59 protein-coding genes, 2 tRNA genes, 1 pseudogene and 1 riboswitch (1 of these 63 running past the window's edge) are annotated in these 54833 nt (G+C 70.5%); of the genes and pseudogenes, 28 read left to right on the forward strand and 34 right to left on the reverse strand.

Features of this window, described 5'->3' with window-relative positions:
* Positions 1 to 32: 32 nt before the first annotated feature.
* Positions 33 to 842 (forward strand): rhomboid family intramembrane serine protease, encoded by an 810-nt coding sequence (locus FAF44_RS03910; RefSeq protein ID WP_237101694.1) that lies wholly within the window; start codon positions 33 to 35, stop codon positions 840 to 842.
* A 34-nt stretch (positions 843 to 876) separates the two neighbouring features.
* On the opposite strand, the gene FAF44_RS03915 is transcribed toward FAF44_RS03910, so the two are convergent.
* Entirely contained in the window at positions 877 to 1122 is a 246-nt protein-coding gene (locus FAF44_RS03915) for a cell division protein CrgA (protein WP_148442372.1), read from the reverse strand.
* A gap of 144 nt (positions 1123 to 1266) precedes the next feature.
* Here FAF44_RS03915 and FAF44_RS03920 point away from each other — a divergent pair, with 144 nt between their 5' ends.
* From FAF44_RS03920 to FAF44_RS03930, 3 genes are read left to right on the forward strand one after another with little or no spacing between them, the layout of a single operon-like run.
* On the forward strand, positions 1267 to 1875 hold the full coding sequence (locus FAF44_RS03920) for a class E sortase (RefSeq protein WP_237101599.1): 609 nt from the start codon (positions 1267 to 1269) through the stop codon (positions 1873 to 1875).
* Positions 1876 to 1877: 2 nt separating this feature from the next.
* Positions 1878 to 2036: a hypothetical protein gene (locus FAF44_RS03925; RefSeq protein ID WP_237101600.1), complete on the forward strand. Its 159-nt coding sequence runs from the start codon at positions 1878 to 1880 to the stop codon at positions 2034 to 2036.
* A complete protein-coding gene (locus FAF44_RS03930) occupies positions 2033 to 2605 on the forward strand; it encodes an aminodeoxychorismate/anthranilate synthase component II (RefSeq protein WP_237101601.1) in 573 nt (190 codons plus the stop codon). Before FAF44_RS03925 ends, FAF44_RS03930 begins: the two co-directional genes overlap by 4 nt.
* 158 nt (positions 2606 to 2763) lie before the next feature.
* Here the strand turns inward: FAF44_RS03930 and pknB are convergent, their stop codons facing one another.
* The 7 genes from pknB to FAF44_RS03965 form a co-directional block, all read right to left on the reverse strand.
* A complete protein-coding gene (pknB, locus tag FAF44_RS03935) occupies positions 2764 to 4620 on the reverse strand; it encodes a Stk1 family PASTA domain-containing Ser/Thr kinase (RefSeq protein WP_237101602.1) in 1857 nt (618 codons plus the stop codon).
* 83 nt (positions 4621 to 4703) lie between these two features.
* A complete protein-coding gene (locus FAF44_RS03940; RefSeq protein WP_237101603.1) occupies positions 4704 to 6062 on the reverse strand; it encodes a serine/threonine-protein kinase in 1359 nt (452 codons plus the stop codon).
* Between the two features lie 21 nt (positions 6063 to 6083).
* Positions 6084 to 7547, reverse strand: a complete 1464-nt coding sequence (locus tag FAF44_RS03945) for a penicillin-binding protein 2 (RefSeq protein WP_237101604.1) — start codon at positions 7545 to 7547, stop codon at positions 6084 to 6086.
* Positions 7544 to 8932, reverse strand: coding sequence for an FtsW/RodA/SpoVE family cell cycle protein (locus FAF44_RS03950; protein WP_237101605.1), 1389 nt, complete (start codon positions 8930 to 8932; stop codon positions 7544 to 7546). Before FAF44_RS03950 ends, FAF44_RS03945 begins: the two co-directional genes overlap by 4 nt.
* Positions 8933 to 10252, reverse strand: a complete 1320-nt coding sequence (locus FAF44_RS03955; protein ID WP_237101606.1) for a Stp1/IreP family PP2C-type Ser/Thr phosphatase — start codon at positions 10250 to 10252, stop codon at positions 8933 to 8935.
* Positions 10249 to 10719 carry an FHA domain-containing protein gene (locus tag FAF44_RS03960; protein WP_237101607.1) on the reverse strand — a complete coding sequence of 157 codons (471 nt, stop codon included), beginning with the start codon at positions 10717 to 10719 and terminating at the stop codon, positions 10249 to 10251. Before FAF44_RS03960 ends, FAF44_RS03955 begins: the two co-directional genes overlap by 4 nt.
* Before the next feature lie 17 nt (positions 10720 to 10736).
* Positions 10737 to 11477 carry a DUF3662 and FHA domain-containing protein gene (locus FAF44_RS03965; protein ID WP_237101608.1) on the reverse strand — a complete coding sequence of 247 codons (741 nt, stop codon included), beginning with the start codon at positions 11475 to 11477 and terminating at the stop codon, positions 10737 to 10739.
* A gap of 204 nt (positions 11478 to 11681) precedes the next feature.
* Here FAF44_RS03965 and FAF44_RS03970 point away from each other — a divergent pair.
* Positions 11682 to 11764: transfer RNA gene (locus tag FAF44_RS03970), tRNA-Leu, on the forward strand.
* Positions 11765 to 12000: 236 nt separating this feature from the next.
* On the opposite strand, the gene FAF44_RS03975 is transcribed toward FAF44_RS03970, so the two are convergent.
* Together FAF44_RS03975 and FAF44_RS03980 are read right to left on the reverse strand one after the other, a co-directional pair.
* Positions 12001 to 13008: a hemolysin family protein gene (locus FAF44_RS03975; RefSeq protein ID WP_237101609.1), complete on the reverse strand. Its 1008-nt coding sequence runs from the start codon at positions 13006 to 13008 to the stop codon at positions 12001 to 12003.
* The gene (locus FAF44_RS03980; RefSeq protein ID WP_237101610.1) at positions 13005 to 14354 is read right to left on the reverse strand and encodes a hemolysin family protein; all 1350 of its coding nucleotides are present in this window, start codon (positions 14352 to 14354) and stop codon (positions 13005 to 13007) included. Before FAF44_RS03980 ends, FAF44_RS03975 begins: the two co-directional genes overlap by 4 nt.
* Positions 14355 to 14597: 243 nt before the next feature.
* On the opposite strand from FAF44_RS03980, the gene FAF44_RS03985 reads away from it, so the two are divergent.
* From FAF44_RS03985 to FAF44_RS03995, 3 genes are read left to right on the forward strand one after another with little or no spacing between them, the layout of a single operon-like run.
* Positions 14598 to 15854: an LCP family protein gene (locus FAF44_RS03985; RefSeq protein ID WP_237101611.1), complete on the forward strand. Its 1257-nt coding sequence runs from the start codon at positions 14598 to 14600 to the stop codon at positions 15852 to 15854.
* 31 nt (positions 15855 to 15885) lie between these two features.
* The gene (locus tag FAF44_RS03990; RefSeq protein WP_237101612.1) at positions 15886 to 16491 is read left to right on the forward strand and encodes a TenA family protein; all 606 of its coding nucleotides are present in this window, start codon (positions 15886 to 15888) and stop codon (positions 16489 to 16491) included.
* Positions 16492 to 16521: 30 nt separating this feature from the next.
* The gene (locus tag FAF44_RS03995) at positions 16522 to 17400 is read left to right on the forward strand and encodes an Fpg/Nei family DNA glycosylase (protein ID WP_237101613.1); all 879 of its coding nucleotides are present in this window, start codon (positions 16522 to 16524) and stop codon (positions 17398 to 17400) included.
* On the opposite strand, the gene FAF44_RS04000 is transcribed toward FAF44_RS03995, so the two are convergent.
* The gene (locus tag FAF44_RS04000) at positions 17393 to 18778 is read right to left on the reverse strand and encodes an MFS transporter (RefSeq protein ID WP_237101614.1); all 1386 of its coding nucleotides are present in this window, start codon (positions 18776 to 18778) and stop codon (positions 17393 to 17395) included. The two genes, FAF44_RS03995 and FAF44_RS04000, sit on opposite strands and share 8 nt — an antisense overlap.
* Before the next feature lie 103 nt (positions 18779 to 18881).
* Here FAF44_RS04000 and FAF44_RS04005 point away from each other — a divergent pair, with 103 nt between their 5' ends.
* From FAF44_RS04005 to FAF44_RS04015, 3 genes are all read left to right on the forward strand, one after another.
* Positions 18882 to 19319, forward strand: coding sequence for a helix-turn-helix domain-containing protein (locus tag FAF44_RS04005; RefSeq protein ID WP_237101615.1), 438 nt, complete (start codon positions 18882 to 18884; stop codon positions 19317 to 19319).
* Entirely contained in the window at positions 19316 to 19639 is a 324-nt protein-coding gene (locus FAF44_RS04010; protein ID WP_237101616.1) for a rhodanese-like domain-containing protein, read from the forward strand. Before FAF44_RS04005 ends, FAF44_RS04010 begins: the two co-directional genes overlap by 4 nt.
* A 54-nt stretch (positions 19640 to 19693) precedes the next feature.
* Positions 19694 to 19809, forward strand: a riboswitch (TPP riboswitch).
* Complete coding sequence (locus FAF44_RS04015; RefSeq protein ID WP_237101617.1) at positions 19799 to 21106, forward strand: cytosine permease; 1308 nt, start codon at positions 19799 to 19801, stop codon at positions 21104 to 21106. (Overlaps the previous riboswitch by 11 nt.)
* A gap of 26 nt (positions 21107 to 21132) precedes the next feature.
* Here FAF44_RS04015 and FAF44_RS04020 read toward each other — a convergent pair whose 3' ends face one another.
* Entirely contained in the window at positions 21133 to 21711 is a 579-nt protein-coding gene (locus tag FAF44_RS04020) for a methylated-DNA--[protein]-cysteine S-methyltransferase (RefSeq protein WP_237101618.1), read from the reverse strand.
* A gap of 94 nt (positions 21712 to 21805) precedes the next feature.
* Between FAF44_RS04020 and FAF44_RS04025 the strand changes: the two genes are divergently transcribed.
* Both FAF44_RS04025 and FAF44_RS04030 read left to right on the forward strand, forming a co-directional pair.
* The gene (locus tag FAF44_RS04025; protein ID WP_237101619.1) at positions 21806 to 23674 is read left to right on the forward strand and encodes an ATP-binding protein; all 1869 of its coding nucleotides are present in this window, start codon (positions 21806 to 21808) and stop codon (positions 23672 to 23674) included.
* 142 nt (positions 23675 to 23816) lie between these two features.
* Positions 23817 to 24248: an ATP-binding protein gene (locus tag FAF44_RS04030; protein WP_237101620.1), complete on the forward strand. Its 432-nt coding sequence runs from the start codon at positions 23817 to 23819 to the stop codon at positions 24246 to 24248.
* Between the two features lies 1 nt (position 24249).
* Here FAF44_RS04030 and FAF44_RS04035 read toward each other — a convergent pair whose 3' ends face one another.
* The 4 genes from FAF44_RS04035 to FAF44_RS04050 all read right to left on the reverse strand — a co-directional run bounded on the left by FAF44_RS04035 (position 24250) and on the right by FAF44_RS04050 (position 25973).
* The gene (locus tag FAF44_RS04035) at positions 24250 to 24897 is read right to left on the reverse strand and encodes a membrane protein insertase YidC (protein ID WP_237101621.1); all 648 of its coding nucleotides are present in this window, start codon (positions 24895 to 24897) and stop codon (positions 24250 to 24252) included.
* A gap of 98 nt (positions 24898 to 24995) precedes the next feature.
* The gene (locus FAF44_RS04040; protein WP_237101622.1) at positions 24996 to 25196 is read right to left on the reverse strand and encodes a DUF6412 domain-containing protein; all 201 of its coding nucleotides are present in this window, start codon (positions 25194 to 25196) and stop codon (positions 24996 to 24998) included.
* A 6-nt stretch (positions 25197 to 25202) separates the two neighbouring features.
* Positions 25203 to 25376 (reverse strand): hypothetical protein, encoded by a 174-nt coding sequence (locus FAF44_RS04045; RefSeq protein WP_237101623.1) that lies wholly within the window; start codon positions 25374 to 25376, stop codon positions 25203 to 25205.
* Between the two features lie 252 nt (positions 25377 to 25628).
* Positions 25629 to 25973 carry a hypothetical protein gene (locus FAF44_RS04050; RefSeq protein WP_237101624.1) on the reverse strand — a complete coding sequence of 115 codons (345 nt, stop codon included), beginning with the start codon at positions 25971 to 25973 and terminating at the stop codon, positions 25629 to 25631.
* A gap of 235 nt (positions 25974 to 26208) precedes the next feature.
* Here FAF44_RS04050 and FAF44_RS04055 point away from each other — a divergent pair, with 235 nt between their 5' ends.
* The 4 genes and pseudogenes from FAF44_RS04055 to mptB form a co-directional block, all read left to right on the forward strand.
* Positions 26209 to 26556, forward strand: a complete 348-nt coding sequence (locus FAF44_RS04055; protein WP_237101625.1) for an STAS domain-containing protein — start codon at positions 26209 to 26211, stop codon at positions 26554 to 26556.
* 37 nt (positions 26557 to 26593) lie between these two features.
* The gene (locus tag FAF44_RS04060; protein ID WP_237101626.1) at positions 26594 to 27331 is read left to right on the forward strand and encodes a glycosyltransferase; all 738 of its coding nucleotides are present in this window, start codon (positions 26594 to 26596) and stop codon (positions 27329 to 27331) included.
* 224 nt (positions 27332 to 27555) lie between these two features.
* Positions 27556 to 28095 (forward strand): DinB family protein, encoded by a 540-nt coding sequence (locus FAF44_RS04065; protein WP_237101627.1) that lies wholly within the window; start codon positions 27556 to 27558, stop codon positions 28093 to 28095.
* 147 nt (positions 28096 to 28242) lie between these two features.
* Positions 28243 to 29247 (forward strand): annotated as a pseudogene (gene mptB, locus FAF44_RS04070) (polyprenol phosphomannose-dependent alpha 1,6 mannosyltransferase MptB); the annotation flags it as partial.
* 265 nt (positions 29248 to 29512) lie between these two features.
* Here the strand turns inward: mptB and FAF44_RS04080 are convergent.
* A complete protein-coding gene (locus FAF44_RS04080) occupies positions 29513 to 31783 on the reverse strand; it encodes a hypothetical protein (protein WP_237101696.1) in 2271 nt (756 codons plus the stop codon).
* A gap of 59 nt (positions 31784 to 31842) precedes the next feature.
* Here FAF44_RS04080 and FAF44_RS04085 point away from each other — a divergent pair, with 59 nt between their 5' ends.
* From FAF44_RS04085 to serS, 4 genes are all read left to right on the forward strand, one after another.
* The gene (locus FAF44_RS04085) at positions 31843 to 33048 is read left to right on the forward strand and encodes a glycosyltransferase 87 family protein (protein WP_237101628.1); all 1206 of its coding nucleotides are present in this window, start codon (positions 31843 to 31845) and stop codon (positions 33046 to 33048) included.
* A gap of 22 nt (positions 33049 to 33070) precedes the next feature.
* Entirely contained in the window at positions 33071 to 33490 is a 420-nt protein-coding gene (locus FAF44_RS04090; protein WP_237101629.1) for a DUF4446 family protein, read from the forward strand.
* Between the two features lie 78 nt (positions 33491 to 33568).
* The gene (gene pheA, locus FAF44_RS04095) at positions 33569 to 34489 is read left to right on the forward strand and encodes a prephenate dehydratase (protein WP_237101630.1); all 921 of its coding nucleotides are present in this window, start codon (positions 33569 to 33571) and stop codon (positions 34487 to 34489) included.
* 77 nt (positions 34490 to 34566) lie between these two features.
* Entirely contained in the window at positions 34567 to 35829 is a 1263-nt protein-coding gene (gene serS / locus FAF44_RS04100; protein WP_237101631.1) for a serine--tRNA ligase, read from the forward strand.
* Here the strand turns inward: serS and FAF44_RS04105 are convergent.
* Positions 35813 to 37183, reverse strand: a complete 1371-nt coding sequence (locus tag FAF44_RS04105) for a hypothetical protein (protein WP_237101632.1) — start codon at positions 37181 to 37183, stop codon at positions 35813 to 35815. The two genes, serS and FAF44_RS04105, sit on opposite strands and share 17 nt — an antisense overlap.
* Positions 37184 to 37435: 252 nt before the next feature.
* Positions 37436 to 37639, reverse strand: a complete 204-nt coding sequence (locus FAF44_RS04110) for a cold-shock protein (RefSeq protein WP_080043977.1) — start codon at positions 37637 to 37639, stop codon at positions 37436 to 37438.
* 250 nt (positions 37640 to 37889) lie between these two features.
* Between FAF44_RS04110 and FAF44_RS04115 the strand changes: the two genes are divergently transcribed.
* A complete protein-coding gene (locus tag FAF44_RS04115) occupies positions 37890 to 38660 on the forward strand; it encodes an HAD family hydrolase (protein ID WP_308193277.1) in 771 nt (256 codons plus the stop codon).
* Between the two features lie 107 nt (positions 38661 to 38767).
* Here the strand turns inward: FAF44_RS04115 and FAF44_RS04120 are convergent, their stop codons facing one another.
* Together FAF44_RS04120 and FAF44_RS04125 are read right to left on the reverse strand one after the other, a co-directional pair.
* Complete coding sequence (locus FAF44_RS04120; RefSeq protein ID WP_237101634.1) at positions 38768 to 39280, reverse strand: bacterial proteasome activator family protein; 513 nt, start codon at positions 39278 to 39280, stop codon at positions 38768 to 38770.
* A gap of 5 nt (positions 39281 to 39285) precedes the next feature.
* Positions 39286 to 40242: an NAD(P)H-quinone oxidoreductase gene (locus tag FAF44_RS04125; protein ID WP_237101635.1), complete on the reverse strand. Its 957-nt coding sequence runs from the start codon at positions 40240 to 40242 to the stop codon at positions 39286 to 39288.
* Between the two features lie 114 nt (positions 40243 to 40356).
* On the opposite strand from FAF44_RS04125, the gene FAF44_RS04130 reads away from it, so the two are divergent.
* Positions 40357 to 42633 (forward strand): AAA family ATPase, encoded by a 2277-nt coding sequence (locus FAF44_RS04130; protein WP_237101636.1) that lies wholly within the window; start codon positions 40357 to 40359, stop codon positions 42631 to 42633.
* 52 nt (positions 42634 to 42685) lie between these two features.
* Here FAF44_RS04130 and FAF44_RS04135 read toward each other — a convergent pair whose 3' ends face one another.
* Both FAF44_RS04135 and FAF44_RS04140 read right to left on the reverse strand, forming a co-directional pair.
* A complete protein-coding gene (locus FAF44_RS04135; RefSeq protein ID WP_237101637.1) occupies positions 42686 to 43192 on the reverse strand; it encodes a calmodulin-binding protein in 507 nt (168 codons plus the stop codon).
* Positions 43193 to 43272: 80 nt separating this feature from the next.
* A tRNA-Ser gene (locus tag FAF44_RS04140) sits at positions 43273 to 43359 on the reverse strand.
* A 51-nt stretch (positions 43360 to 43410) separates the two neighbouring features.
* Between FAF44_RS04140 and FAF44_RS04145 the strand changes: the two genes are divergently transcribed.
* Positions 43411 to 43737, forward strand: a complete 327-nt coding sequence (locus tag FAF44_RS04145) for an STAS domain-containing protein (protein WP_237101638.1) — start codon at positions 43411 to 43413, stop codon at positions 43735 to 43737.
* On the opposite strand, the gene FAF44_RS04150 is transcribed toward FAF44_RS04145, so the two are convergent.
* From FAF44_RS04150 to FAF44_RS04175, 6 genes are all read right to left on the reverse strand, one after another.
* Positions 43723 to 44565: an NUDIX domain-containing protein gene (locus tag FAF44_RS04150; RefSeq protein ID WP_237101639.1), complete on the reverse strand. Its 843-nt coding sequence runs from the start codon at positions 44563 to 44565 to the stop codon at positions 43723 to 43725. The two genes, FAF44_RS04145 and FAF44_RS04150, sit on opposite strands and share 15 nt — an antisense overlap.
* A gap of 12 nt (positions 44566 to 44577) precedes the next feature.
* Positions 44578 to 45321, reverse strand: a complete 744-nt coding sequence (locus FAF44_RS04155) for a M15 family metallopeptidase (RefSeq protein WP_237101640.1) — start codon at positions 45319 to 45321, stop codon at positions 44578 to 44580.
* Between the two features lie 73 nt (positions 45322 to 45394).
* Entirely contained in the window at positions 45395 to 45877 is a 483-nt protein-coding gene (locus FAF44_RS04160) for a universal stress protein (protein ID WP_237101641.1), read from the reverse strand.
* Positions 45878 to 45890: 13 nt separating this feature from the next.
* Positions 45891 to 46127, reverse strand: coding sequence for a hypothetical protein (locus tag FAF44_RS04165; protein WP_237101642.1), 237 nt, complete (start codon positions 46125 to 46127; stop codon positions 45891 to 45893).
* Positions 46124 to 46549, reverse strand: a complete 426-nt coding sequence (locus tag FAF44_RS04170; protein ID WP_237101643.1) for a hypothetical protein — start codon at positions 46547 to 46549, stop codon at positions 46124 to 46126. The genes FAF44_RS04165 and FAF44_RS04170 overlap by 4 nt, the downstream gene beginning before the upstream one ends.
* A complete protein-coding gene (locus FAF44_RS04175; RefSeq protein WP_272894035.1) occupies positions 46546 to 48357 on the reverse strand; it encodes an MDR family MFS transporter in 1812 nt (603 codons plus the stop codon). The genes FAF44_RS04170 and FAF44_RS04175 overlap by 4 nt, the downstream gene beginning before the upstream one ends.
* 97 nt (positions 48358 to 48454) lie before the next feature.
* Here FAF44_RS04175 and FAF44_RS04180 point away from each other — a divergent pair, with 97 nt between their 5' ends.
* The 3 genes from FAF44_RS04180 to FAF44_RS04190 all read left to right on the forward strand — a co-directional run bounded on the left by FAF44_RS04180 (position 48455) and on the right by FAF44_RS04190 (position 51544).
* The gene (locus FAF44_RS04180; RefSeq protein WP_237101645.1) at positions 48455 to 49015 is read left to right on the forward strand and encodes a TetR/AcrR family transcriptional regulator; all 561 of its coding nucleotides are present in this window, start codon (positions 48455 to 48457) and stop codon (positions 49013 to 49015) included.
* Positions 49016 to 49153: 138 nt separating this feature from the next.
* Positions 49154 to 50491, forward strand: coding sequence for a glycoside hydrolase family 6 protein (locus FAF44_RS04185; RefSeq protein WP_237101646.1), 1338 nt, complete (start codon positions 49154 to 49156; stop codon positions 50489 to 50491).
* 75 nt (positions 50492 to 50566) lie between these two features.
* Positions 50567 to 51544, forward strand: a complete 978-nt coding sequence (locus tag FAF44_RS04190; protein ID WP_237101647.1) for an LLM class flavin-dependent oxidoreductase — start codon at positions 50567 to 50569, stop codon at positions 51542 to 51544.
* On the opposite strand, the gene FAF44_RS04195 is transcribed toward FAF44_RS04190, so the two are convergent.
* The 4 genes from FAF44_RS04195 to FAF44_RS04210 all read right to left on the reverse strand — a co-directional run bounded on the left by FAF44_RS04195 (position 51541) and on the right by FAF44_RS04210 (position 54337).
* Positions 51541 to 51972, reverse strand: a complete 432-nt coding sequence (locus FAF44_RS04195; protein ID WP_237101648.1) for a hypothetical protein — start codon at positions 51970 to 51972, stop codon at positions 51541 to 51543. The genes FAF44_RS04190 and FAF44_RS04195 overlap by 4 nt on opposite strands.
* 11 nt (positions 51973 to 51983) lie before the next feature.
* Entirely contained in the window at positions 51984 to 53057 is a 1074-nt protein-coding gene (locus FAF44_RS04200) for a DUF6745 domain-containing protein (RefSeq protein ID WP_237101649.1), read from the reverse strand.
* An 82-nt stretch (positions 53058 to 53139) separates the two neighbouring features.
* The gene (locus FAF44_RS04205; RefSeq protein ID WP_237101650.1) at positions 53140 to 53595 is read right to left on the reverse strand and encodes a hypothetical protein; all 456 of its coding nucleotides are present in this window, start codon (positions 53593 to 53595) and stop codon (positions 53140 to 53142) included.
* Positions 53579 to 54337, reverse strand: a complete 759-nt coding sequence (locus tag FAF44_RS04210; RefSeq protein WP_237101651.1) for a PAS domain S-box protein — start codon at positions 54335 to 54337, stop codon at positions 53579 to 53581. Before FAF44_RS04210 ends, FAF44_RS04205 begins: the two co-directional genes overlap by 17 nt.
* 130 nt (positions 54338 to 54467) lie before the next feature.
* On the opposite strand from FAF44_RS04210, the gene FAF44_RS04215 reads away from it, so the two are divergent.
* Positions 54468 to 54686: a hypothetical protein gene (locus FAF44_RS04215; protein WP_237101652.1), complete on the forward strand. Its 219-nt coding sequence runs from the start codon at positions 54468 to 54470 to the stop codon at positions 54684 to 54686.
* A 16-nt stretch (positions 54687 to 54702) separates the two neighbouring features.
* Here FAF44_RS04215 and fxsT read toward each other — a convergent pair whose 3' ends face one another.
* Positions 54703 to 54833, reverse strand: the 3' end of a protein-coding gene (gene fxsT, locus FAF44_RS04220; protein ID WP_308193278.1) for an FxSxx-COOH system tetratricopeptide repeat protein. It continues 2392 nt past the right edge of the window; the window shows 131 of its 2523 coding nt (coding positions 2393-2523); its start codon lies off the right edge, out of view; its stop codon occupies positions 54703 to 54705.

Below are 54833 nucleotides of genomic sequence, written 5' to 3' on the forward strand. Positions count from 1 at the left end.
CGCCACCCCCACCCGAGCAGCCCGCTGAGGCGGTGCCCACCTGCTTCCGCCACCCCGACAGGGAGACCTGGGTCCGCTGCCAGCGCTGCGAGCGTCCGATCTGCCCCGACTGCATGCGTGACGCCGCCGTCGGATTCCAGTGCCCCGAGTGCGTGGCCGAAGGCAACAAGGGTATCCGGCAGGCCACGTCCACGTTCGGCGGCCGGGTCGTGCGCACGCCGTTCGTCACGTACGCGCTGCTGGTCGTCAACGTGCTGGTCTTCGGCGCCCAGTACCTCTCCGACGCCATCACCGGCGAACTGGCGATGTGGCCGGCCGGCGTCGCGGTCTACGGCGAGTACTACCGCCTGATCAGCGCCGCCTTCGTGCACGGCGGACTTTTCCACATCCTGTTCAACTGCTGGGCGCTCTACGTGGTCGGCCCCTACCTGGAGCGCGCCTTCGGCCACGTGCGCTACGCCGCCATCTACCTGATCAGCGCGCTCGGCGGCTCGGTGCTCGGTCTCTGGCTCGACCCGCTCGGCCAGCCCACGGTGGGCGCGTCCGGGGCGATCTTCGGCCTGTTCGGCGCGGTGTTCGTGGTGGGCCGCAAGCTCAACATGGACGTACGCGGCATCGCCGTGCTCATCGCGCTCAACCTGGCGATCACGTTCCTGGTGTCGGGCATCAGTTGGACCGGCCACATCGGCGGCCTCATCACCGGGTCGCTGCTGGCGGGGGCGCTGGCCTACGCCCCCAAGAACAGCAGGACCCTCTGGCAGGCGCTGGCGATCGCCGGAGCACTGGTCGTGCTGGCCGTGCTCGTGGTGATCAGAACCTCGGCCATCCTCACCGCGCTCTGACTTCCCCAGGCTGTGGAAAAGACTGTGGAAAAAACTAACGCCAGCGGGTGGAAAGAACCACACCGAAGATGATGAAAACAAACCCGATCAGCAGGTTCCAGTTCTGGAGGTCGCTGAAGAAGGGCGCCTGCGGTGCGACGTAATAGATCGCGATCCACAGGATGCCGATGATCCATGCGGCGACCATCGTGGGGGCCAGCCAGCGCGGGCTGACCTTGACCTGCTGTGATCTCTGCGGCGGGGTGTAGACCGCCTTCTTGCGAGCCTTGGACTTGGGCACTGGATAACTCCTGCTGAGCGCCTGGGCATCCGGATCGTCCACAGGCTCTTCGATTAGCGTAGTCGTAGCGGCCCCCAGGATAGTCGCCACGCGCACGACATGGCGATCCCCGGGGCCCGGATCGTGTCCGAATACGCTGATCGAATGCGGGCCACGCTCCGGGCCGTGGGGGAGATCAGCATCACCGCGGGCCTGATCCTCATGCTGTTCTGCGCCTACCTGCTCTGGGGCACCGGTGCCTACACCCAGAGCCAGCAGGCGCTGCTGCGGCGCGAGCTGGACACGCGCAAGGAGCCGACGCGGCAGGTCAAGCCGGGTCAGGCCGTCGCGATGTTGCGCATCCCCAAGCTCGGCGACGACTACCGGTACGCCGTGGTCGAGGGCGTCGGCGCCGAGCAGCTCAAGAAGGGCCCCGGCCACTACCCGAAGAGCGCCATGCCCGGCCAGATCGGAAATTTCGTGCTCTCGGGACACCGCACCACGTACGCGGCCCCGTTCAACGAGATCGACGAGCTCGAACGCGACGACGAGATCATCGTGGAGGCCCGCGAGGCCCGCTACGTCTACCGCGTCACCTCACAGGACATCGTCGAACCCGACGAGATCGAGGTGCTCGCCCCCGTGCCCGGCAAGCCCGACATCAGCCCCATCAGGGCCTTCATCACCCTGTCCACCTGCCACCCCGAGTACTCCGCCGCCGAGCGGCTCATCGTCTACGGCGTGCTGAAGACCACGGAACCGCGCGAGGAGTGAACGTGTACGCCTGGCTCTGGCGCATGCTGCCCGGCCGCCCCCTCACCCGTGCCCTGACGGCCGCGGTGCTGGTCGCCGTCGTGGGGGCCGTACTCTGGTATGCGGTGTTCCCGCTCCTGGAGCCCGCGGTGACGCTAGACGAGGTGACCGTAAGAGAATGACCAGCGTGCTGGTCGTGGACAACCACGACAGCTTCGTCCACACCATCGTGCAGTACCTGCGCGCGCTCGGTGCCGACTGCGACGTGCGGCCCCGCGACGACGTACGCGTCCACGACGCCGACGGCTACGACGGCGTGCTCATCAGCCCCGGCCCCGGCACCCCCGAGGCGGCCGGCGTGAGCGTGCCCCTGGTCCGCCACGCGGCCGGGAGCAACCGGCCGCTGCTCGGCGTCTGCCTCGGCCACCAGGCCATCGCCGTCGCCTACGGGGCCACCGTCACCCGCGCGCCCGACCTCTTCCACGGCCGCATCAGCGCCATCAGCCACGACGGCCAGGGCGTCTTCGAGACGCTGCCCTCACCCGTCCGGATGACCCGCTACCACTCGCTGGCCGTGCTGCCCGAGACCGTGCCCGCCGAACTCGACGTGACCGCCCGCACGGCCGACGGCGTGATCATGGGCCTGCGCCACCGGCGCGCACCCGTCGAGGGCATCCAGTTCCACCCCGAGTCCGTGCTGTCCGAGCACGGCCACCGGCTGCTGGGAAACTGGCTGCGCGCGATCGTGTAACAAACGGCTCGCGCAGAGCGACGTACAGGTGAGCGTCCCCGCCGTTGCCCCCGAGCGGCGGGGGCGTTCGCTGTCTCCACGCCCTTCGCCCGCCCCGAAGGTGCGGCAACCGAAAAGGGCCGCCCCGGAGGGCGGCCCTTCACCGAGTACGCCGGACCTCAGCCGCCGAAGCCGAGACCGTCGTCACCGATCGGGTTGTCCTCGGTCGGCTCGTCGGTCGGGACATCGTCGGTCGGCTCGTCTGACGGGAACCCGTCGGACGGATCGTCCGTCGGGAAGCCGTCGGTCGGCTGCTCCGCGGGACCGGTCGAGACCACGATCGTGATCGTCGTGCCCGCGACCTGCTTCGCGCCCTCACCGGGGTTCTGCTGGACCACGGTGCCCTCGGGCTGGTCGTTGGGCTGCGGAACGGCCTTGACCTTGAAGCCCGAGCCCTTGAGCTGCGCCGTGGCGTCCTGCTGGGTGAGCCCGATCACGCTGGGCACCTCGATGAGCGCCTTGGGGATGAAGAGGGTGACCGAGCCGTTCTCCTCGATCTCCGCGCCGGCCTTGGGCTCGGTGGAGATGACCGTGCCCTGCGGCTTGGACGAGTTACGCGTCTTGATCACACCCCGCAGACCCGCCTCCTCCAGGGTCTTCTCGGCGTCGGTCTGCTTCATGCCGACCAGGCCGTCGGGCACCTTGACCTTGGCGGGGCCGCTGGAGACGAACAGCTTGACCGTCGACTCCTTGTCGACCTTGGTGTCCTTGACCGGGTCCGTCTTGATGACGGCGCCCTTCTCGACGTCGGAGTTCGCCTCCTGCACCACTTCGACCTTCAGGCCGAGAGTGGTGAGCTGGTCCTCCGCGTAGGAGCGCTCCTGCGAGACCAGGTCGGGGATCGAGACCTGCGTGGTGGCCGGCGCGCCTCCGCCGCTGAAGACCACGTAGCCGATCGTGATGAACGCGCCGATGATCAGCAGCGGGACGATGATCCACAGTGCCGTCTTGACGGCGTTGCCGCCGCTCGACTGCGCCCTGCGCCGCCCACCGCGACCGCCGCCCTCGTCGTAGTCGTACGGCGGGACCGCCGTGGTGCGCTGCGTGGCCGGGCCGTGGCCGCCCTGGGTGGCGCTCATCATGCGCGTGCCCTGGCCGAAGTTGGCCGTCATCGCCGTCGTCTGGGCGTCGGTCGGCATGCCGGACATCGCCCGCTGGATGTCGGCCCGCATCTCGCTGGCGTTCTGGTACCGGTGCGCCGGGTCCTTGGCCATGGCCTTGAGGACGATGGCGTCGGCCCACTGCGGGATCTCGGGGTCGATCTGGGACGGCGGGATGGGCTCTTCGCGCACGTGCTGGTAGGCGATCGCGACCGGGGAGTCGCCGGTGAACGGCGGCTGGCCGGTCAGCAGCTCGTACAGCAGGCAGCCGGTGGAGTAGATGTCGCTGCGCGCGTCGACGCGCTCACCGCGCGCCTGCTCGGGCGACAGGTACTGGGCGGTGCCGATCACCTGGGCGGTCTGCGTCATCGTGGCGGCGGAGTCGGCCATCGCGCGCGCGATGCCGAAGTCCATCACCTTGACGTCGCCGGCTCGCGTGATCATCACGTTGGCCGGCTTGATGTCACGGTGCACGATGCCGCCGCGGTGGCTGTAGTCGAGCGCGCGCAGGATGCCGTCGACCAGTTCCACGGCCCGCTCGGGCAGCAACCGCCGGTCCTGGCGCAGCAGGTCGCGCAGCGTCCTGCCGTCGACGTACTCCATGACGATGTACGGCACGGGGGTGCCGTCGGTGCCGTCTTCGCCGGTGTCGTAGACCGCGACGACGGCCGGGTGGTTCAGGGAGGCCGCCGACTGCGCCTCACGGCGGAACCGGGCCTGGAAGGTGTGGTCGCGCGCGAGGTCGGAGCGGAGGGTCTTGATCGCGACTATGCGGTCCAGCCGGATGTCTCGGGCGCGATACACCTCGGCCATGCCGCCGCGCCCGACGACACCGTCGAGCTCGTAGCGACCTCCGAGTAGCCGAGGCTGAGTCATTTCCTGCACTGTCCCTTACCGTTCATCTTGGGTACCGGCCTGCTCGGGGGGCCGCCGGTGTCCATCATCGACCCCATGGCGCATCACGTCTCCTCTTTGGGCGGGTTTGTATCACCCGGGTCCGGCGAGGTGGTAGGTGTCGGAGTTGTCGGTGTCGTGGTGGGCGTTGGGGTCGGGGTGGGCGTAGGGGTTCGGGTGGTGGTCGGGGTCGGTTTCGGCGTCGGCTTCTTCGTGGGAGTGGCCGACTTGCTTACCGTAGCCGACCGTGAGGGTATAGGCTTCGTCGGCTTCACCGGAACCACCGCCGGTCGCCGCGTACGCGTCTTGGTCTTCGTCGGCCGCACCGGTTCCTGCGTCGACTGCATCGCCGTGGGCGGCACCGACGGCTCGGCCACGTCCGGCCGCTGTGGTTGCCGGCTGGCGAACGTCACCGCCGTGAGCCCCACCGCCGCCACGCAGCCCGCCGTGGCGACCAGCGCCAGCGTCCTGGCCCCCTTGCGCCTGCCCGTCGGCCGCTCCTGCACCGTGGTGGCCGGTACGAGGTCGTCGGTCTGGCGCTCGTCCTCGGGGGCGGGCTCGCGGACGCGGAAGCCGCCCGGGTCGGTGAGCATGCTGAGCTCGGCGCTGTGCTCGACTCCCGCCAGCGACTCGCGCAGCGCGTACGCCACGTCGGCCACCTCGGACGCCCCCGGCGGGCGCTGCCCCGGCTCCTTGGCCAGCAGCGCCGTGACCAGTTCGCGCACCGGCGCGGGCACGTCCACGCCGAGCGGCGGCGGCTGCTCGTTGAGGTGCTGCAGCGCGATCGCCACCTGGTTGTCCCCGCGGAACGGCGTGCGCCCCGACAGGCACTCGTAGGCCACCACGCCCAGGGAGTACAGGTCGGTCGCGGGCGTGAGCGGGAAGCCCTGAGCCTGCTCGGGGCTGACGTACTGGGCCGTGCCCAGCACCGTGCCGGTCTGCGTCACCGGCGCCGCCTCCAGGGCACGCGCGATGCCGAAGTCCGTCACCTTGATGATGCCCTCGGGGGTGACCAGCAGGTTGCCGGGCTTGATGTCGCGGTGGATGATCCCGGCCGAGTGCGCGGCGTGCAGCGCCCTGGCCGTCTGGTGCACCACGTCGAGCGCCACCTCGGGCCCGACGGCCCCGTTGCGCGCCAGGATGGCCGACAGCGGCTCGCCGTGCACCAACTCCATGACGAGGTAGGCGAGGTCGCTCTGCTCGCCGTAGTCGAAGATCTGCGCCACCCCGGGGTCCGCCAGCGCGGCCGTCAGCCGCGCCTCGTTGCGGAACCGCTCACGGAAGGTGGGATCGACGTAGATGTGGCTGCGCAGGATCTTCACCGCCACCTCGCGCCCGAGCAACTCGTCGCGGGCACGCCACACCTCTCCCATACCGCCCGTGGCGATGCGGGAGAGCAGCAGGTAGCGGTTACGGAGCCGCATGACCCAGCAGGTTACCGTCACTCACCTGTTCAGCACCGCCTCCAGCACGGCCTTTGCGATGGGCGCGGCGGTGTGGCCGCCGGTCGCCTCCGCCCCGACCTTGGCTGCGCCGGACTCGACGATGACCGCCAGGGCCACCTTCGGGTCCTCGGCGGGCGCGAAGGAGATGAACCAGGCGTGCGGCGGCTGCCCGTCGGCGGTCTCCGCAGTGCCTGTCTTACCCGCTACTTGGACGCCCGGGACCTGCGCCAGGTTGGCGGTCCCGTTGCTGACGACGCTCACCATCATCTCGCGCAACTTGCCCGCCGTCTCGGAACTGACCGCATCCGTCGTCAAAGCTTCCCGATCGGCCTCGTCGATCGTGTCGCCCTTGGCGTCGGTGATCTTGTTCACGAGGTACGGCTTCATCACCGTGCCGTCGTTGGCGATGCCCGCGGCGATCATGGCCATCTGCATCGGCGTCATCCGGTTGCTGCGCTGCCCGATGGAGGCCATCGCCAGAGCGGCCTTGTCCTCCTCGGGGCCGAAGTCGCTCTTGGCCACGCTCATCGGCACGGCCACCGGCGTGCCCATGCCGAACCTCTCGGTCTGCTCCCGCATCTTGTCGTAGCCCAGCTCCATGCCCATCGAGCCGAAGGGCGTGTTGCACGACTTCTCCAGCGCGAAGACCAGCGTCACCTGGCCGCTGCCGCAGGCCGAGCCGCCGTAGTTGGGCAGGCTGATGTTCGTGTTGGGCAGCGGGAGGTTCTGCGGCGCCTCCACGGTGGTCTGCGGGCCGCGGGAGGAGTCCTCCTCCAGGTAGGCCGCCATCGTCACGACCTTGAACGTCGAGCCGGGCGGGTACGTCTGCCCGATGGTGCGGTTGAGCAGCGGCTGGTTCTTGTCGGCGTCGAGCTGGTCGTAGCGCGAGAAGACCGCCGACTTGCTGGTGCCCGACAGCTCACCCGGGTCGTAGGTGGGCAGCGAGACCATCGCCAGGATCGCGCCCGTCTTCGGGTTGAGCGCGATCACCGCGCCCCGCTTGCCGCTGCTCCGCAACGCGTCGTAGGCCGCCTTCTGGGTCTTCGGGTCGATCGTCAGATCGACGTTGGCGCCCTTGGCCGCCTCACCGGTGAACAGGTCGATGCTCCGCCGCAGCAGCAGGTCGGCGCTGGAGCCGTCGAGCAGACTGTTCTCGCTGCGCTCGATCGCGCTCTCGCTCTCGGGCGAGAAGTAGCCCGTGACGTGCGCGTAGAGCTTGCCTTCGGTGTACTTCCTGACGAACTTGAAGTCGCTGTCCTTGTTCTCGACGGACTGCGCGATCACCTTGCCGCCGGCCGTGATGCGGCCCCGCTCGATGGCATAGCGGTCGAAGTAGTTGCGGGTGTTGCGCGCGTCGGTACGGAACTCCTCGGCCCGGACGGCCTGGAGGAGGTTCACGTTGATCATCAGGAGCGCGAACATGGCCAGACATGCCACGGCCACGCGCTTGAGGGTGCCGTTCATCGCTGGAACACCTGCGTCATTCCTTCGTTCTGGATCGCCTGGGGCGGGGGGCGTCTGGCGGCATCTGACGTTCGTACCAGCAGCGCGATAAGGATCCAGTTAGCCAGGAGGGCCGAGCCTCCCTGTGACATGAAGGGTGTCACCAGGCCGGTCAGCGGAATGAGGTTCGTCACGCCCCCGACGATGATGAAGAGCTGCCAGGCCAGGATGAACGACAAGCCGCCCGCCAGGAGCTTGGAGTAGGGGTCGCGGGCCGCGAGCGAGGTGCGCAGGCCACGCTCGACGATGAGCGCGTAGATCATCAGCAGCGCCATGAGCCCGGTCAGGCCGAGTTCCTCACCGGTGGCGTTGAAGATGAAGTCGGAGAAGGCCAACGGGATCAGGTCGGGGTGACCCTGGCCCAGGCCGGTGCCCAGGATGCCGCCCGCACCCAGGCCGAACAGGCCCTGCATGATCTGGTAGCTGCCGCCGTACTGGCGCTCGTAGTACTCGGCGGAGCTCGGGTCGAGCCAGACGTCGAAGCGGTCGCCCACGTGGGAGAAGATCTGCCCGGCCAGGAACGCGCCGCCGATGAACAGCAGCAGGCCGATCAGCACCCACGACGTGCGCTGTGTGGCGATGTAGAGCATCACCACGAAACCGCCGAACAGCAGCAGCGACGAGCCCAGGTCCTTCTGCAGCACCAGCACGCCGATGGCGACGGCCCAGGTGATCAGCACGGGGCCGAGGTCGCGGGCCCGGGGCAGGTCGATGAAGAGCAACCGCCGCCCGGCCAGGGCCAGTACGTCGCGCTTGGCGACCAGGTAGCCGGCGAAGAAGATGACCAGCGCGATCTTGGCGAACTCGGCCGGCTGGATGCTCGCCGGGCCGACCCCGATCCAGATGCGCGCGCCGTTGATCTCCCTGCCCAGTCCGGGCACCAGCGGCGAGATCAGCAGGACCACGCCGATCAGCCCGGCCGTGTACGTCAGCCGCTGCAACGTGCGGTGGTCACGCAGGACCAGCAGCGTCACGGTGAAGAACACGACGCCGACCCCGGTCATGATGATCTGGCTGGTGGCCGAGGCGCCCGCCATGCCCTCCAGGTCGGACTGCTCCAACCGGTAGATCATCACCAGGCCGACGCCGTTGACCAGCGTCACCAGCGGCAGGATCAGCGGGTCCGCCCAAGGGGCGAACTTGGCCAGCACCAGGTAGGCGGCCAGCATCAGGCCACCCAGGCTCAGCCCGTAGGTGAGCATGCCCGCGGGGATCTGGCCGTCCATCGCCAGGCCGACGTTGGCGTAGGCGCCCATGACGATCAGCACGGCGAGCGCGAGCATGATCAGCTGAGCCCCGCGCCGCTTGGCCGGCATCGGGACGGGGGGGACGCCGAGTTCGCTCATCTACCGTTGCTGCTTCGTCTTGGCGGGGGTGGCGCTGGCCTCGGCCGTGGGGCCGGCGCTCGCCTCCGTGGAGGTCTCATCCGAGGTCTCATCCTTCGATTCTGACTCGGAGAACTTCAAGCTGTTGATCCTCGTCATGCCTTCGGCGACGGTGGTGACGGGAATGCCGCCCTTGATCAGCGCCTGGTCCGCCTCCGACAGCTTGGAGAGCTGCCTGCCCGTGGGCGTGGAGACGTGGAAGAGCTGGAACGGCCCCACCTCCCGCTGGATCCCCTGGAACACGACCACTTCGTCGCCCCTGGCACCGACGAAGAACTGTTCCTGGGTCCACTGGTATCCGAAGTAGCCACCGACGCCGGCGGCCACGCCGCCGATGCCGAGCACGGTGACCAGCACGGGCCACACTCGACGACGTTTTCCCGCGCGCCGGGCCGCCTGCGGGGCGGCCTGCTCGCCGAACGCGTCGTCAGTGATCACCGGCTGGGGTGCGGTCACCGCGCTGGCTCGCCCCGGCGGCGCGTCCGGTGGATCACCGTGCAGCCGGTTCATGCCCGCGGCGCCGACCACGGCGATCTCCGCGGGCGCCTGCTGCCCGTCGGTGATCTCCATGACGTCGGCCAGCACACAGGTGATGTTGTCGGGCCCACCGCCCCGGTTCGCCAGGTCGATGAGCTGGCGTACGACCTCTTCAGGGTCGTCGATGTTGGTGAGCGTGGCGTGCATCGTCTCCGCGCTCACCACGCCCGACAGGCCGTCGGAACAGAGCAGGTAGCGATCGCCCACCTGCGCCTCCCGGAGCGTGAGGTCGGGATCGACCTCGCCGCTGCCGTCGAGTGCGCGCAGCAGGATCGAGCGCTGCGGATGCGTGGCCGCCTCTTCGGGTGTGATGCGCCCGTCGTCGACGAGTTGCTGCACCAGCGTGTGGTCATGGGTGATCTGGTACAGCTCACCGCGTCTCAGGAGATAGGCCCGCGAGTCGCCCACATGGACCAGGGCGACCTGGGTGCCGTTCCAGAGCATGGCCGTGAGAGTCGTGCCCATGCCTTTGAGGCTGGGATCCCGCCCCACCATCTCGTGCAGCTTGCGATTGGCGTCGCGTACCGCTGCCTCGATGGCGTTGAGCAGGTCACCCCCCTGTTGGGCCTCTTCCAGAGAGGCCATGGCGGCGATGGCGACTGAACTCGCCACCTCGCCGTGTGCGTGCCCGCCCATACCGTCGGCGACGGCGAGCAGGCGCCCGCTAGCGTACGCCGAGTCCTCGTTCCCTTCGCGGAGGAGGCCGACGTCCGAGCGGGCGGCGTAGCGGAGTGCGATGGTCATTTGCGCAATTCAATGACTGTCTTGCCGACGCGGATCGGAACACCGAGCGGCACCGGGGTCGGGCGGGTGACTTTCGAGCGGTCGAGATACGTGCCGTTGGTGGACCCAAGATCTTCCACGATCCATTGACCGTCCTGAGGGAAGAGCCGGGCATGCCGGCTGGAAGCGTAGTCGTCGGTGACTACCAGCGTGGCGTCATTGGCCCGGCCAATGGTGATGGGCGTCTCCGTGAGATTGATGGTGGTGCCTTGGAGAGGGCCACCTGTGACGATGAGCTGGCGGGGCTCGCCCTTCTTGCTTTTGGGCTTGACCGCCGGTTTGGCGGGTTTGGCGGCCTTGTGGGCGACCGCCGGAGCCGTGCGTGAACCGAACAAGTCAGTCCGGATCACGCCGACTGCGGCAATGACGAAGAACCACAGCACCGCCAGGAAAGCGAGCCGGATCAGCAGCAGCGTGAGCTCGGACATGGACCGTCTGTCTACCCCTAATCGCGCCGGAACACCAGAGTCGTACGCCCCAGAGTCACTCGCGTGCCGTTCTGGAGCTCGATCCTGCGTACCGGCTGGCCATTGACAAAAGTGCCGTTCGTCGATCCGAGATCCACCAGAGCCACGGTCTGGCCTTCGACGCGCAGCTCCGCATGGTGCCGCGAGACGCCCGGATCGACTAGACGAAGATCGCAGTCGGTGCCCCTGCCCAGCAAGGTCACCGGAGTGGTGAGCTCGTAGGAGCGGTCGCCCTGCGGATCGTCCTGAGTGGAGACGAGCAGCCGGGGCCGCCCGTTGAATGCGCCGGGCCTCGACGGAGGCAGGTCGCTCGCCGGCTGCCGGATCTCGTCCTGCTCGACCGTGGCGCCACGGATGACGCCCGATCTGATGCGGAACAGACCCACAGCCAGGTCGCCGGCGGTCTCGAAGCGAACCCGGACCGGTCCCACAAAGGAGTAGCCCTGTTCCTTGGCGTACTCCCTGGCGAGGTTGGCCAGCTCGTGGCTGATGCTGTCGGCGTAGACCTCAAGCCGTTCGCTGTCGGTCGTGGACAACTCAACCACGAAGTCATTGGGCACGAGCGTGCGACCTTGCGCGACGATCGCCGCACGCTCATCCATCTCCCGCTGAACCGCGCTGGCGACCTCGACCGGCTGAAGGTCAGATTTGAACGCCCGCGCAAAGGCTCCCTCCACCAGGCCCTCGAGCCTTCGCTCGAAGCGCTGAAGGACTCCCACCGGGTACCTCCCTTCCTCCGTGCATATGATCGCGGCCTCCGAGACGCTATCCATCGGCGCCCGGTTTCCGCTCGTTCCACGTCACGGTGCTCCAGGCGCTCGTCGGCCCGCGCGCCCAGCTCCTCCGCTCCCGTGTCTTATGCGATCGTATCCGGGTTCAGTACCAGTGGCTGTTCCGTGCTAATGTTCTTTCCGCACCCACAAGGGCGGGTGGCGGAACGGCAGACGCGCACGGTTCAGGTCCGTGTGTCCGAAAGGACGTGAGGGTTCAAATCCCTCCTCGCCCACCTCGATAACCGGGGCCCCTGGTAGCAAACTGGACGGTTTGCCTCCTCGGGTCCCTTTGTCATGCCAGACCGGGTGATGCTCCCCGGGCTCCCAACATTCTTCTTGCCCTGCTCGTGGAGGCTTCGCCCCCGGGCCCCCTGCGCAACCATGTTGGGGTTCTCACCTTGGTCTAGTGCCTGTGTAATCGCAAGGGGTACCTTCCCCCCGGACGTACGTCCGGGGGGTGTGTTTTAGGTCACACTCTTGTGTCCAAGAGTTCGCCCACCAGATCCGTGAGGCTCACCATTCCGATCACTTTTTTGTCTAGGTCGGTGACCAGAGCCAGATGCGATCGGTGGTCCTGGAGCACGGTGACCGCTTCCGGGACCTGGGTGGTGCACGCGAGCCTGGGCAGCGGCCTGGTCAGGTCCGCCGCCGTGACCTCGGGCCTGAGCAGCGCCTCCCGTACGTGGAGGGCGCCCTCCACGCCTTGGGGGCCTTCCACGAGGAGCCTGAGGTGGGCGCTGCCGGCCGCGGTCGATCTGATCTCCGCGGCCGTCGCCGAGAGCCGGACCTTGACCGCCTTGTCGATGGGGACCATCAGGCGTTCGATGCCCTCGTCGTCCAGCCTCAGGGCTCTGGTCAGCAGGTCGTGCTCCTCCCGGTCGAGCAGGCCCATCCTGCCCGACTCGCCCACCAGCAGGGCGAGCTGGCTGGGCGTTCTCGTCGTCGCCAGCTCGTCCCTCGTCTGGACGCCGAACAGGTGGAGGATGAAGTTGGTCAGGCTGTTCAGCGTGGAGAGCAGCGGGCGCATCACCGTGGTGAAGGCCCGGAACGGGAACGTCAGCAGCAGGGCCGCCCGCTCGGGGTGGGTCAGCGCCCACGACTTCGGGGCCATCTCGCCGATCACCATGTGCAGGAACGTGACCAGGGCCAGCGCCAGCACCAGGGAGATGGGCAGGCGCATGGGCTCCGGCACGCCGATCGCGGCGAAGACCGGCTCCATGTAGTGCTCCAGGGCCGGCTCGGTGACCTGGCCCAGGCCCAGGGTGCACAGGGTGATGCCGAGCTGGGCGCCCGCCAGCATCAGGGAGAGCTGGCGGCTGCCGCCCGCGGCCGACCTCGCGGCCAGCCTGACCAGCCGGTTACCGCCCACCGCCATCTCCTCGAGACGGTGACGCCTGGAGGAGACGAAGGCGAACTCCGCCGCCACGAAGAGCGCGTTGAAGGCCAGGAGCGCCAGGCTTAGAATGATCAAGCTCATCGCGTCGTCGCCTCCGCGTGCTGGAGGGGCGTCAGACGCACCCACTCGGGCACCCGGCGGTTGAGCGACATCACTGTCAGCTCGGCCAGGTGCTCCTCCACGTCTTCCGCGAAGGGGTCGGTCTCGGTGGCGATCGGCACGGTCACCGTGTCGCCCGTGTTGGGCATCCGGCCCAGCCTGGCCAGGACCAGGCCGGCGAGGGTGTCATAGTCGTCGCTCTCCGGAAGGGCTATGCCCGTCGCCCGCTCCACCTCGTCGAGGCGGAGCCTGCCGGGAACCTCCCAGACGCCGCCCGGATGCTCCACCGCGCCGGCGGGCTCCGGGTCGTTCTCGTCGACCAGCTCGCCGACCAGCTCCTCCGCCAGGTCCTCCACCGTGATGACGCCCGCCAGGCCGCCGTACTCGTCGATGACGCAGACGATGTCGTCCTTGGCCGTCCTCATCCGGTCGAGGACCGCGGGCAGGGGCACCGAGTCGGGCACCAGGAGCGCGGGGCGGGTGATCGTGGCGATCCGGCCCTCCTCCAGGCCGGAGGCGAGCAGCTCGCGCACCCCTGTCACGCCCGCGACGTCGCCGTCCTCGCCCAGCACGGGGTAGCGGGAGTGGCCGCATTCCCGCATGACGGCGAGGAGGTCGCCGATGGGCTGCGTGGTACGCAGCGCCACCACCCTGGGGCGGGGGACCATGATCTCCTCCGCCGTGCGGTCACCGAACTCCAGAGCCCGCTCCAGGAGGTCGGACAGCCTCGGCGGCAGCTCGCCCGCCTGGGTCGACTCCGCGATGATGCGGGACAGCTCCTCGGGGGTCGCGCCGTGTTCCACCTCCTCCACCGGCTCGATGCCGACCCGCCGCAGCAGGCCCGTGGCGGCCGAGTCGAACAGCTTGACCACCGGGCCGACGACGGCCAGGTAGACCAGCGTCGAGGAGGCCAGCGCCTTGGCGACCTGCTCGGGCCTGGCGATGCCCAGGTTCTTCGGGGCCAGCTCGCCCAGCACCATCTGCACCACGGTCGCCACGAAGACGCCGGCCGTCACGGAGATACCCGTGATCATGGCGTCGGGCAGGTCCGCGTCGATCAGCCAGGGCCGGACGAGGGTGGCGATCGCCGGCTCGGCCAGGAAGCCGACCAGCAGCGCGGTCACCGTGATGCCGAGCTGGGCGCCGGAGAGCATGAAGGAGAGCCGGGAAGTGACTTTGAGTGCCTTCTCGGCGGCGGCGTCACCGGCGGCGGCCTGCTCACGCAGCGCCCCGCGGTCGGCGGCGACGAAGGCGAATTCCTGGGCGACGAAATAGCCGGTCGCCGCGGTGAGGAGCAGGAGGGCCAGCAGGCCCAGATAGGCGCTCACCGTGGTGAGCCCTCAGAGAAACCCGTGCCCGTGCACGGGCGAGGACTCCAGGGGTCCGGATCGGACACGATCATCCCTTCGATAGAGGTCGTCCCTAACCGTAACGACGCTGGTGGCAACAATGTTTCCGCAGTGACTCACAGCTAGTTCCACGTACTTTTCCGTGGGAAAACCTTGGCGAACGTCTTCACCGTTCAGGGGTTGGACGTAGCGTTTATGTCAAAGCGAAGGGAAAGAGGCGAAGTGTCTGAGGACGACCGGACGCGGGCGATGCGCTCACCAGGCGACGGCCGCCCGCTGCCACCACGCCCCGGCGACGGCCTGCGTTCCGGGGGCGCGCCGGCGCACCGGCCGCCCGGGGGAGGGCCGGCGGCGCCCACGCACCGGCTTCCCAACCACTCCGGCTCCCAGGTTCCGCCCGAGCCGCCCCAGCCGCCCAAGGGCGGCTCCCGCGTGTACGGCCGTGAACGGTCGGGCGGCAGCCCGATGCGGCCGCTGCGCTCCCGCGGCGCCGAGCGTCCGCCCAAGGGGCCGCGCAGAAGGATCTCCGGCAAGGCGATCGGGGGCATCATCGCGGGCCTCCTGGTGGTGCTGCTGGTCGCCGGCGTCGGGTTGTTCTTCTGGATCGACTCGCGGCTGACGGGCATCGAAGGGGTGCTCGACGAGTACCCCGGGCGGCCCGCCGACACCCCCGGCACCAACTGGCTGCTCGTCGGCTCCGACAGCCGCAAGGGCCTCACCGCCGCCCAGCGCAGGAAGCTGGCCACCGGGCGGGCCGCGGGCCAGCGCACCGACTCGATGATGTTGCTGCACATCCCCGAGGGGAGCGACAAGCCGACCCTGGTCAGCCTGCCGCGCGACTCCGCCGTCACCATCCCGGGCCGGGGCCGCGACAAGCTCAACTCGGCCTACGCCTACGGCGGCCCCAAGCTGCTGGCCCGCACCGTGGAGAGCGTCACGGGCGTGCACGTCGACCACTACATGGAGATCGGCTTCGCCGGGTTCGTGGGCATCGTCGACGCCGTCGGCGGGGTCGAGATCAACGTACGGGCGGCCGTCGACGACCCCAAGGCGGGCCTCAAGCTGAAGAAGGGCACCCAGGTGCTCAACGGCTCGCAGGCGCTCGGCTACGTGCGTACCCGCAAGGGCGGGGCGCTGCCCGACTTCGAGCGCACCAAGCGGCAGCGGCAGTTCCTCAGCGCGGTGGTCAAGAAGGCCGCCAGCCCGGGGGTGCTGATCAACCCGTTCACCTCGATCCCGCTGGCGATGAGCGCCACCGACTCGGTCGAGGTCGACTCGGGCACGGGCGCGTTCAACCTGCTCTCGCTGGGGCTGGCCATGGGCGACAGCCCGGTGACCACGGTGGTGCCGTTCGGCGGCAACGAGGTGGTCGCCGGCGGCGGTTCGGCGGTCAAGTGGGACCGGGAGAAGGCGCTGGCGCTGTTCAACGCGCTGAAGGAGGACAAGCCGGTGCCGAAGGAGGTCATCGACGCCGGTTGATTCCGCCGATCCGCCACTAACCTTCCTGGTCATGACCATTTCGGAGAAGTTGCACGCCATCGGCCGCCCGTTGCTGCGGGCGCAACTCGACCATCCCACGGTCGCCGGGATCGGGCGGGGCGACCTGCCCGAGCCGGTGTTCCGGTCGTGGCTGGAGCAGGACTACCTGTTCCTGCTCGACTACGTGCGGGTCTTCACCCGGCTGGCCTGGCAGGCGCCCGACGCGCATCTGGGCGACCTGGTGGATCTGGCGCACACCACCTTCCACGACGAGCTGAGCCTGCACCGGTCGATGTCGGCCGGGTTCGGGGCCGATCTGGAGGGCGCGGTGAAGGGGCCGGCGTGCGCGGCGTACACGGCGTTCCTGCTGGAGTCGGCGGCGTCGTACGGGGAGGGGCTGGCGGCGCTGTATCCGTGCATGTGGGGATATTCGAACCTCGGACGGCTGCTGGCGGCCGACCCGCCCGCGGAACCGCGTTACCGGGCCTGGGTGGACACCTACGCCGATCCGGGGTTCGCGGCGCTCACGGAGCGGATCGGGCGGATGATCGACGAGGCCGCGCCGGACCCGGCTCGGGCGCAGGCCCTGTTCGAGGCGGGCATGGCCCACGAACTGCGGTTCTGGGACGTGCCGTAGCCATCCGGGCCCGGCACGTACCCTGATGGCATGCCCGAACTTCCCGAGGTGGAGTCGCTCACCCACTTTCTGCGCGAGCGGGCGGTGGGCCGTTCGATCCTGGGGGTCGACGTGGTCGCCATCCAGGCGCTCAAGACGTTCGATCCGCCGGTGACCGCGCTCGGCGGGCTGACCGTCACGGGGGTGGCCAGGCACGGCAAGTTCCTCGACCTCGACTGCGACGGCCTGCACCTGATCATCCACCTGGCCCGTGCCGGGTGGTTGCGCTGGCGGGAGGATCTGTCCGGAGCCAAGCCGGTGCGGCCGGGCAAGGGGCCGCTGGCGGCGCGGGTCCGGCTGGCGCCCGACGAGGAGGGACGGGCCCCGGGGTTCGAGCTGACGGAGGCGGGGACGCAGAAACGCCTCGCCATCTACGTCACGAAAAATCCGGACGATGTGCCCGGCGTCGCCGCGCTCGGCCCCGACCCGCTCGCCGACACCTTCACCGTCGAGGCCCTCGGGCGGATCGTCGGCGGCAACCGTACCCAGATCAAGGGGCTGCTGCGCGACCAGAAGGTGATCGCGGGCATCGGCAACGCCTACTCCGACGAGGTGCTGCACGCGGCCAGGATGTCCCCGTTCAAGATCGCGGCCACGCTGACCGACGTGCAGGTCGCCGACCTGCACGAGGCCATCGTCAGCACGCTGCGCGAGGCCGTCGGGCGCGCGCACGGGCTGGCCGCCAAGGACCTCAAGGCGGAGAAGAAGTCGGGGCTGCGCGTGCACAACAGGGCGGGGCAGCCCTGCGACGTGTGCGGCGACACGATCAGGGAGGTCTCGTTCGCCGACTCCGCGCTGCAGTACTGCCCCACCTGCCAGACCGGCGGCAAGCCGCTGGCCGACCGCCGCCTGTCCAAGCTGCTCAAGTAGCGCTGAGCGCCCGCTCCCCGCCGGTGCGACCACGCGAGCGCCCGCGCAGGCCGACCACGGCGATGACGGTGGCCAGCAGCGTGGCCGTGACGGGCACCACCAGGGCCGCGCGCATCGCCGTGAGCCCCGACTCGGCGTCGCTCGCGGCGCCCAGGACCGCCACGTTCACCGCGGTCACCATCGACAGGCCGAGGGCCGCGCCGAACTGGAACGAAGAGTTGATCAGGCCGCCGGCCAGGCCCTGCTCGTGCTCGGCGATGCCGTCCGTGGCCACGATCGTCAGCGGGCCGTAGACGAAGGCGAACATCAGCCCGATCAGCAGCATCGACGGCAACATCGCCGCGTACGTCCAGTCCAGGCCCACCCCGAGGAACAACGCGTAGGCCAGCAGGCCCGACAGCAGGCCGCCGAGCACGACCCTGGCGTTGCCGAACCGGTTGACCAGCCACGGCGTGAGCGTGGGGGCCAGCACCACGTCGGCGGCGGCGGCCAGCAGGGCGAGCCCCGTCTGGACGGTGGACCAGCCGCGCAACTCCTGGAGGTACAGCGTGACCAGGAACTGGAAGCCGAAGAACGAGGCCGTGAGCAGCGCGGCCATCATGTTGGCCCGGACCAGCGGGGCCGAGCGCAGGATGCCGAGGCGGACCAGGGGGCCGGCCGAGCGGCGTTCGACGGCGACGAAGAGCGCGAGCAGGGCCAGCCCGGCGGCGAACGCCCCGGCCGTCAGCAGCGGGCCGTCGGAGGGGTGCTCCAGGCGTACGACGCCGTAGACGAGCAGGATCATCGCGCCGGTGACGCTGAGCGCGCCCGCCATGTCGAAGCTCCGCACCGCGGGGCGCTGCCCGTCGTCCTTGATCAGGGGGATCGCGGCGACCAGGATGACCAGCGAGAGCAGGACCGGGGCGAAGAACACCCAGCGCCAGCCGATCGCGGTCAGCAGCCCGCCGATCACCAGGCCGAGCGCGAAGCCGCCCGCCGCCGTGCCCGCGTAGATCAGCAGGGCCTGGTTGCGCCGCGGGCCCTCGGGAAAGTTCGTGGTGATGAGGGACAGGCCGGCCGGGGTCATGAACGCGGCGGCCACCCCGGTCACGAACCTGGCCAGCAGCAGCACCCACCCCTCGTTCGCGAAACCGCCGAGCCCGGAGAAGAGCAGGAACACCACCAGCCAGAACAGGAACATCCTGCGCCGCCCCAGCAGGTCGGCGGCCCGGCCGCCGAGCAGCATGAAACCGCCGTAGCCGAGCACGTACGCGCTCACGACCCCGCTCAGCATGCCCGTGGACAGCCCGAGGTCGGCCCGGATGGACGGGAGGGCGACGTTGAGCATGGCCACGTCGATGCCCTCCAGGAAGATGGCCCCGCAAAGAACGATCAGCACACCCCAGGAACGGGCTGACACAGGCACCACAAACCCCCGGTTACGAATAGGCAGTCGGTTATCACTTGTAACCGGGACAAATCATGAGCGAGCATGGTTCGTTGTGGAAGACGGCACTTTCAAATCACTCGGTTACTGCGAGAGCACCATGGACGACGACGACTACGACGTGCGCCAGTGGGACGTGCGGGAGGACTGCGAGGTCAGGCAGATCCTCGACCGCATCGCCGACAAGTGGTCACTGCTGGTGATCGCCCTGCTCGACTGCCAGAGCCTGCGCTTCACCCAGCTCCGCCGCGAGATCGACGGCATCAGCCAGCGCATGCTCAGCGTCACCCTGCGCCAGCTCGAACGCGACGGCCTGGTCAGCCGCACGGTCCACCCGGTCGTGCCGCCCCGCGTGGACTACGCGCTGACGCCGCTCGGCCGTACCCTGCACCAGACGATCAAGTCCCTGGTCACGTGGACCGAGGCGCACCAGGAGGAGATCGCCGCCGCCCGTGCCGCCTACGACGCGCGGCGCGAGATGATGGAGACATGACCGTTCCTGAGATCGAGGCCAACGCCGTTCCCGCCGGCTCCTACCTGCTCGACGTCCGCGAGCAGGACGAATGGCTGGCGGGCCACGCGCCCGAGGCCGTGCACATCCCCATGACCCAGATCCAGGGCCGGGTCGAGGAGGTGCCGGGCGATCGCACCGTCTATGTCGTGTGCCGGGTGGGCGGCCGGTCCGCGCAGGTCGCGGCCTGGCTCAACCAGCTCGGTCGCGACGCCGTCAACGTGGGGGGCGGCATGCAGTCGTGGGAGAGCGCCAGCCGCCCGATGGTCAGCGAAACGGGACAGCCGCCCTACGTCGCCTGAAGTCGCCCACTATGGCGGTTCAGCCGCCACTGAGGCATGATGAGGGCGCAAACTACAGATCGTCGCGGGAGCTCGGGGTCACCGGGCTGAGAGGGCAGCAAGACATCCGCTGCCGACCGCCTGAACCTGTCCGGGTAATGCCGGCGTAGGGAGTGTGCGATGACGCATGTCGCCGACGAAGTTCCGCTGACCCTCGAAGGCCGTCCGCCCAAGACCCTGGGCGTGCTCGACCAGGGTGCGCTCTGGGCGAACCTCGGGGTCAGCCTCCTCGGCTTCTCCGGGGCGATGTTCCTGCTCGACCCGCTGGGCAACGCCCCGCTCAGCCTCGGGGCGGCGCTCGTCGCGACCGTGGTCGGCAGCCTGATCGGCACGGCCATGGTGGGCCTGGCGGCCGTCCCCGGCACCCAGACGGGGCAGCCGGCGATGGTGCTGCTGCGCGGGCTGTTCGGGGCGCGGATCTCCTACGTGCCCACGGCGCTGAACATCGTGCAGATGCTTGGCTGGGGCGCGTTCGAGCTGTGGGTGATCGCCATGGGCGCCCGCGCGATCTTCCCGGCGGTGCCGTACGCGGTGTGGGTGATCGCGGCCGGCGTGCTGACGACCGCGCTGTCGATCTGGCCGCTCGGCTCGATCCGGGTGCTACGCCGGTACGTCACCATCGGGGTGATCGTGGCGATGGTCTGGTTTGCCTGGTTCTTCCTGCGTGAGGCGCCCGCGCAGTCGGGCGGCTCGTGGAGCGCCTTCCCCGCCGCCGTGGACTACGTGATCGCGTTGTCGGTGTCGTGGGTGCCGATGGCCGCCGACTTCGCCCGGCACTCGCGCTCCGGCACGGCCGCCTTCACCGGCGTCGTCGGGGGCTACACGCTGGCACAGGTCGCCTGCCTGGGGCTCGGCGTGTACGCGGTGGCCATCGCGGGCGACGCCGACGCCGTCTTCGGGACGTTCGTCGCGGTGCCGCTGGGCGCGCTGTTCTTCGCCGTTCTGGTGCTGCGCGAGACCGACCAGTCCTTCGCCAACGTCTACTCCACCACGGTCTCGCTGCAGAACCTGATGCCGCGCATGGACCGGCGGCTCGTCTCGGTCGTCATCGGGGTGCTGACCGTGGCGATCGCGCTGCTCGTGGACGTCACGTCGTACGGCGCGTTCCTGAGCGTGATCGGGGCGGTGTTCGTGCCGATGTTCGCGGTGCTGGCCGTGGAGTACTTCCTGCTGGGCGGCGCCCGCCGCTGGAACACCGCCGAGGACGCCCCCTCGCGCTGGTCGATGCTGGTGCCGTGGGCGCTGGGCTTCGTGGCCTACTGGCTGACGACCTCGACGCCCACCGTCGCCGCCTGGGACGGGCTCTGGGCCGGGGCGCGCGAGGCCATCGGCTTCACCCGTCAGGTGTGGATGAACGGCGCGCTGGGCGGCGCCCTGGTGGCCGCGCTGGTCACGCTGCTCGTCGGCCTGCTGCTGCGGCGGCGTTAGGGCCCGTCGGGGCGGCCGCCGCGGGCTCAGCGGCCGGCCGCCTCGGTGGTGCGGCGCTCGACGTTGAGCAGGTGCCGCTTGGCGGACTGGCCGCCCGCGTAGTCGCCGATCGCGCCGTCCTCGCGCACCACCCGGTGGCAGGGCACGATCACGCAGACGGGGTTGGACGACAGCGCGTTGCCGATCGCCCGCAGCGCACGCGGCCGGCCGATGCTCTCGCCGATCTGCTCGAGCGAGGTGGTGGTGCCATAGGGGACGGCCATCGTCTTCTGCAGCACCGTGCGCGCGAAAGACGTGGCGAGTGTCAGGTCGACCGGCGTGGCGAAGGCCCGCAGCCGCCCCGAGAAGTACGCGTCCAGTTCCCTGCGCACCGGGTCGAGACGCCGGGCGTCGGGCCCGATGAACCCACCCACGTGCCGGGTGACCAGCTCGTACACGTCGTCTTCCGGCTCGAAGCTGCACGCCGCGATGCCCTTGCCCGTGACGGCCAGCACCAGCTTGCCCACGGCGCCGTCGTAGGTGCCGAAGCCGATGTCGGGTGGTATGTCGCTCCGATAGGTGCTGGAGGTCGCCCGCAACAGGGCATCGAGATCGTGGCTCGACATGCCTCGCACCCTCCCACCGCCGGGAATCACCGTGACCGCAGCGTATCGGACGGATCGCCCGACGCACTCACCGCGCCACGTGCACTATGGAGTGGTGGGGGACGAATGGGCCGGTAGTGACGATGAGATCGCTCGCGCGGTGCTCGCCAGCTCACCCAACGCCGTCGTGGCGTTCGACCGGGACCAGAGCGTGCTGGTGTGGAACGCGGCGGCCGAGCGGGTGTTCGGATGGAGCGCGGAGGAGGTGCTGGGACGCAGGGCGCCCATCGTGCCCGACGAGCTGATCACCGAGCACACCGCCGCCCTGGAGCGGGTGCGTACGGGCGAGCCCGTCTCGCTGCGTACCAAGCGCCTGCGCGCCGACGGCGTCCTGATCGACCTGCGGGTCGACATCAGCGCCCTGCGCCTGGGCAGCGCCGTGGCCGGTTACGTGTGCGTGTACCACCCGGCGCTGGCCGACCAGCTCGCCAAGGAGCGGATGGCGCGCCGGGCCAGGCTCGTCCGCCGGCTGACCGACGTGGTCGGCGACATCAACTCCGAGCTGGAGCTGTCGGCCGTGCTGGACCGGATCTCGGCCAGCCTCACCGAGCTGACCGGTGCGGACGCGGGCGGGTTCGTGCTCATCGAGGGCGAGCGGCTGCGGCTGGTGAGCACGTACCAGTTGCCGGCCTCGATCAGAGGGACCACCACCGACCTGCGTACGAGCCTGGTGGGCCGGCTGTTACGCACGGGCAAGACGGTGATGCTGGAGTCCGACGGCCTCGACGACCTGGTCTGGGCGCGGCTGGGCGGGCTGCACACCGTCGCGCTGGGGCTGGCGGCCGTGGGCGGGCGTCCGTACGGCGCGCTGTACGCGCTGTTCGCCGACAGCACGCCGGGCCATCTCGAACTGGAGCTGCTGGAGCTGCTGGCCGGGCACGCGGGCATCGCGGTCGGGAACGCGATGGCCTACCAGGAGGCGGTACGTCAGCGGGCGCACGAGCGGGCCGTGTTCGACGCCAGCGCCGACGGCATCGCCGTGCTCGACCAGTGGGGCCGCGTCGTGCGCTGGAACCCGGCCGCGGCCGGGCTGACCGCGCTGCCGGCCGAGTCCGTCATCGGGGGGCCGCCGCCGTTCCCGCTGCCCGGGGCCGGGGAGAAGGGCACCTTTCAGCTCGACAACGGCCGCTGGCTGGACGTGGTGAGCGCCCAGATCGTGGAGACCGGCGAGGTCGTCGTCGACTTCCGCGACGTGACCGCGGCCAAGGAGTTGGAGGAGGCCAAGGACCTGTTCCTGGCCACGACCAGCCATGAGCTGCGCACGCCGATCACGATCGTGCGCGGGTTCGCCAGCACGCTCGCCGCGCGCTGGGACAAGATGGGCGATCTCGAACGGCGTGCGGCTGTGTACACGATCGCCGAGCGGTCCAGGTCGCTGGGCGAGCTCATGGATCACCTGCTGCTGGGCGCCAGGGCGGGGGCCGACGAGCTGAAGGTGCGGATCGAGGAGTTCGACCTGGCCGAGCGGATCGACGCGGCCACGCTGGGCCTGCCCGCGCTCTCCGACAAGCACCGGGTAGAAGTGGACATTCCGGACAAGCTACCGTATGTGCTGGGCGATGCCCTGGCCACGGACGTCATCCTCGGGCAACTGCTGGAGAACGCGTTCAAGTACTCGCCCATGGGCGGGCTGATCAGCGTCGGCGCCTGGCCGGAGGGCGACGGTGTGGTCGTCGTTGTCGACGACGAAGGCGTTGGAATCGCCCCCTCTGACCGGGAGCGGATCTTTGAGCGGTTCGTCCAGGTGGACAGCGGCGACCGGAGACGGTTTGGTGGAGTGGGGCTCGGTCTCTACATTGTCCGGAGCCTCGCCAGAGCACAGGGGGGAGATGTCAGCGCTCATCCGAGACCAGGAGGGGGCACCAGAATGCGACTCGTACTCAGGTGTCCTTCCCCTATCCGATCCGACACACCGATGCGGTAACGAGGTGGTCACGGTTGAGCTGATCTATCGTCCAATGTGTACAAGCTGTGATCGAGATGCGGTTTCTGGGATCGAGTAACGGGGCATTTCGGTCGTACCGGGGAGTGTTCCCGCGGGGGGCACAGGTAACGGGGAGGTGGGTGTGTCAAGCGTGGTGCTGCTGCCGTACGCGCCGTCCAGCGTTGCTGTCGCCCGCCAGCGTCTGAGCACTGACCTGCAGGACTGTGGGGTCTTTGCCGCCGCGATCGACGATGCCGTGCTGGTGGTGAGCGAGTTGCTGAGCAACGCGCTGCGGCACGCGCATCCGCTGCCGTCGGGCATGGTCAGAGTCGCCTGGCTGCGCAGCGACGATCACATCGAAGTGGCGGTGAGCGACGGGGGAGCGGCCACCGAGCCGCGGGCGGGCCGCCCGACCCTGTCCTCGCTCGGGGGCCGGGGGCTCGGCATCGTGGAGTACGTGGCGGAGAGCTGGGGGGTCAGGCACGACGGCGACACGACGACCGTCTGGGCCATCCTGCCCGCACCGAGCCAGTCGGTGAACGGGCAGGTAGCGGCCCTGCGGGAGGCCGGTTAGGTCAGGCGGGCACCGCCCGTCCGGCCAGCGCGGCCCGTTCGCCGACGGCCCACGCCGCCGACACCAGCAGGTAGATCCCGGCGGCCAGCGGCAGCACGAGCACGGCCACCACCGAGCCGTACGGCAGCAGCCGCATGATCTTCCGCATCAGCTCCGGCTGCTCCTCGGAGACCTTCAGTTGCCTGGCGGACAGCCATGCCACGGCTACGACCAGCAGGATGACCAATACAAAGACCAAAACCGGTGTGCTGACCAGACCGTAATTGGCGATCACCCCGGCGACCTGCTGTCCCAGCGGCGCACCGAAGAGATCATGGCCGGCCAGCGCGGTCGGATGCGTGGCGACCCGGTACATCAGCCACATGAACGGGAGCTGCGCCAGCATCGGCAGGAACCCGGCGAACGGCGAGGTGCCTTCCGCCGCGTACAGCGCGTTCATCTCCCTGGACAGCCGCTCCGGGTTGCGTCCGTGGCGTTCTTGCAGCTCACGCAGCTTGGGCGCGAGCTTCTCGCGGACCTTCGCCGTACGGGCCCGGCGCACGTTGAGCGGCAGCAGCAGGAGCCGTACGGCCAGTGTGAACAGCACGATCCCGAGCGCGGCGCTGCCGCCGGACATGCTGATGACGAACGTGACAAGAGCATCGATCATGAGCCCTGTTCCCTCTGTTTCCCCATGCGGGATCGACAGGCTCGCTCATGTTTGAGAGAGCCCCGCTTGACGTGGTTCGACGTGAAAGCGGGGCACGCCTAAGGCGCTCGTGGACGCGACCGGCCGGCCGCGTCGGGATCACGCTGCCGCTGGAAGGCGATGCGGCGGGCGTAGCTCAGCGGGAAACTCGGGGGCTCTCCGCCGGCGACGGGCAGCAACGTGGCTGCCCACGTGGCCAGCAGCAGGATCGCCACCATGGTGATGCCCACCAGCCACGGGTCGAACAGGAACTGCGTCACGGCGGATCAGTGGGAGCGGGAGGACTTGCCCACCACGGCGACGGCCACGAAGACCAGCACGGCGATCACACCGATGATCAGGGCGAGTTTGACCAAACCCACCAGCATCGGCAGCAGGAAGTTGAACAACACGAAAAGGCCCAGCAAGGTACCGATGACGAGCATGACGACTCTACTCATGCTGCCACCGTACGTCCTCCGGGGCGTGATCGGCGAGCCTTCCCGGGCGATGAAGCGAACGCCACACGGGCGCGGCTGCCGGGCGCGGAGGTCGTGCTGACGGCGCGCGAGGGTGTTGCGGGGGGATGCCCGAGGAGTGTCCGCCTCAGGTGGTCGGATGGCGCTCCGGGGAGAGGCCGCTCGTACCCCGGCCGACGACGGCCGGCGGGTGACGCTCGCCCCTTCGCGCTCAGGCGCTCTCCGGAAGGACGGTCAGGCGCTCTCGGGGAGATCCCGGGAAGCGCCGAACGACTCCAGCATCGCCCGGAACGTCGGGCACGGCCAGCGCCACATGCAGCTCCGGCAGCGCAGGATCGGATGGGCGGTGTCGCTCGTGATGCCCCCCGCGTCGCGCGGCTGATGGAGATCGAGCAACCTGAGCCCGAGCTCCGAGAACCTGAGCAGTTCGGCGCGCGCCTCGGCGAGGAACTCCAGGTCCTCGATCGCGAGCCGGGTGCGGATGGGGACGTAGCCTTCGTGGTTCACCAGACCACGCAGGCGGCCCGCCTGTTCATGCCATGGAGTCGCCTTCTCTGTGCTGATGAGGATGGTCTCCAAGCGTTCTCGGAGCCCCTGGCGCTGAGCGTCTTCGGGTTTGTCTTTCATCGATGCGGGGCCCGCCGGTGGTGCCCCAGCCCCTCCTTCGCCATGATGCCGTGCCGGTTCCCGTGTCACGCTGTCAAGCTTCGCGTACTCTCCGTTTTCATGGAGCCCAAACGCAGGACAAAAACCTGTGGTTCCCCTATCGGCGTGACAACGTGACCGGGAGCGCTTGCGCCGCTAGCCTGCCCATGTGGAGCTCAAGGTCTCGACTCGATCACACGCCGGGTGCGCACTCGTTGCCATCACCGGAGAAATCGACCTCTACACGGCGCCTGCCCTGCAGGCCGAGTTCACTCGGCTGTTGCAGAGCGGTCCCAGCCGTGTGGTCATCGACATGTCCGCCGTGGATTTCTGCGACTCCACGGGGATGAACGTGCTGCTCTCGGCGCTGAAGCGGATGAAAGAGCAGCAAGGGACGCTCGAGGTGGCCGCCCCGCGTCCCGCGGTACGCAAGATCCTGCAGGTCACCGGACTCGACTCGGTCTTCACCGTGCATGACGAAGTGCCGCAGGAGTTCCTCATCACCGAGGGATCATGACGCCGGCCGAAGCCTGCCGTACGGGAGGTGATGGCCGGTGAGCGGCGACACCGCCGTGATCATCCCCGCCGTCAACGAGGCCGACCGCATCGCGGCCACCGTCGAGGCCGCCGCCGCTCTGCCCGGCGTCGACCTCGTCGTGGTCGTGGACGACGGCTCGACCGACCAGACCGGCAGGGTGGCCCGCGCCGCCGGAGCCCGGGTGGTGCGCCACAGCCGCAACCGCGGCAAGGCCGCCGCGATGGAGACGGGCGCGGAGGCCGTACGCCTCTTCGACGAGGACACCGCCCCCCGCCACCTGCTCTTCCTCGACGCCGACCTCGGCAGCACCGCCCAGGCCGCGGCTCCGCTCATCGAGCCGGTACGCGCGGGCGAGGCGGACATGACGATCGCCGTGTTCGCCACGAGGGTGAAGCTCGGCGGGCACGGCTTAGTCGTGCGGCTGTCCAAGGAGGGCATCCGCCGGGCCACCGGGTTCGACCCCGTCCAGCCGCTCAACGGGCAGCGCTGCCTGACCCGCAAGGCGTTCGAGGCGGCGCGGCCGCTGGCGCACGGGTTCGGGGTGGAGACCGCCCTGACCATCGATCTGCTGCGCAGGCGCTTTCGCGTGCTGGAGGTCGAGGTGGACATGGCGCACCGGGCCACGGGCACCGACCTGCGGGCGCAACTGCACCGGGCCCGGCAACTCCGCGACGTGGCGCTGGCGCTGGCCGTGCGCGAGCCCTTGGTCGCGCTGAATCTCGACAAGATGCGCCGGGCGTCGCGGCGGCGGTGAGCCGCGCTCTCGCCCCCGGCCGGGTTCGGCCCGCGGGGCGAGCCTTTCGCGTGCCCCGGCGCGCGTCGCCGAGCCGGCGCAGTAGGCGTCGCCGGAACGGCGCAGTGGAGTGTGGCCGAGCCGGCGCAGTGAGGGTCGCCGAGCCGGCGCAGTGGGGTGGCCGGGCCGGTGTGGCGGGGTCGGGGCTTGCCGCCGGTGATCCTCGCGGCCCTAGACTGCCCTCCATGCCCGACACAGACGAGCAAGGACGTCCAGAGCCGCCTCTCGCGGCCGACGAGACCGCCACCCTCGTGGGTTACCTGGAGTTCCACCGCGCCACCCTCGCGTGGAAATGCGCCGGTCTCGACGAGGCCGGCCTGAAGGCCACCGTGGGCGCGTCGTCGATGACGCTCGGCGGGATGCTCAAGCACCTGGCGTACGTGGAGGACCACTGGTTCTCCCGCCACCTGCACGACCGCGCGGGCCAGCCCCTGTGGGGCACCGTGGACTGGTCGGCCGACGCCGACTGGGACTGGCACTCGGCCGTCCTCGACACCCCCGGCGAGCTCCGCGACCTGTGGCAGGACGCCGTGTCCCGCTCCCGCGTCCTGCTCGACGAGGCGGTGGCCGACGGCGGCCTCGACCGGCTGTCCGCCCGCGCCTGGTCCGACGGGCGCAGGGTCAGCGTGCGGTGGATCCTGGTGCACATGATCGAGGAGTACGCGCGGCACAACGGGCACGCCGACCTCATCAGGGAGTCGGTGGACGGGCTGACCGGGGAGTAGGCCGTCCCGCGAGTGTGCTGGAATTTCCCGGTGACTTCGGAGACGCGGCGGGCAGGCACGCAGGGCCTGCCGGGATGGGTGGCCACCGCGGCGATCGGCGGCTCCATCCTGCTGACCGTCGTCATCGGTCTGCTGGGCCCGTCGGCGATGGTCCCCGCGCTCGGCGGCCCCGGCTGGCACCCGCCGTACTCGCTGGACGTCCGGCCGGGGGCGCACCTGGTGATCGCCCTGGCGGCGGCGGCCGTCCTGCTCGGCGGCCTCGGCCTGCTGGTCGCCCTGCCGGCTCTCAGGGGCCGGGCGGCCGCTGTCCGGGGGCTGCCCGATCCGCGCTCGCTCGTGCTCATCGGCTGCCTGGCGGCAGGAGTCCTGGCGTTCCTGCCGCCCTCGGGTTCCGGGGACCACCTCAACTACGCCGCCTACGGCCGCATGGTGACGCTGGGCCTCAGCCCGTACACCCATGGGGCCATCGATCTGCCGGGCGATCCGATCGCCGACGCGGTGGAGGCGCCCTGGCGTGAGGAGCCGAGCGTCTACGGGCCGGTGGCCACGGCCGTCCAGGCGCTGGCGAGCTGGATCGGCGGCGACTCGCTCAGGCTGACGATGTTCGTGCTGGCCCTGGTCAACGCCGCCGCGTTCGTCGCGACGGGCCTGCTCATCGACCGCTTCACGAGGGACGACCCCGTCAGGCGGCTGCGCGCGGCCCTGCTGTGGACGGCCAACCCGCTCCTGCTCTACCAACTGGTCGCGGGCATGCACGTGGACACGCTCGCCATCGCCTGCATGGTCGCCGCGCTGCTGGCCAGGAGCCGGCCCGCCGGGTCCGGGGTGCTGCTGGGCCTGGGGGTGGCGATCAAGGTCAACGCCGGGCTGGTGGCCCTGGGCCCGGCCTGGGAGCTGCGGCGGCGTCCCGCGCGCCTGGCGCTGATGGCGGGGTGCGCGGTCGCGGTCGTGGTCGTCGGGTACCTGATCGTCGGCCCGGAGGCGATCGCGCCGATGACCCGGACGAGCAAGGCGATCTCGCACGCCTCCCCGTGGAAGCTCGTCCAGGGCTGGCTGCAGACGATCGTGGGCACCGGCAGCGCGTACCGGGGGGAGATCCAGGTCGGCTCGCTGCTGCTGCTCGCCCTCATCGCCTGGTCCCTGCTCCGCCTGCCCGCGCGCACCGGGCTGCTGACCGGCGGGCGGGCGAACGGGATGGAGGCGCCCGTCGTGGCGGTGGGGCTGATGGTGGCCTACCTGTTCGCCACGCCGTACATCCTGCCCTGGTACGACGGGCTGGCGTTCGGGCTGCTGGCCCTGGTCGCGGCCTCCGCCCTGGACACGTTCGTGGTGGCGCACCTGGTGGTGCTGTCGCTGGCGTACCTGCCCGCCCGGGTGGAGGGGGTGCCGGCCGAGCTGGACTGGCTCGGCAAGGTGGTCAGGCCCCAGCTCGCCTGGGCGCTGCTTGCTCTGACTGTGGCGCTGCTGGTGTGGGCGTGGCGAGTTGCAGGGCGCGCACACAGGCCGCCAGGGTCAGCGGCACGGCCACCGTCAGGGCCATAGCGGGGATGGCGATGCCGGAGTCGTTCATCAGGAAGCCGACGAAGGCGCAGGTGAGAGCGCCGATCAGGCCCGCCCTGAACGTCGGGGCGTGGCCGTAGGCCAGGCTGAGCGCGGGTGCGCCCCAACGCGACGGGCGGGCCAGCACCAGGAACAGGAAGGCCAGCGCGACCAGCGACAGGAGGGTCAGCGACCAGTTCCCCACGGTCACCCCGATCATGGCGCCGAACTTGCGGCCGACGACGGTCCACGCCTGGCCGTCGATGACCTGCTGCACGAAGGTGCCCAGGTGCGTGCGCTCGGTGTCGGGCCGCAACCAGTCGGCCACGGACAGGGCCCCCACGATCACGACCCCCGCCAGCCCCACGGCCAGCAGCCGCAACGCGGAGACGCGCCGGCCCGCCAGCATCATCAGGAACACGGCCAGGCCGATCACGAACGCCGGGACGCCGCCGAAGTCCGCGCCCCAGGCCGGCCACCCGTCCGCGAAGATCGCGAACCCCCCGTAGAGCGCGCACAGGGTGACGACCAGCGCCCTGGACATGCCCCTGCCGAGCAGCCACTGCGCCACCCCGGCCAGCCCGAGGACGGTGCCCGTGGCGTAGATGGCGAAGGCGATGTTGCTGAACCCGTAGAACCGTCCTCCGGTCACGGGCTCGTACCCGGTCACCGCGTTCACCTGGAGTTTCGAGCCGGTCATGACGTCGATGAGGAGGGCGATCGAGGTGACGGCGGCGACGGTGGTGAGGGGGCCGAGCACGTGCGCGCGCCAGGGCCCGGCGAAGGCGGCGGCGGTGATGAGCCCGGCGATGGCGAGGATCGTCACGATCAGCGAGAGCATCGGCACCGGCAGGCTCCACCAGGGCACGAGCTGGGCCAGGAACGTGGACACGGCGATGGCCCCGCTGACCACCGCGACGATCTGCACGGACCTGAGCACCCTGGACGTGCCCGCGTCGGCCGGTCCGGCGGCCGAGCGGCGGCGCAGCCGGAGCGCGAGGGCGGCGAAGGCGTAGAAGAGGAGCTGAACCGTGACCAGGACGGCGAAGAACGGCCCGCGCACCTCGCGCAGCACCTGGCTGGCGAGGTCGCCGTCGGCCAGTTCCGTCACCGTCTCGGACGCCGTGGCGGGAGCCGGGCCGCCGGGCTGCCAGGGGCGGCCGACCACCCCGGGCGCGGCGGGCAGGCCCAGCACCTGGACGGCGGTGGCGGTGAGGTCGGTGATCGCGACCAGGGCGTCCTGGCGGGTGGAGGTCGAGGTGAGGTGGCCGTGCGGGTACGGGTGGCCGTCCGGGGCGGGGCCGGTGGCGAGGGCCACGTGGAGGTGGGCGTTGGGGGACACGTCGGAGATGCCCGCCACCAGGACCGTGGTGCCGGCGGGCAGCCGGGCGACCAGGGCGCCGATCTGCCGGTCCGCCTGGGCCGCCGCCGCCTGCCGGGCGGGCGCGGGAAGCCCGGTGGGGACGTTGTACTCGTCGAGGGGCTGCCGCGCCCAGGCGTCGGCGAGGTCGGCGGCCTCGAAGACGATGAGGGTGTAGGGGGTCAGGTCGCCCAGGGCGTCGAGGTCGGGCGCGTATCTGGCGATATTTCCGGACTCGTCGGCTGCGGCCAGCGCGGCGCCCGCGCCCACCGCGGCGACCCTGCCGCCGTTCTTGGCCACGAGCCCGCCCAGCGTGCCGAGCCGGGCGTCGTAGCCGGTCTCCGCCTGGTGGGCGGCCAGCGCCGGCCAGCCGGGGATCGTGGCGCCCTCACCGCGCTGCTCGGGAGCGGGCGGCGGTGAGCAGCCCGCGCCTTCCGTACCGGCCCGCTGGCCCGCCGAGACGGTCAGCCAGCCGGCGGTGGGGCAGGTGATGCCCCGGTCGGGCGGCGGCACCGCCCGCGTGGAGAGCGAGGCCGAGGCCCCTTCGGCGGCCAGCCGCCACAGGTTCGGGGTCCGCGTCGCGTCGAGGTCGCTCCACTCCAGGCCCGGGACCCCGACGAGGGCCACCCGCCCCTGCGGCGCGGCCGTGGCGCCCAGCGCGGCGGCGGGGAACAGGGCCGTGAGCGCCAGGGCGAGCAGGACGACGGCCAGCGGGCGGGCGCCCGCGCGATCGAGGCGACGGCGCTCCCCGCACCGGCCCTGAGGCGGGTGCGGCGTGGCGTTCGGCATGTACGGACCCCCAGTAGTCTGCCCCTCGATCGGCAACAGCCACGGTAACGTGCCACACCGTGACAAGTGGCGAGGTGCGGGTGAGACGACGGCAGTGGTGGGCGTGGGTGCTCGTGGTGCTCGTCGTCGCGGTGGCCGTGGCGCCGCTGGTGTACACGTGGCTGACGAATCCCGACGACCAGCGGCTGGTCGACCTGGACGTTTACCGTACCGGCGGGCAGATGCTGCTCGACGGCCGGCCGGTGTACGACTACCACACGCCCGCGCCGCAGTTGCTGCCCTTCACCTACCCGCCCGTCGCCGCGATGCTGGCCGTGCTGCTGGCCATGATGTCGTGGGAGACGGCGCAGTGGGTGTGGACGGCCGGGATCTTCGTGGCCCTGGCCGTGACCGTGGGCTTCTCCTTCCGGCAGGTGCTGGGACGGGAGTCGCTGCGGAAGTACACGCCGTGGCTGTTCGCGCTGCTCATGATCCTGTGCACGTACCTGATGCCGATCAGGGACCAGGTGCGCTTCGGGCAGGTGGACATCCTGCTGGTCTCGCTGTGCGTGGCCGACTGCCTGGCCAGACGGCCCTGGTGGCCCAGGGGGTTCCTGATCGGGCTGGCCACGGCGGTCAAGCTGACCCCCGGCGTCTTCCTGATCTACCTGCTGGTCACCAGGCAGTGGCGGACGTTCTTCATGGCCTCGTTCACGACGGCGGTGCTGACGTTGCTGCCGTTCGCGGTGATCCCGCAGGACGCGGCGGACTTCTGGTTCTCGGCGCTGCTCGACTCCGAGCGGCTCGGCTCGAACGCGGCCACCACCAACCAGTCCATTCGGGGCATGCTGATCCGGCTCTACCTGCCCGACCTGCTGACGTCGGTGATCTGGCTGGCGATCGTGGCCGCGGTCGCGTGGTACGGGTTCCGCGGGGCGCGCGAGGCGTACCGGGCGGGTGATTCGCTCACCGCGGTCGCGCTGGTCGGGCTGATGGCGGTGCTGCTGTCGCCGGTCGCCTGGATCCACCACCTGGCCTGGGTGGTCGTGGTGCTCGCGGCGATCGTGGGCGACGGGCGCGACCCCGTCCGGCTGCGGGTGGCGGCCGGGGTGTGGCTGTACTACGTGCTGACGATCCCGTGGTGGGGAGTCTCGTTGATCGCGGCCGGCATCCCCGGGGTCAGCCCGGTGCTCGGGAAGATCGTGCAGAACGGGTTCGGGCTGGGAGCGCTGGCGCTGGTGTGGTTGCTGGTGTCCTGGATTCCGAAACGCCGAACGATCGCTTGACCGAGGCGTTACCCTCTGTGCCGTGCTCGTTACCACATGGGTGATCGTGGGAGTCGTCGCCGGGATCAGTGGCGTATTCATCGGTTATCTGGCGCTGCGCCAGGCCAGAAGCACCGTGGAGGAGTGCCGGCGCATGCTCTCCCGGCAGGTCGTCGCGGGCCGGGGCGACCTCAAGGCCGTCAGGGACGTCGCCGTCTGCCGCTACGACGCGCTGTCCGAGATGACGGGCAGGCTGTCGTTCTCGGTGGCGATGATCAACGGCCTGGGCGACGGGATCGTGCTGACGTCCATCAACGGGCGCAGCGAGACCCGCACCTACGTCCGGGCCGTGGTGGGCGGCAAGGGGGAGCAGCCGCTGTCGCCCGAGGAGGAGCAGGCCGTACGGGCGGCCAGGCTCGGGCACGGCCCGTTGGTCGCGAGCCGGGCCGCCGAACCCCGCTGAGACCGCGTGCCGGCGTTCGGGATCCGCTATCGGACGAAACGGCGACGTCGGCCCTCCACCTGCGGATACCCTGTAAGCATGCCCAGACTCGCCTATCTCGGACCGGAAGGGACCTTCACCGAAGAGGCCCTGCGGCTCCTCGACCCGACAGCCGAGCGGTTGCCCTGCGCCACCGTGAGCGCCGCGCTCAACGCCGCCCGCTCCGGTGCCGCCGACGGCGCGGTGGTCCCGCTGGAGAACTCGATCGAGGGTGCGATCACCACGACGCTCGACGAGTTCGCCTGGGGCGAGCCGTTGCTGATCAACGCCGAGCTGCTGCTCCCGGTGCAGTTCTCGCTGCTGGCCCGGCCCGACACCGAGCTCGTGCACATCAAGCGGGTCTACACGCACCCCGCCGCCATCACCCAGTGCCGCGCGTACATCGCGCGCGAGCTGCCCGACGCCGTCGTGGTGGCCGCACCCTCGACCGCGGCGGCGGCGCAGGAGGTCTCGCTGCCCGGCTCGCCCTACGACGCCGCCATCGCCGCGCGCATCGCCGGCGAGCACTACGGGCTGGTGGAGCTGGCCACCGACATCGGCGACAGGTCCGACACCGTGACCAGGTTCGTCAAGGTGGGCCGCCCGGGTCCGCTGCCGGAGGCGACCGGCTCCGACCGCACCACGCTGGTGGTCTTCCTGGCCGACGACCACCCGGGCGCGCTGCTGGAGATGCTCACCGAGTTCTCCGTGCGGGGGGTCAACCTGACGCGCATCGAGTCGCGGCCCACCGGCGACGGCATCGGCCGCTACTTCTTCCACTTCGACTTCGAGGGCCACATCGCCGACGCCCGGGTCGGCGAGGCGATCGCCGGGCTGCACCGCGTCTGCGGCGAGGTGCGCTTCCTCGGCAGCTATCCGCGGGCCGACGGCGTCGCGCCGCTGATCAAGCGCGGCACCTCCGATCCGGAGTTCGCGGAGGCCGGCGACTGGCTGGCGAGGATCCGGGCCGGGCAGGTCTGAGCGGGCCCGTGCGGGCGGCGGCCGGCGTACCCCGAAACAAGGGGCGCGGCGCGCTCGCGCGCCGGTAGCCTTTCCTTGTGATTGACCTGCGTACCCTTCGTGAGGACCCTGACCGGCTACGGGCGTCGCAGCGTGCCCGCGGCGCGGACGACTCGGTCGTCGACACGCTGCTCGACCTCGACGAGCGCCGCCGATCCGCGCTGACCTCGTTCGAATCTCTGCGCGCCGAGCAGAAGAGCATGGGCAAGTCGGTCTCCAGGGCGCAGGGCGAGGAGAAGGCCGCCCTGCTCCAGCGGGCCAAAGAGCTCGCGGGCCAGGTCAAGACCGCCGAGTCCGAGGCGGAGAAGCTGGGCGCCGAACTCGACGGAGTGCTCCAGACGGTGCCCAACCTCGTCGAGGAGGGCGCGCCGCCCGGCGGCGAGGACGACTACGTCGTGCTCGAGACCCACGGTGAGCCCCGCGAGTTCGACTTCGAGCCGAAGGACCACCTGGAGCTGGGCGAGGCGCTCGGCGCCATCGACATGGAGCGTGGGGCCAAGGTCTCGGGCTCGCGCTTCTACTTCCTCAAGGGCGTCGGCGCGCGGCTGCAGCTCGGCCTGCTCAACATGGCCATGCAGCAGGCGATCGAGACCGGTTTCACGCCGATGTTCACGCCGGTGCTGGTCAAGCCGGAGACCATGCAGGGCACCGGTTTCCACATCGCCCACGACAAGGAGATCTACCGGCTCCCGGAGGACGATCTCTATCTCGTCGGCACCTCCGAGGTGGCGCTGGCGGGCTACCACGCCCAGGAGATCCTCAGCGCCGACGACCTGCCGCTGCGTTACGCGGGCTGGTCGTCGTGCTTCCGCCGCGAGGCGGGCTCGTACGGCAAGGACACCAGGGGCATCATCCGGGTGCACCAGTTCGACAAGATCGAGATGTTCACGTACGTGCGGCCGGAGGACGCCCACGAGGAGCACCTGCGCCTGCTCGCCTGGGAGAAGGAGATGCTGGCCAAGATCGAGGTCCCCTACCGGATCATCGACACGGCGGCGGGCGATCTCGGCATGTCGGCGGCCCGCAAGTTCGACTGCGAGGCGTGGATCCCGACCCAGGGGCGCTACCGCGAGCTGACCTCCACCTCCAACTGCACCGAGTTCCAGGCGCGCAGGCTCGCCGTCCGCTACCGCGACAAGGACGGCAAGCCCCAGCACCTGGCCACGCTCAACGGCACGCTCGCCACCACCCGCTGGATCGTGGCGATCCTGGAGAACCACCAGCAGGCCGACGGCTCCGTGGTGGTTCCCGAGGCGTTGCGCCCCTTCGTGGGGCTCGACGTGCTCACCCCGCCGAAGTAGACCGTCCGCTCGTGTGGCGGGCGTCGCGTCCGATGACGGCGGCGCTCGCCGCCACGACGGCCCCGGCCAGCAGCACGGCGAGCGCCACCGCGACCGCGTACGAGTCCGGCGTCCCCTTCGCCCACCCCTCGAACGGCAGGCGGATGCCTGCGTAGACGAGCGGCGCGGCCAGCAGCCCGGTCACCGCCGGGACCGGCCGCGCCCGTCCCGCGAACGCCAGCACCAGGCACACCACGGCGCCCGTCAGGCCCGCGAGCAGGCCGAGGAGAAGATAGGGCCCCTTCTGGGAGAACGCCAGGTCGAGCATGGAACCGCTGCTGACCGGCAGCAGCAGGCCCAGGGCGGCGGCGCTCGCGCAGCCGGTGTAGAGGCCGGTGTGGCGCCGCAGCCCCGCTCCCGCCCCGCCGAAGGCCATGCAGGCCGCCAGGAAGAGGGCCACGCCGCGTTCCGAGCTCAGGTCCGCCTCGGCCGCTTCGGTTCCCGGCCAGCCCACGCGCCGCCACGTGCCCGACGGGTCGCGCACCGCGATGCCGTCCACGCCGTTGGCCACGACGACGACGTGCCCGCCCGGGCGCGGCTGCACGGCCAGCGACAGGGAACGCAGCCCGGACCGGCTCCCGTGCTGCCTGGCCAGGCGCTCAAGATCGTTCTCGGAGGGGGTCCACGCCGTCTGCCACGAACGGCCGCCGTCGTCCGACTGCCGCACGCCCAGGCGGTCGCCCAGCACCTGGTAGCACCGCGTGGCCTGGCCGGGGACGCACTGGGCGCTCTGCCCTCGTCCCGGCTGTTCGCGCGGGCTCTCCGTCCAGGATCGGCCGCCGTCCTCGGAGATCAGCTCTCTCATGTCGGTCGTGTGGACGTGGATGCGGCCGGCCGCGTCCAGTTCGACGGCGTCGGCGGAGGAGGGCGGGGGCGCGGCGGCCGTGGCGGTGACGGCGAGCAGGGCCAGCGGCATGGTGACGACGATCCGCCACCGGGCCGAGGAGGGGCGGTGCAGGGTGCTCCGGCGCACCCACCAGGCCAGGACGAGCGCGGGCAGCGCCAGCAGGTCCGTGGGATCGACCAGGACGCGCGACGGGCCCCCGACCAGTGTCCAGGCATGGGAGGCGAGCTCCGCGCCCGTCTCCGTCGTTTTCACGACCGTGAAGAGCGCACCGGTGAGCACGGTCGCCGCCAGGTCGGCCCGCCGCAGGAACAGCAGGGCCACGAGCGCGGGGGCGACCACGAGGCCGGCGACGTCGCTGAGCTTGCCCGTGACGAAGCCGGGCCAGGACTGCTTGAGCAGGTGGTCGTTGACCAGGAGCACCACGACCCCGGCGATGGTCACGGGGTGACACAGCCACGCGTACCTCATATCCAGGTCGATGGATCCGCGCGCTGGGTGGTTCGGGCGTTTTGTGAGTCGAGTCACACCCGTGATCAGATCGAAACCGGGTTCGTGGCCTCGCCCACCTTCCGGACGGGCCGGAGGTCGAATATCGGTCACGGCGGGCCGGGCACTCCTCGCGAGGGCTCGCCTCGCGAGGAGTGGTCGTGCGTCAGCCCCGCAACAGCAAAAGACCGGAGCCCGCTGGAAGCGAACCCCGGTCTATCTAGCTGCTACAGGTCAGAGGGCTCGGACCTGAGAGGCCTGCGGCCCCTTCTGGCCCTGCGTGATCTCGAACTCGACCCGCTGGCCGTCTTCAAGGCTGCGGTAGCCGTTGCCGACGATCTCGGAGAAGTGCACGAACACGTCCGGCGCACCGCCGTCCGGGGCGATGAAGCCGAAGCCCTTCTCGGCGTTGAACCACTTGACGGTTCCCTGAGCCATAAAAGCTCTCCCTCAGGATGTGAATCTATGGGACCCACACCTCGTGGGTCCCGGTGTGTCGTACAGCAAGCACCCGGGGTGGCTCAGACAAAGTCATGCTGGTTTTCACTACGGGATCAGCTAATACAACGCCATCACATCTAACACCATTCTGGAGCGTTGGTGTTCCCGTCCTCAGGAAGATTTCTGTCAGGCGGCATCACCGGGCAAACTGGAACCTGTTATGCAGAGTCATCCCGCACCGCGTCTAGTGGCCACCGACCTCGACGGTACCGCGTTGCGCACGGACGGAACCGTGTCTCCCCGCACGGTCTCCGCCTTCGGAAAAGTCGAGGAATCGGGGGCTGTCCTGGCGTTCGTGACCGGGCGTCCGCCCCGGTGGATGGGCGGGGTGGCGAGTGCCGTACGTCACCGTGGCCTGGCGATCTGTGCGAACGGAGCCCTGATCTACGATCTCCATACCGAACGGATAGTGGAATCTCACCTCATCACCGTGGACGTACTCCAGGAAGTCGTGGCTCAGCTAAGAGCGAACGTGTCCGAACTCGTATTTTCGGTCGAGTATGAAGCCGGTTTTGCGCATGAGTCCGATTTCCTGCTGGGCGGCTTGGACCGGCACCAAGGGACGGTCAGGGTCGACTCCGTGACCGCCCGGCCGTGCGCCAAGCTCCTGGCGCTGCACCCGGCCATGGGGGCGGACGAGTTGCAGGCCGTCGTGGACGAACTGGTGGGGCATCTGGTGACGGCGACCCACTCCAGCAGGCGGGGTCTGATCGAGATGAGCGCGCGGGGGGTGACCAAGGCGACGGCGCTCGCGGCGCTCGCGGCGCGGCACGAGATCAAGCCGGCACAGGCTGTCGCGTTCGGTGACATGCCGAACGACCTGCCCATGCTGAGCTGGGCAGGCACGTCGTACGCGGTCGCCAACGCGCACCCCGACGTGCTGGCGGCGGTCGATCACGTGACCGCGGCCAACGACGAGGACGGCGTCGCGCGCGTGATCGAGGAACTGTTCGGGTAGCCCGCGCCCGGCACCGCACCGGGTGAGGCGCTCGGCGGCGTCGGGTGGCCGGCACCGGTCCGGGGGCAGGATCGGACCGCCGTGGGGCCTGCTACGGCGGAGGCCCGCTACAGGTAGGGGCCCGACCCGCCGTGGGGGCGCTGGGTCTCGTCGCCCGGAACGCCGGGCAGCGCCCTGCGCATCTGCTCAAGCTGGGCACGGGCGGCCATCTGCTGGGCGAACAGCGTGGTCTGGATGCCGTGGAACAACCCCTCGAGCCAGCCGACGAGCTGGGCGTGCGCGATACGCAGCTCCGCCTCGCTCGGCGGGGTGCCGTTGTCGTCGGTGAACGGGAGCGAGAGCCGCTCCAGCTCGTCGACCAGTTCCGGCGCCAGCCCGTCCTCGAGCTCCTTGATGGAGGACTCGTGAATCTCCTTCAGCCGCTTGCGGCTGGCCTCGTCGAGGGGGGCCGCCCTGACCTCCTCGAGGAGCTGGCGGATCATGCTGCCGATGCGCATCACCTTGGCGGGCTGCTCGACCAGGTTGGTGACCGATCGGTCGTCTTCGCCGTTGTCGCCCTGCCCCTGGAAGTCGGGGCCCACCACCACGATGTGGGGGGTGTTGTTGTCCTCAGCATTCATAACACTCACCGTACTAGCAGGATCTTGCCGACGTGCTCTCCCGAATCCAACATACGGTGAGCTTCGGCCGCCTCGGACATCGGAACCTCGGCGTGCACGACGGGACGCACCGCGCCCGCTCCGACCAGGGGCCAGACATTGTCGACGACGCTCCGCACGATGACGCCCTTCTCGTCCACGGGACGGGCGCGCAATGTGGTCGCGTGCACGGACAGGCGCTTGGCGAGCATGGCGCCCAGGTCGATCTCGCCCTTGCGCCCGCCCTGGAGCCCGATGATCACCAGCCGCCCGCCGGTGCGCAGCGCCCGCACGTTGCCCGCCAGGTACTTCGCGCCCATGATGTCGAGGATGACGTCGGCCTGGACCTTGTCCGCGAAGTCCTCCTCGCGGTAGTTGATCACCTCGTCGGCGCCCAGCTCCCTGACGCGCTCGCCCTTGGCGGCCGAGCCGACGGTGGCGACGACGTACGAGCCGAGCGCCTTGGCGAGCTGCACCGCGAACGTGCCGATCCCGCTGGCCCCGCCGTGCACGAGCAGCGTCTCGCCCCGGCGCAGCCGGCCCACCATGAAGACGTTGGACCAGACCGTGCACGCCACCTCGGGCAGCCCGGCCGCCTCACGCAGCGACACCCTGCCGGGCACGGGCATGACCTGCTGCCAGGGCACGGCTACGCGCTCGGCGTAACCGCCGCCGCCGAGCAGCGCGCAGACCTCGTCGCCCGGCTTGAACTGCTCGACGTCCGGGCCGACCTCGGCCACCACCCCGGAGACCTCCAGCCCCGGGTACGGCGGCGAACCGGGCGGCGGGTCGTAGAACCCCTGCCGCTGCAGGACGTCGGCGCGGTTCACCGCCGAGGCGACCACGTCGATCAGGACGTCCCCCCGCTCGACGGGTGGGTCCGGCGCCTCGCGCCACTCCAGCACCTCTGGTCCGCCCGGCCTGGTGATCTCAATGGCTCGCATGCGAACCACGGTAGCCGGGCAAAGAAGTTGTGGGTTGCCGGGCTGCGCGGTAACCGATGGCGTTAATCTGCAATGTATTTGCTGCCCCTTTAGACCCACCCGAGGGGGAACACGGTGGCAAGACACGATCGAGAAGAATCTCTCGAGGAGCAGCTCGCCTGGCTGGACGCGATCAAGGAGACGGAGGAGGCTCCTGTCCCTGTGAGCGCCTCGGCCGCGTCCGCCGACGAGCCGGTCGCTTCGCCGTACCCCAAGGACCCGTGGCGGCTGGTGCCCCAGCAGCACGAGACCTCGACGCCGCCGTTGTTCCGCGCGGCCGTCGACTCCGTGTACGGCGCGGCGGCGGCCGGAGAGGTCCCGGAGCGGGAGAGCGAGGCCGGCGAGTGGCTCGGTACGGCGGTCAAGGAGGAGCTCACGACCCCGGCGCGGAGCGTGGAGGACGCCTTCCACGCCCCGCTGAAGCCGCTGCCGCGTCCTGACGACACCGACGCGTACGCGCTGCCGCTCACGCCGCCCGCCCCGCCGGAGAAGGCCGCGGAGCGCACGTGGCCGCCGGCGGGCGAGGAGACGGCGTGGGTGACGCCGCCCGGCTGGCCGCGGCCGGCGGAGGAGTCGCGTGCTGAGGCCGTCGAGGCCCCCGCCGAGGTTCCCGCGCCTGCCGGTGAGCCCGAGCGTCGTGGTGCGGAGGAGCCCGCCCCGGCGGCGGAGAAGTCCGCGTGGGCGGACACCCAGCCGGGCGCCGAACTGGGCGCTGAGCGGTCAGGTGCCGAGCGGCCGGATGCCGAAGAGCCGGGCGGCGAGCCGTCGGGCGCTGAACGTGCCGAACGTGCTGAGCAGGCGGGCGCTGAGCGGCCGGGCGGCGAGCCGGCGGCCTGGGAGGAGCGGGCGGAGACCGTCACGGAGGAGCCCGGGTCCGGGCCCGCCGCGGCCGGGTCGGCCGAGACGATGTCCCGCACCGACGCGCCGCAGTGGGCCGAGTCGTCGGAGACGATGCCGAGGAGCGAGCGCCCGCAGTGGAGCGAGCCCGAGGAGCACGCCCAGGAGTTCCGCCTGACCTGGTCGGAGGAGCAGCCGGACCGTTCCCGCTGGAGCGGTCGATCGGCGGACGTCGCCGACCTGCCGGACCGTTCCGAGGAGGCGGAGGAGCGCTCGCAGTGGTCGTCGGAGCGGCTGCAGTGGAGCGAGCAGCCTCAGGAGCGTCTTCAGTGGGCCGAACAGCCCGCGGAACGTGAGCAGCCTCCCGAGGAACGCTCCCAGCGGGCCGAGCAGTCTTCCGAGCGCACCCACCAGCCGGAGCACGCCCGGCACGCGCAGGAGGCCGAGCAGCGTCCGTCGTGGGACGAGCAGCACGAGTGGCGTCCCGCCGAGCGCGAGATCCCGCCGGCCACGCAGCCGCGCCGCCGCCCGGCCCCGAACCACGTCTTCACCTCGCCGCCCAGGCCCCCGGTCACCGGACGCCCGACCGCCGACAGCCTCGACCCCGAGTCGCTGCTGCGCGGACGGCGTAACGCCCCCTCCAAGGGCTGGCGTCGCATGGTGTACAAGGCGTCCGGCGGCTGGATCAAGCCGGGCGAGTCGCCGGAGGTGCGCCGCCGCCGCGAGCTCGTCACCAGGGCGCGCACCCCGGTCACGGCCGGGCACCACCGCGTGGCCGTGCTGAGTCTCAAGGGCGGCGTGGGCAAGACCACGACCACGGTCGGCCTCGGCGCGACGCTGGCCCAGATGCGCGGCGACCGCGTCATCGCCGTCGACGCCAACCCCGACCGGGGCACCCTGTCCGACAAGCTCGTCCTGGAGACCTCGGCCACCGTGCGCGACCTGCTCAACGAGCGTGACCAGGTCAAGCGGTACGTCGACATCAGGGCGTTCACCTCGCAGGCGCCGTCGCGGCTGGAGGTGCTGGCCTCCGACCGCGACCCCGCGGTCTCCGAGGCGTTCAGCGGCGCCGACTACCAGGAAGTCTCCCAGGTGCTGGAGAACTTCTACTCGATCTGCATCACCGACTGCGGCACCGGCCTGCTGCACTCGGCCATGGGCGGGGTGCTCGGGCTGGCCGACCAGATCGTGCTGGTCAGCTCCCCGTCGGTGGACGGCGCGCGGGCGGCGTCCGCGACGCTCGACTGGCTGGAGGCGCACCACTACGCCGACCTGGTGAAGAACGCGACCGTGGTGCTGTGCAGCGTGCGGCCCAGGTCGAAGTCGGCGGTGGACATCAAGAAGCTGGAGGCCCATTTCGCCGCCCGCTGCCGCGCGGTGGTCAGGGTGCCGTACGACCCGCACCTGGAAGAGGGCGCGGAGATCGACCTCGACCGGCTCCAGGAGCCGACCAGGGACGCGTACCTGCAGCTCGCCGCGTTCGTGGGCGACGCCTTCGCGGGCACCCGGGGATGAGCCGGACGCCGGCGGCGCGGCACGCGTGCGCCGCCGGCGGAGCCGTCGGCGGCTAGGCGGGCACTTCGGCGACCAGCCTGGAGCTCCAGGGGCACCACGTGTAGCCGGGCAGGAAGGCCCCGCCCGCCTTGTCCAGGTGATCCTCGACGTAGGGGATCGTGGCGTCGCACACCTCCATGGCCGCGTCGAAGAAGCCGACGGTGTCGCTGCGGTAGTGGTAGTTCCAGCGCGGGTTGTACGGGGCCGGCCGTGGCGTGATCTTGCCGATGACGTGGGGCCGATCGCGCGTCGCGCCGCTGATCAGGGCGCGGGCGTGCCGGATCTTGCCGGGTTCGGTGAGCTGGACGACGAACCGTTCTCCCGTGCCGTCGGTCATCACGAAGTACGCGGCCGGAGCGGTCTGCCGCGCCGGGACGGCCGCCGCAGCGGGGGCGGCCCCGGTCAGCAGGGCGAGCGTGGTGGCGGCGAGCGCGGTGCCGATCCCGCGGGAGAAGCCTGGCATGAACACCTCCGGTACGCGGGCCGAGAACTCGGCCCGTCCGACACGGAGAGTAGCCATAACGTCACAGAAAGTGTGCTGGCCGCGCCGTCATATCGTGCTGACCCGCGAAAGCCCTCTTCAGAGGGGCTGAAGACCGGCGGAGGGTGTGGGATTCGAACCCACGAGGCCATCGCTGACCTGGCCGCTTTCAAGGCGGCTGCACTCGTCCACTATGCGAACCCTCCCGTGCGGGAACCACGATAGCGGCTGTGATGACAGGGGTGTACGTTCAGGAGGTGGCGGATCTCAGCGTCGAGGTGCAGCGCGGCGGCGACGACGCGATCGTGCGTCTCACCGGTGATCTCGACAAGCTCACGGCGCCACTGCTCAGGCAGGTTCTGTCGCAGCTCTTCGCCGAAGGCCGGGTGGAGGTCGTGATCGACGCCGGCAAGCTCGACTTCTGCGACTCCAGTGGCCTGTGGGTGCTGGTGGAGCACCAGCACCGGGTCTCCGCGCACGCCGGGAGCCTGGGTCTCGTGGGGGTGCACGGCGTGTTACGGCGGGTGCTCGACGTGACCGGCCTCAAGGCGGCCTTCGACCGGGTGGCGTTAGCCGAGCTGTGACAGCAGCCACTTGGGGCCGACGCTCTCGGCGCCCAGTTCGCCGACCCGGTCCCGCAGCGCCCGGTCGGCGGTGACCACGACCACCCGCTCCCACGGCTTGGCCTCGCGTACGACGTCGACGATCGCGTCGTCGCCGTTGCCCGTGGCCGCCACCACCTGGATCCCCGGCACGGCCGGCGCGCCGCGTGCGGCGCCCTCCACGACCGCCACCATCCGCGGGTACCACTGCGCCAGCACGGGGTGCTCCAGCCGCAGCTTCGAGACGTCCAGCAGCAGCCGGGTCGCCGCGCCCAGCCGGTCGTTCCACCAGCCGCGCTCGGCCCGCGCGCCGACGATGTTGGCCACGTCGAGCACGATCGTCTCCGGCCTGATCGTGCCCCGGATCTCGTTCCACGTCGCGGCGAAGCCGGGGTGCAGCGAGCGCTCGGTGACCTCGGGCAGCGCCAGCCAGCGCAGTTCGGTGCTCTCGCCGTTGGCCGGGGCCGCGGCCAGCCGTTCTGCCGACGCGGCGATCACCGTCTCGAACGCCCACCCGCCGTGGTCGTCGAGGTAGACGCCCTGCACGCGCAGCCCGTCGCCGGCCAGCGCCGCCTCCTCGTGGGCCTCGCGCAGGGCGCTCGTGACCGCGTCCTCGTGGCTGTCGCGGGCGCCGCCGGGCAGCCCCCAGGTGCCGCCGTGGTGGCTCCACCAGGAGCGCTTCTGCATGAGCACGTACGGGACCCCGGCGTCGTCGTGGTGGACGACGAGGAGGCCCGAGGCGCCGTGCACCCCCCAGTGCCGGTGGCCTTGGGCGCACTCGGCCCAGCCGTCGCCGTCCTTAGCCGCCATGGGGCAATTCTCTCAGCCTCCGCCCTTGGAGAAATGCTGGTAGTCCTTCGCGCCCGACCAGTAGCCGCCCCACTCCCAGCCCACCTGGGCGAAGGCCTTGACAACCTTGTCACCAGGATTTATCACACCTTTGCCTTTCATTGGGCGCTCGGTGAACTTCTTGGCATTTTGGTGTGCCGTGCTGCCACTCGCTGTGACATATGGGTTCTCGCGGGGATTTATGTCTATCGCTTCGCCGTACGCGTGTTTTGACCAGCTACTTGAGCCCGTGGCACGGCGGCAGTTGAAGGCGGAGGTGTTGTTGGCGTCGATCGAGGCGAAGTCGTCTGCCTTGTAGGCGTCCACCAGCTTCATCTGCTTGATCGGCCAGCGCCAGTCGTACAACTTCTTGAAGACGGTCTCGATGTCGTCGGTGACGGTCTTGCGCACCACCAGCTCGCCGGTGTGCGGCTTGTCGTCGAAGCCCCAGTACGTCATCGTGACGAGCCGCAGGTCCTGGTAGTGGACGGGGCAGCCGGGACGCCACGAGTACGGCAGGCGCTCGCGGGCGACGCGCGAGACCTTCGAGCTGAACGCGGGCGGCTCAGTGGTGGCGGGCGCGGCGGACGGCTCCGCGGTGGCCGAGGCGGTGGCGGGCAGGGTCGACTGCGGCGTCTCGTGGCCAGGAGCCGGGCTCGCGGGCGCGGCGGCCGGCTGGCCCGCGCCGCACGAAACGGCTCCGAGCACCACGAGCGCCAAGGCGGCAACACGTCTCATCTGGCCACCATATGCGACGTCAGGCCAGGTCAACGGCCTATCAGCCCATCGGGACGAGCCCGCGTCGCGCTGGTCACGGCACCACCAGCACCGTCCGGCGAGCCCGTTTGGCCAGGCCGGCCGCCACCGAGCCGCGCCACGGGCGGCGGGAGCGCGAGCGTCCCACCACGATCCCGTCGGCCATGTACGAGCCGGCCAGCGTCTCCAGCGCCCTGACGGGGTCGCCGCGCACGCTGACGAACTGCCACGGCACCCCGCAGCCGCGCAGCTCGTCGTGCAGGTCCTCGGTCAGGTCCGCGGCGGAGTCGGGAATGATCGGCGACCCGGCGAAGAACCAGAGCGAGGCGGTGTTCAGCGACTCCACGAAGACGATGAGCAGCGCGGCGTCGTCCCGCCGGGCGAGCCCGGCCGCGTACGCGAGCGCGTTGCGGCTCGGGTCCGACCCGTCGAAGCCCACGACGAGCAGGCCGGCGCCGTCCTTGCCGATCTCGAACTCCCCGGCGGGGAGCCGCCCTGTCAGCGGCTCCCGCTGCGGATCTGCGCCACTGCCGAACACGGCATGACTCGCGTCAGGCGTCGGCGTGCTTGCCGCGGCGGGCAAGGTCGCGCAGGGCGTCGGCCGCGTAGATCACCAGAGCGACGAACGAGAGCCCGGCGAGCCCGCCGCCGAGCCACAGGTCGTTGATCGTCGCGTCCGCGTACGCGGCGCCGCGCTCCTGGTAGCCGACCGCGAACGGGGCCGCGACCAGCCACAGGCCCGCCAGGAACAGGATGACGAGGGCGGACACGCCCAGCCTTGCCTTCATCGGTTCTCCTCCGCTCCGACGAGGGACGTCCTGCCGTTCTGGCGGTGCTCGCCAGAGCGGGGGGTGGTGTTCAGGTCCTCACGCAGCGCCTCGACGAGCGGGGCGAGCAGGCTGGCCAGCTCGGCCGAGGACGACTGCGGCGCGGCGGCCGGCACGGGCTCGGGCTCCGGCTCGGGACGGCGCGGCTTCGGCACCACCAGGCCACGCGCCACCAGCTCCTCGTGGATGGCCAGCACGAACGCGATCACGCCCGCGAGCCCCACGACGGCCACCCCGAGGCCGGAGAAGAACTCCGAGTGGGTGGCGTTCGTCCAGTCGGCGTTCTCCGGCTGGGTGCCGAGGGCGAAGGGCGCGATCATCAGCCACAACCCGGCCAGCGCGGCCAGGGCCGCGACGACGGCGCCCACGAACTTGCGAATCATGACGAGATTCCTCCTGTGACGAGGTCCTTCTGTGGGGGCGTGGCCTGCGCGATCAGAGCGCGCGAGGTGGGCCGCAGCACGCTCTGCGCGACCGATCTCGCCCGCTCGCGCTCCGAGCGGTCGTCAGGCGGCGCCATCTTGGCGACGGCGGTGAGGAGCGCGGAACGTTCCCCGTTCACCCGCTCGACGCGCTGGGCGATGAGCTCCAGCAGCAGCCCGGCCAGCACCAGGTCGTCCTTGCCGAGTTGCGGGGGCTGCTGGGGGAGCGCCGCCGCGTTCGCGCCGCGCAGCGGCAGCTCCTTGAGGAAGAGCGCGGCGAGGAAGCCGAGCAGCGCGATGGGCACGCCGACGAGGAACACGGTCTCCAGCCCGCGCGTGAACGCCTCCAGGACGATGTTCTTGATCGGCGTCGGGAGCTGCTGAATGGCGTCGGGGCTGCCGAGCTTGACGTCGGAGCCGCCGGCCGTGGCGATGTGCGCGGCCCGGAGCATCTCGGCGATCTCGTCCTTGAGCCGGCTGGTCAGGATCGCGCCGAACGCGGCCACGCCCACCGCGCCGCCCAGGGACCGGAAGAACGACACGCCCGACGTGGTCGAGGCCATGTCACGCGGCTCGGAGCCGTTCTGCGCGGCCAGGATCAGCATCTGCATGGACAGGCCGAGCCCGACGCCGAGCACCGCGACGTCGAACCCGATGAGCCACTCGCTGGAGTCCACGTGCAGCCGGGACAGCAGGAACAGCCCGATCGCCACGATGAGCAGGCCCGCGACCGGGAAGATCTTCCACCGGCCGGTCTGGGTGACGATCTTCCCGGAGATCACGCCGGCCAGGAACAGCGCCACCACCATGGGCAGCGTCATCAGGCCCGAGTTGGTCGGGCTGAGCCCCTTGACGATCTGCAGGTACTGCGGCAGGTAGATCATCGCGCCGAACATCGCCATGCCGACGAACAGCGAGGCGAGGCTCGTGAGCACGAACGTCGGGTTGCGGAACAGGCGCGGGGGCAGGATCGGGTTGCGCGCGGTCCGCTCCGACAGCACCGCCAGGGCCAGCATGAGCAGGGCGACGGCAGCCAGCAGGTACGTCCAGACGGAGTTCCACTCGAACTCGTTGCCGCCCAGCGTCAGCAGCAGCATGAGCGCGCTCGCGCTGGCCGTGATCGTGGTGGCGCCCCAGATGTCGATGGAGGTGCTGCGCTTGACCTTCGGCAGCTTCAGCACCTTCTGGATCACGATGAAGGACACCAGCGCGAACGGCACGACCACGTAGAAGCACCACCGCCAGCCCAGCCAGTCGGCGTCCACGATGAACCCGCCGAGCAGCGGCCCGGCGACCGTGGAGATCCCGAAGACGGCCCCCATGTAGCCGGAGTAGCGGCCACGTTCGCGGGGCGAGACGATGTCACCCAGGATCACCTGCGACAGCGCCGACAAACCACCAACACCCAGGCCCTGTACGGCACGAGCCGCGATGAGCTGCCCCATGTCCTGGGACAGGCCCGCCACCAGCGACGCCGCGACGAACAGCCCCAGCGCGGTCTGGAAGAGCAGCTTGCGGCCGAAAAGGTCGGACAGCTTGCCCCACAACGGTGTGGAGACCGTCATGGTCAGCATGGTCGCGCTAGCGACCCACGAGTACTGGTCCTGACCGCCAAGTTCCCCCACGATCGTCGGCAGCGCGGTGCCCACCACCGAGGTCGAGATCATCGACGTGAGCATGGCGAGCATGAGCCCGGACATGACCTCGAGGATCTCGCGGTGGGTGTAGTGACGTTTCGTGAGGGATGCGGCCTGAGCCTGGGCTACCAAGACACAACATCCCCTTCTTACAGATTTAGCCAAGTTGAAGTATACGCATGTTTACTAGCCGCTCGGTAAGTGGGTGTGCGTTCAGTAGAGTGCGGGCATGAACCCCCAGGTGACTGAGGCCAGGCCGCGCGACCGTGAGGCCACCCGGGAGCGCATCCTGCAGGCGGCTCGCACCCTCTTCGGCGAGCAGGGATACGAGCAGGTGACCGTCCGCATGATCGCGGCGGCGGCGGAGGCCAACATCGCCTTGGTGGGCCGTTACTTCGGGTCGAAGGCCGGGCTGTTCGGCGCGGTGCTGCAGGGCGAGCCGACGTTCAGCAGGTTGTTCGACGGCGACCCGGAGACCCTGGCGCGGCGGCTGGCCGAGTACGCCGCCGAGCGCATGCGCCATCCCCCGGACAGCCCGATCCTGCGCACGCTCGAACGTTCCGCGGGCCATCCGGAGATCCACGAGGTGGTCAGGGAGCGCCTGATCACGGCGGTGCTCAAGCCGCTGGAGGCCAGGCTCTCCGGCCCCGACGCGCCCGCGCGGGCCCGTATGGCGGCGGCGGTCTTCCTGGGCATCGGGGCCATGCGCCGCCGCGTCGGCCCCAGAGACCCCACGCCGGCCGACGTCGACCGCCTGACCGCCGTCTTCGAGGCGTGCCTGGCCGGTTGAAAGTTTCACCTGTCGAATGGGCCCCGACCTGCGACGACGGCTTGGAGATCGATCCGATGTCTTGGTCGGGGGCCGTTGGGCTACCTAGCATCCGAGGTGCCCGTGGGAGCGCTCCCACACGACGGACGGAGTTTCCACATGTCTCGCAGCAGGCCCGTGTTGGCGGCTCTCGTCACGGCGGCCGCCATGGCCGCGGCGGGAGCGGTCGTCCTGTCCACCACCACCGCGCAGGCCGCCGACTCCGCTTTCTACGTGGATCCCCAGACCAACGCCGCCAAATGGGTGGCCGCCAACCCCGGCGACAGCCGTACCGCGGTGATCAGGGACCGCATCGCCGCCGTCCCGCAGGGGCGCTGGTTCGCCACCTACAACCCCTCGACCGTACGCGGCCAGGTGGACGCGTACGTCGGCGCCGCCGCCGCGGCGGGCAAGATCCCGATCATGGCGGTGTACGCGATGCCGAACCGCGACTGCGGCGGCGCCAGCGCGGGCGGCGCGCCCGACCACACCGCCTACCGCGCCTGGATCGACGAGATCGCGGCGGGCCTGGCCGGCCGCCCCGCCTCCATCGTCCTTGAGCCCGACGCCCTGGCGATCATGACGAACTGCATGAACTCCAGTGAGCAGGCCCAGGTGAAGGCGTCGATGGCCTACGCCGGCAAGAAGTTCAAGGCGGCGTCGGCCCAGGTGAAGGTGTACTTCGACATCGGGCACGACGGCTGGCTGTCCGCCTCGGAGGCGGCCTCCAGGCTGGTCAGCGCGGACATCGCCAACAGCGCCGACGGCATCGCGGTCAACACCTCCAACTACCGCGCCACGCCGGGGCTGGTCTCGTACGCCAAGAGCGTCATCGGGGCGACCGGCGTGTCCAGGCTCAATGCGGTCATCGACACCAGCCGCAACGGCAACGGCCCGGCCGGCAGTGAGTGGTGCGACCCCGCGGGCCGGGCCACCGGCTTCTGGAGCACCACCGAGACGGGCGACTCGGCCATCGACGCCTACCTGTGGGTCAAGCCGCCGGGCGAGGCCGACGGCTGCATCGCCGGGGCCGGGCAGTTCGTGCCGCAGCGCGCGTACGACCTGGCGGTGGCGGCGCCCACGCCCACCGTCACCCCGACGGTGACCCCCACCGTCACCCCCACCGTGACGCCGACCGTGACGCCGACCGCCGGGCCCGGTGGCTGCACCGCCACGTACAAGGTGACGAGCCAGTGGACGGGCGGCCACCAGGGCGAGGTCACCGTGAAGAACACCGGCTCGGCGCAGACGAACGGCTGGCGGGTGGCCTGGACGCTCCCGGGCGGCCAGACGATCTCGCAGCTCTGGAACGGCACCCTGTCCGGCACCAGCGGCTCCGTCAGCGTGACGAACCTGACCTGGAACGGCGCGCTGGCCGCGGGCGCGAGCACCACGTTCGGCTTCCTCGTCAACGGCCAGAGCGGCACTCCGTCCACCGTCGGCTGCACCGCTTCCTGACCACCATGAAATAACGCGCCTTTCGCCGCTGTTGTCCACGACCAGGTCGAAGCACACTGCGAAAGGCGCGTACTCATGGCTCTGCCGCTGTCCATCCTTGATCTGGCGCACATTGGCGAGGGCGAGACCGCGGCGGACAGCTTCGCCGCCAGCGTGGCCCTGGCCCAGCGGGCCGAGGAGCTCGGATACCGGCGCATCTGGTACGCCGAGCACCACAACATGGACAGCATCGCCTCCTCCGCCACCAGCGTGCTCATCGCGCACATCGCCGCCCACACCCGGACGATCCGCCTGGGAGCGGGCGGCGTCATGCTGCCGAACCACTCGCCGCTGACCATCGCCGAGCAGTTCGGCACGCTGGAGACGCTGCACCCCGGCCGCATCGACCTCGGCCTCGGTCGCGCCCCGGGCAGCGACCAGCAGACCATGCGGGCCCTGCGCCGCTCGCCCGCCTCCGCCGACCAGTTCCCGCAGGACGTGCTGGAGCTCCAGGGCTACCTGACGGGCGAGACCCGCATCGCCGGCGTGCACGCCACACCGGGCAAGGGCACGAACGTGCCGCTCTACATCCTCGGCTCCTCCCTGTTCGGGGCCCAGCTCGCCGCCGCGTTCGGCCTGCCGTACGCGTTCGCCTCGCACTTCGCGCCCGCCGCGCTGGAGGAGGCCGTGGCCGTCTACCGGCAGGAGTTCAAGCCGTCGGCGCAGCTCGACCGGCCGCACGTGATCGCCGGGCTGAACGTGATCGCGGCGGACACCACCGAGGAGGCGCAGGAGCAGTTCCTGGCCTCCAAGCGGCTGAGGGTGAGCCGGTTCCTCGGACGCGGACGCACGTTCACGACCGAGGAGGCCGACATGATCCTCGACTCGCCCGCCGGGCAGCAGCTCGTGCAGATGGCCAAGTACTCGGCCGTCGGGAACGCCGCCGAGGTGCGGGCGTACGTGGAGTGGTTCGCCGGGCACGCCGACGCCGACGAGCTGATCGTGGCGTTCTCGGCGACCGAGAGGAAGGCGTGGATGCGCTCGGCCGAACTGCTCGCCGAGGTCGCCCTCTAGTCGGCGACGAGCCGCGAGCGGTGGCCCTCGTGCTCGCGCTGCCGCCGCACCACGTACGTGCCGGGCGCGCATCCCGAGCCCCCGTGTTCGGGATGCAGCAGGTAGACGGGTGCGGTGGCGGTGAACACGCCGATGGCCAGCCCCAGGGCGTCACGTACGTCCGCGGTCCAGCGGGCCCGGCCCGGCTCGGCGACGAGCGTGTGCGGGTTGCCCCCGGCCGCCCCGCGCAGCAGTTCCACGCCTTCGGGGGGCACGGGCCGCCACCCGGCCCTGTCCCACACGGTGACGTCCGCGATCGGCATCGGGACGACGATCAGGTCGCCCTGGGCCTGGAGGCCGTCGATGACGGGGATCCGCGCCGACCGTTCGAGGTGGTCGAGCACGGAGAGCCCGGTCCAGGTGGTGAGTTCTTCGAGCGTCATGGTCATGTGAATCACCTTCAGGTTCTGCGGAGGAGTCTGGAGTACTGCTCGGCGGACAGCCCGTACGTCCAGCCGGCGGCGGCGATCGGATCGGTGAGGAAGCCGGGCACGGTCAGCCCGTAGCGGCGGCGATGGCCGTCGCGCTCGACGGAGCCGTTCACCGCGAGCAGCACCCTCGTCTCCCGCCGCATGTCGTAGAGCCGCAGCTCGACGCCCGGATTGCCGGGGTCGGGCGCGGTGGCGAGCAGCCGCAGACCGGCCTGCTCGATGTAGCGGGCCCAGCCGAGGTTCTCGATCGCGCACCGCCTGACCTCGACGTTGCCCTGGTTCGCGATGCGTTCGGCGGTTGGGTCCGTGATCACCCAGTCCGGCACCGGGGTGCCGTGCCAGGAGTGCAGGGACCAGCCGTCCGCGTAACGCACGGCGGGGCCGTCGGAGCAGTGCAGCCGCCGGTCCCCCCCGTCGTCCCCTTCGGTACGCAGGGCGACGGGCCGTTCGGAGACGACGCAGACGTGCTCACCCGGCCACCACCAGTGGCACGACACGGCCGCGGCCGCCCACGCCTCGAACTGCCTGCGCTGCCCGTCGGTGAACACCACCCCGGCGACCTCGCGCAGGGCCTCGCAGTGGGCGATCCAGCCGCTGGACTGGGTCTCGTACCAGTGGTGCTGCCAGCTCACCCCCCAGCCGTGCGCCTGCTGGAGCACCGGGTACAGGCACTGCCGCAGGATCTGGAGCAGCGGGAAGTACACCTCCCGCCTGATGAGCTGGTCGATCGGCAGTTGCAGCCCGCGCACCTTGGACTCGATGGCATGGCGCAACTCGTTCCTGAGCGCGATGAGCCGGGGTGGCAGTGGCCATTCGGTCACCCGTTCGCCACGCTCGCGCGGCCCGAGGCCGGGCGGCGCGGTCACCAGCGCGGTGAGCGGTGAGGAGACCCAGTGGAACCGGGGCGGTGGCCGCCCGATCAGGTGGTACAGGGTGGAGATGGCCGCCTCGGCGGCCGGACGATCGGCGGGCAGCGTCGAAAGCGCTCGGCCCAGCCAGCGTTCGTGGAGCGTGGCAGCCTCCCGCTGCGCGTAGTCGCTCACCGGTTGAGGGCGGTCTCGCCCTCCCTTCGCATGATCATGGCACCGATGGTGACAGACGGCCGCCGCGTGTGTCCACCCCGAATCACTCCTGCAGCGGATGCCGGAGCTGGTACGGGCCGGTGGTCTCCGAGGCCGGCGCCGGTGCCAGGCCCGCCGCCAGGAGCTGGGTGCGCAGCGTGACCACCGTACGTTCGAGTGCCCTGATCTGCGCCTGCAGGCGGCGGATCTGGTCACGCATGGCCGTGGACGAGGTCTGCTCGGTGGTCAGGTCGGCGCTCACCTGGTCGGCCTGGCTCTGCATCCGGTTGAGCTGGCGCTCCATCTGGGTGAGCGCGTCCTCGTAGATCGTCTTGGCCCGCAGGAAGGCGTCGGCGTCCACCTTGGAACGCTCCAGTTCGGCCTGCCGCTCGACCTGGAGCAGCGCGGTCTGCTGGGTCTTCCTGTTGGCGTCGGTGGCCGAACGGAAGGCCAGGTAGGCCACGCCGAGCGGGACGACGGCGATCGCCGCCTGGATGAGGATGTCAGTCAGACTCGACATCGCCGCCTCCCGTGGGCCTGATCACGCCGGTGTAGGCGATGCCGTCGTCGCTGTGCCACGCGCTGACGGTCAGCGCGATGGGGAACTCGGTGCCGTCACGTCGCAGCCCGACCAGGGGGATGATGCGGCCGGCCAGATTGGAGGAGCCGGTGGCGCGCACCCTGGACAGGCCCGCGGCGTGCAGGTGGCGCAGGCGCGGCGGCATCAGGATGGTCAGAGGTCGGCCCACCGCCTCCTCGGTACTCCACCCGAACAACGCCGCGGCCTGCGGGTTCCAAGACTGTATCGTGCCGGTGGCGTCGGCCACGATGACCGCCGCGCCGCCTGTCGCGCGATCCACCGGGACGGCCTCGGGCCAGGTCGCGATCAGCGCGATCCAGCCGCCGAACGCCAGCCAGACCGCCGCGCCCACCCAGCCGCGCGGGTTGTCGCCGGTGAAGGTGGAGAGCAGGTACACCAGGCCGTAGAGCAGGAGCAGCGCGGTGGCCATGGCGAAGGCGACGCGGTCGGAGCGCAGGAACATCTGCACCAGGCAGAGTGTGCCCGTGACGCTCCAGGCCAGCGCCCACACGCCCAGCGGCGCGATGGAGTGGAGGACCGCGTAGTGGGGGGTCGAGTGCGGCACCCCCGGAGGAAAGGCGAGAGAGGCCGCGACGGCCTGGCACACCAGGCCCACGAAGGCCAGTGAGGCGCCGCGACGGCCGATGCGGCGCAGGACGCGCGGGAGGGCTCCATTACGCACAGTCACTAGATTAATGCAATTTGTTGACTATGAGGAATGGGGCCATGGCCGTTTCCACCATGCGTGCAGGCCGGATATCGCGGGACATCGGGGGGTGGACCGGCTCCGGATGGCTCGTTAGAGTGACCGCATGACTACACTGGGCTACGACGTAGATGCGCTTCGTACCGCGTTTCCCAACTGGTCGTTCTTCTTCAGCGACGAGGGGGTCCTCTACGCGACCAGGCGCGGAGTCCGGCTCGAAGACTCCGAGATCCTCAAGGGGCTGCACCAGACGGTGAGCGCGAACGACGTCGAGACGGTCGTCGATCTGCTGCAGGATCAGGAGCGCGTGGCAGCGATGTCATGACGCGGTCGTCCTGGGCTCAGAGCACGGGAGGGTCGAAGTCGAAGTCGAGGCGGCGACGCCGCTCCGCCACGTCCACGTCGGGGTGTCCGGGCCCGAGGACGCGCAGGTAGCGCTGGAGCGTGTCGGCCACGAGGTCGTCGGCCGTGC

The organism is Nonomuraea sp. MG754425 (assembly GCF_021699195.1).
In the GTDB taxonomy this organism is placed as follows: Bacteria; Actinomycetota; Actinomycetes; order Streptosporangiales; family Streptosporangiaceae; genus Nonomuraea.

What these genes read in the sequence shown, in the direction of transcription:
- FAF44_RS04155 (WP_237101640.1), bottom strand. Translation starts at nt 45,321, where the DNA reads ATGAGACGTGTTGCCGCCTTGGCGCTCGTGGTGCTCGGAGCCGTTTCG.
- FAF44_RS04105 (WP_237101632.1), bottom strand. Translation starts at nt 37,183, where the DNA reads ATGAGGTACGCGTGGCTGTGTCACCCCGTGACCATCGCCGGGGTCGTG.
- FAF44_RS03945 (WP_237101604.1), bottom strand. Translation starts at nt 7,547, where the DNA reads ATGAACGGCACCCTCAAGCGCGTGGCCGTGGCATGTCTGGCCATGTTC.
- pheA (WP_237101630.1), top strand. Translation starts at nt 33,569, where the DNA reads ATGCCCAGACTCGCCTATCTCGGACCGGAAGGGACCTTCACCGAAGAG.
- FAF44_RS04215 (WP_237101652.1), top strand. Translation starts at nt 54,468, where the DNA reads ATGACTACACTGGGCTACGACGTAGATGCGCTTCGTACCGCGTTTCCC.
- FAF44_RS04190 (WP_237101647.1), top strand. Translation starts at nt 50,567, where the DNA reads ATGGCTCTGCCGCTGTCCATCCTTGATCTGGCGCACATTGGCGAGGGC.
- FAF44_RS03950 (WP_237101605.1), bottom strand. Translation starts at nt 8,932, where the DNA reads ATGAGCGAACTCGGCGTCCCCCCCGTCCCGATGCCGGCCAAGCGGCGC.
- FAF44_RS03975 (WP_237101609.1), bottom strand. Translation starts at nt 13,008, where the DNA reads ATGAGCTTGATCATTCTAAGCCTGGCGCTCCTGGCCTTCAACGCGCTC.
- FAF44_RS03990 (WP_237101612.1), top strand. Translation starts at nt 15,886, where the DNA reads ATGACCATTTCGGAGAAGTTGCACGCCATCGGCCGCCCGTTGCTGCGG.
- FAF44_RS03995 (WP_237101613.1), top strand. Translation starts at nt 16,522, where the DNA reads ATGCCCGAACTTCCCGAGGTGGAGTCGCTCACCCACTTTCTGCGCGAG.
- FAF44_RS03940 (WP_237101603.1), bottom strand. Translation starts at nt 6,062, where the DNA reads ATGCGGCTCCGTAACCGCTACCTGCTGCTCTCCCGCATCGCCACGGGC.
- FAF44_RS04185 (WP_237101646.1), top strand. Translation starts at nt 49,154, where the DNA reads ATGTCTCGCAGCAGGCCCGTGTTGGCGGCTCTCGTCACGGCGGCCGCC.
- FAF44_RS04045 (WP_237101623.1), bottom strand. Translation starts at nt 25,376, where the DNA reads ATGAGTAGAGTCGTCATGCTCGTCATCGGTACCTTGCTGGGCCTTTTC.
- FAF44_RS04015 (WP_237101617.1), top strand. Translation starts at nt 19,799, where the DNA reads ATGACGCATGTCGCCGACGAAGTTCCGCTGACCCTCGAAGGCCGTCCG.
- FAF44_RS04180 (WP_237101645.1), top strand. Translation starts at nt 48,455, where the DNA reads ATGAACCCCCAGGTGACTGAGGCCAGGCCGCGCGACCGTGAGGCCACC.
- FAF44_RS04110 (WP_080043977.1), bottom strand. Translation starts at nt 37,639, where the DNA reads ATGGCTCAGGGAACCGTCAAGTGGTTCAACGCCGAGAAGGGCTTCGGC.
- FAF44_RS03960 (WP_237101607.1), bottom strand. Translation starts at nt 10,719, where the DNA reads ATGTCCGAGCTCACGCTGCTGCTGATCCGGCTCGCTTTCCTGGCGGTG.
- FAF44_RS04195 (WP_237101648.1), bottom strand. Translation starts at nt 51,972, where the DNA reads ATGACCATGACGCTCGAAGAACTCACCACCTGGACCGGGCTCTCCGTG.
- FAF44_RS03920 (WP_237101599.1), top strand. Translation starts at nt 1,267, where the DNA reads ATGCGGGCCACGCTCCGGGCCGTGGGGGAGATCAGCATCACCGCGGGC.
- FAF44_RS04065 (WP_237101627.1), top strand. Translation starts at nt 27,556, where the DNA reads ATGCCCGACACAGACGAGCAAGGACGTCCAGAGCCGCCTCTCGCGGCC.
- FAF44_RS03930 (WP_237101601.1), top strand. Translation starts at nt 2,033, where the DNA reads ATGACCAGCGTGCTGGTCGTGGACAACCACGACAGCTTCGTCCACACC.
- FAF44_RS04120 (WP_237101634.1), bottom strand. Translation starts at nt 39,280, where the DNA reads ATGAATGCTGAGGACAACAACACCCCCCACATCGTGGTGGTGGGCCCC.
- FAF44_RS04035 (WP_237101621.1), bottom strand. Translation starts at nt 24,897, where the DNA reads ATGATCGATGCTCTTGTCACGTTCGTCATCAGCATGTCCGGCGGCAGC.
- FAF44_RS04135 (WP_237101637.1), bottom strand. Translation starts at nt 43,192, where the DNA reads ATGGCTACTCTCCGTGTCGGACGGGCCGAGTTCTCGGCCCGCGTACCG.
- FAF44_RS04170 (WP_237101643.1), bottom strand. Translation starts at nt 46,549, where the DNA reads ATGATTCGCAAGTTCGTGGGCGCCGTCGTCGCGGCCCTGGCCGCGCTG.
- FAF44_RS04080 (WP_237101696.1), bottom strand. Translation starts at nt 31,783, where the DNA reads ATGCCGAACGCCACGCCGCACCCGCCTCAGGGCCGGTGCGGGGAGCGC.
- FAF44_RS04125 (WP_237101635.1), bottom strand. Translation starts at nt 40,242, where the DNA reads ATGCGAGCCATTGAGATCACCAGGCCGGGCGGACCAGAGGTGCTGGAG.
- FAF44_RS03955 (WP_237101606.1), bottom strand. Translation starts at nt 10,252, where the DNA reads ATGACCATCGCACTCCGCTACGCCGCCCGCTCGGACGTCGGCCTCCTC.
- FAF44_RS04020 (WP_237101618.1), bottom strand. Translation starts at nt 21,711, where the DNA reads ATGTCGAGCCACGATCTCGATGCCCTGTTGCGGGCGACCTCCAGCACC.
- FAF44_RS04205 (WP_237101650.1), bottom strand. Translation starts at nt 53,595, where the DNA reads ATGTCGAGTCTGACTGACATCCTCATCCAGGCGGCGATCGCCGTCGTC.
- FAF44_RS04165 (WP_237101642.1), bottom strand. Translation starts at nt 46,127, where the DNA reads ATGAAGGCAAGGCTGGGCGTGTCCGCCCTCGTCATCCTGTTCCTGGCG.
- pknB (WP_237101602.1), bottom strand. Translation starts at nt 4,620, where the DNA reads ATGACTCAGCCTCGGCTACTCGGAGGTCGCTACGAGCTCGACGGTGTC.
- FAF44_RS04010 (WP_237101616.1), top strand. Translation starts at nt 19,316, where the DNA reads ATGACCGTTCCTGAGATCGAGGCCAACGCCGTTCCCGCCGGCTCCTAC.
- FAF44_RS04150 (WP_237101639.1), bottom strand. Translation starts at nt 44,565, where the DNA reads ATGGCGGCTAAGGACGGCGACGGCTGGGCCGAGTGCGCCCAAGGCCAC.